Source organism: Shewanella fidelis ATCC BAA-318 (assembly GCF_000518605.1).
GTDB lineage: Bacteria > Pseudomonadota > Gammaproteobacteria > Enterobacterales > Shewanellaceae > Shewanella > Shewanella fidelis.
Genome location: NZ_KI912459.1, coordinates 57,672 through 98,314 on the forward strand (window position 1 = coordinate 57,672; position 40,643 = coordinate 98,314).

A 40,643-nucleotide genomic window follows, 5' to 3' on the forward strand; every position below is an offset into this window, starting at 1 on the left:
GCAAATTAGACTTATCTGATGTCAAGCTAGGCGACAGTATTGCGACCAACGGTGTGTGTTTAACCGTTGTTGAACTCATGAGCGACGGTTATGTCGCAGATATTTCTGCTGAAACCGTCAGTTTGACGGGTTTCTCTCATTATCAAGTGGGTAAAGCGGTTAACCTTGAAAAAGCAGTGACACCAACAACGCGTCTTGGTGGTCATATGGTCAGTGGGCATGTAGACGGTATTGCCCTAGTAGAGAATAGACAGCTACGTGGTCAAGCTATTGAATTTTGGTTATCACCACCACAAGAGCTAGGACGTTATATTGCTCATAAAGGCTCGATTACTATCGACGGTGTGAGTTTAACGGTAAACGAAGTGCAAGGGCATAAGTTTAGATTAACAATTGTGCCGCATACCGCAGGTGAAACCACATTAGTTGATTTAAAAGCGGGTGATAGCGTTAATATCGAAGTGGACTTGATAGCCAGACACTTAGAGCGTTTGATGACTTACGGTAGTCAGCAAGCAGATGCTGCACCTAAATCTGAAGTCACAATGGAACTGTTAGCTCGCTCAGGGTTTTTAAGATAAACACTGGCTTAAGGGCTGCTTGGCGATTAAATTTGATTTAAGCAGCTTATTGAAGAGCAATAGATAAAGAATAAACATTAATTTACATACTCAATAGGAGCGGTGACCTCAATTTAAGCCGCTTATTGCAGTAACAAAAAATAAAGGTCTGAACATGGCGTTACATAGTATAGAAGAGATCATCGAGGATATTCGTCAAGGCAAGATGGTGATCTTGATGGACGATGAAGACAGAGAAAATGAAGGCGACCTAATCATGGCTGCTGACATGGTGACGCCAGCAGCGATTAACTTTATGGCGACATTTGGCCGTGGTCTAATTTGTCAAACAATGACTAAAGCGCGTTGTCAGCAATTAAATCTGCCGCTAATGGTGACCAATAATAACGCGCAATTCTCAACCAACTTTACCGTTTCTATCGAAGCGGCCGAGGGTGTGACTACTGGTATTTCAGCCCAAGACCGCGCAGTAACAGTGCTTGCTGCAGTAGGTAAAGATGCTAAGCCATCTGATATCGTACAACCTGGTCATATTTTCCCTTTAATGGCGCAAGAAGGTGGGGTTCTGATCCGTGCCGGCCACACTGAAGCAGGCTGTGACTTAGCTCGTTTAGCAGGTTTTGAGCCGTCATCAGTGATTGTTGAAATTTTGAATGACGACGGCACTATGGCGCGTCGTCCAGATCTTGAAATCTTTGCTGAAAAGCATGGTTTAAAGATGGGCACGATTGCCGATCTAATTGAATACCGTAACACTAAAGAAACCAGTGTTGTAAGAGAAGCTAAATGCAAACTACCAACTCGCTTTGGTGAGTTTGAGATGCTGACTTACCGTGACACCATTGATAACCAACTACATTATGTATTGGTTAAAGGTGAGATTACCGATAACACATTGGTACGTGTTCACCTACAAAATACCTTTAATGATCTATTACATTCAGAGCGCGATCAGCAGCGTAGTTGGCCACTAGAAAAGGCAATGGAGCGTATTAGCAACGAAGGCGGTGTACTGGTTTTACTGGGCAATCAAGAACACAGCAGCGACATTCTAGCTAAGGTTAAAGCTTTTGAAGCGGAAGATAATGGCAGTGCGCCGACCGCTGCACCTTGGAAGGGCACTTCGCGTCAAGTTGGTGTTGGCTCACAAATTTTAGCTGATATAGGTGTAACTACAATGCGCCTATTGAGTTCACCAAAGCGTTATCATTCTCTTTCTGGCTTCGGCTTAGAAGTGACTGATTATATAGCAGAATAAAAAACCGCCTCAGGCTAATTATTAGCTTGAGGCTTAAATTCACACTTTTCTTATTAATTGCATAGAGATCAGCGCGAAGTGCTGTGGTATCATACCGCCTCTTCCGTCCCTATGTAGGGTAATTAAGCTAATTTAGGTAAGATAAATGAACGTAGTTCAAGGTAATATCGAATCGAAAAACGCCAAAGTTGCGATCGTAGTTTCACGTTTTAACAGCTTTGTTGTTGATAGTTTACTCGATGGCGCGGTAGACACTCTTAAGCGTTTTGGCCAAGTTGCAGATGAAAATATCACTGTGATCCGTGTGCCTGGCGCTGTTGAACTGCCACTTGCTGCTCGCCGTGTTGCGGCTAGCGGAAAATTTGACGGTATCATTGCACTAGGTGCAGTAATCCGTGGTGGTACACCTCATTTCGATTTTGTTGCAGGCGAATGTAATAAAGGTTTAGCTCAGGTAGCGCTTGAGTTTGATCTTCCTGTTTCATTCGGCGTGTTAACCACTGATACCATTGAGCAAGCTATTGAACGCTCTGGTACTAAAGCAGGTAACAAAGGTGGCGAAGCTGCTCTTGGTCTGCTAGAAATGGTTAACGTTCTGCAAGCACTTGAAGAACAGCTGTAATTTAGGACAATTTAATGAAGCCTTCAGAGCGCCGTAAGGCCCGCCGTTTAGCCGTTCAGGCCATTTATTCATGGCAGCTAAGTGGTAACAATATTGCTGATGTTGAGCATGAGTTTCTAACTGAACAAGATGTTGCTGGCGTTGATATCGCTTACTTCCGTGAGCTATTAGGCGGCGTTGCAACAAAGAAGAGTCAATTGGATGAGCAAATTGCTCCGTTCGTGACTCGTCCACTTGATGAAGTGGATCCAGTTGAAAAAGCGATTGTACGTATCGCAGCTTATGAACTGACATTCCGTAAGGATGTGCCTTATAAGGTAGCGATTAACGAAGCTATCGAGCTAGCAAAAGCATTTGGCGCAGAAGATGGTCATAAGTTTGTTAACGGCATTCTTGATAAGCTGGTAGCACGCAATAAATAATTGAAACGGCATCCTCGGATGCCGTTTTTGTTATGTTCAACAAGGAGGTTAGAGCAGTCCGCGCATTTTTACTTTAGGTAAAACCCCCAAGTTTTGTTTTGCCAGAGTATCGGTCTGATTTAATTTACCTCTACCTTCTTTAAACCTTTCTTTGTTATTTGTGAACGATATTGTGAAAGAATTTCAATTAATAGAAAGCTTCTTTACTGGGCGAGCTCAGTCGCGCAAAGATGTTGCCATCGGTATTGGTGATGATTGCGCTATAGTGACGCCTGCGGTTAACAAGTCAATTGCTATTTCTTGTGACACCTTAGTTGAAAATGTGCACTTTTTCCCCAATATGCCAGCTAAAGAGCTTGGCTATAAATCTTTGGCGGTGAACCTTTCTGATTTAGCTTCTATGGGCGCAGAACCAGCTTGGATGACGCTAGCGCTGACTTTACCAGAGGTTGATGAGCAGTGGTTAGCTGACTTTAGTGAAGGCTTGTTTGAAATTGCTGAGTATTACGGCGTTGCACTCATTGGCGGGGATACCACTCGTGGCCCACGCTCTATCACTGTGACTATTAACGGCCAAGTACCGCAGGACACCGGGTTAACTCGCAGTGGTGCTAACAATGGCGACTGGATTTATGTTACCGGAACATTGGGCGATTCTGCCTTAGGTTTAGATATTTTGCGCGGCAAGGTTAACCTAGAAAATACTGATAGAGATTACTTAATTGGTCGTCACTATAGACCAACTCCAAGAGTGCTCGCGGGGCAGTCTTTACGTATGCTAGCATCTAGCGCCATTGATATTTCTGACGGCATCATGTCAGATCTACAACACATCATTAAAGGCTCACAGGTTGGTGCGGTAATTAATGTCGAGCGTTTACCGCTATCTGATGAGCTTAAGCGCAGTGTTGATCTTGAAACGGCACTTAGTTATGCCTTAACTGGTGGTGAAGACTATGAACTACTCTTTACTGTTCCAGAATCACAAAAAGGCGCATTAGAGATGGCACTTGTCGAAACGGGTGTACGTTTTACCCAAATCGGTCAAATTTGTACAGGTGGCCAATTAAAGCTGCTGCAAGATAATCAACCATTTGAGCCTAGCAACTTAGGTTTTGAGCACTTTTAGTCATGAAGCTACTTTCAACAGATCCTGTGTTAGCTAAGCTTTCACTAAAAAATCCGATCCACTTTTTAGCCTTAGGTTTTGGCTCTGGTTTAGCTGCAAAAGCACCGGGCACTTTTGGCACATTAGCCGCAATTCCATTGTATTTATTGATGGCACCTTTGAGTCTGCCTTGGTACATATTGTTAACCATTATCAGTGTTTTGGCTGGCTTTTATATTTGCGATAAAGCCTCAAAAGATATGGGGGTTCATGACCATGGTGCGATAGTGTGGGACGAAGTTGCAGGCCTACTTATTACTATGATTGCCGCTCCTGCTGGCTGGCAATGGTTAGTGATTGGCTTCGCACTATTTCGTTTTTTTGATATTTTAAAGCCATGGCCTATTCGCTGGCTTGATGCCAAAGTGCATGGCGGTATTGGTATTATGATCGATGATGTGCTGGCTGGTGTATTTGCCTTTGCCTGTTTACAAGGGTTAGCCCATTACTTTGCTTAATTGGCGAGTTTGAATAAAAAAGTGCAGAGCCAAAGCTCTGCATTTTTGTTTTATAACTTCACAAGGGAGCAACTATTCTTTCAATTATTCGCCTTGAATTAGTTTGCCAAAAACGCTCTGAGTAGAGCAAGTTCTTATACTAATTGGTATTAGCCCATTACTTTGCTTAATTGGCGAGTTTGAATAAAAAAGTGTAGAGCCAAAGCTCTGCATTTTTGTTTTACGCTTATTCATTTAGTGTAGCTAGCTTAGTAGTAACTCTTTAGCATTTGCTAAGGTGTTACTGGTAATGGTGTCGCCACCAAGTAATCTTGCAAGCTCTTCAATGCGCTGGTTTTTATCAAGCGCAACCATAGAGGTTTCAGTCTTACCCGCTTTACTACTTTTATTAACAAACATATGTTGGTGACCATTGCCGGCAACTTGGGGTAAATGGGTCACACAGAAAACTTGCGTTGACTCACCTAGGCTTCTAAGCATGCGGCCTACAACTGCTGCAGTTGGCCCCGAGATCCCTACATCGACCTCATCGAAAATCAGTGTAGGTGTCGAGACTTTTTTAGCCGTTATTACCTGAATACCAAGGCCTATACGTGAAAGCTCACCACCAGAGGCGACTTTAGCAATAGGTTGCAAAGGTTGGCCTGGGTTAGTCGACACTAAAAACTCAATACTGTCACAACCTGTTGGGGTAGTGATTGACTCATTAAAAGTCACTGCAATATTGAATTTACCTTTTGGCATATTTAATTCATGGATAGATTGCGTTACTTGCTTATCTAACTCTTTTGCGTAGCGGCTTCGGCTTTGGCTAAGCTTTCGAGCATGAACCAGATAGGCTTCTCGACTCGCTTTTAACTGCTCTTTTATATCATCAAGTTTATCGTCATCAGAGCCTAAATCTTCAAGTTCTTCTAGCAAACTCTGATGATGTTGATATAGCTCGCTGGCGCTGACTTGATGTTTGCGCGCAAGTTGCATCGTTTTCGATAGACGTTGTTCTAAGTGAGCAAAATACTCAGGATCCAGCTCTAGACCATCGAGGTAACGTTCAATTTCGCTGGTACTTTCCTGAACTTGAATAAGCGCGTCATTAAGCATGTTCACCACATTGCCAAATGCAGGATCATAGCTTTCAAGATCTTGCCCTTGGCCGATTGATGAGTTTAGTAATGACTCGACACTGCCTTCTTCGTTATCTTGCAAAATGTGCAGCTGGCTGCGGCAAAGTTCAATCAATGCTGTGCTATTGGCTAGTTTCTTATGCTCAGCTTCAATAGACTCAAACTCGCCTTCATTGATAGCAAACTCATTGAGCTCTTCAACTTGATATTGCAGCAATTGCTTACGGGCTAAACGTTCTTGCTGAGAGGTTTCCATTAAGTGCAATTGCTTTTCAATGGTTTTACACCTGTGGTAGCTAGAGTTCACGCTTTCGAGCAGCATTTTATGGTTAGCATAGCTGTCTAATAGTGTCAGTTGGTGCTCACTTTTAAGCATGGCATGATGAGCATGCTGCCCATGAATACCTATGAGTAATTGACCAAGAGACTTTATTTGCGCTAACGGTACTGGGTTCCCATTGATATAGGCGCGTGAACGGCCATCACTGCTAATGGTGCGGCGGAGTATGCATTCATCGTCTAAATCAAGATCGTTGTCTTCAAGCCAGCGCTTGGCTTGAGGGGTATCATTTAATAAAAAGCGGGCACTTACTTCGGCCTTTGTCGCATCAGGTCTAATTGCATTAGCGTCGGCTCGATTACCTAAACATAGGCCGAGGGCATCGATAGCGATCGATTTACCTGCGCCGGTTTCACCGGTAATACTGGTCATGCCAGCTTTAAAATCGAGTTCTAAAAAACGCACAATAGCAAAGTTGTTGATACTGAGTTGGCAAAGCATAGTGATGTCCTTTTCAAAACACTGTATAACTACACAGTATATACTGTTTTTCTATACAGTAAATATGACTATTCAAATTAATGTGCGCTGCATAGCAATTTTATGGTTAGGCTAAATTATAAACAGTGGTTTATTACAGCATAGCTATTGGCTAGCCTTTTGGAGTTCGTTTTTGACTTGGTTTGATTGGTTTTGTTGTTGCTCAGGTGTTTAGCTGTTGTTTAGGCGGCACTTATTAAGTATTTTCAATGTTTAGATACATAACGACTGACAAAAAAGCCAAATGCGCTGGCATTTGGCTTTTGGGTTATTTTGATTTGTTGTTACATGTATCGACGGCGGACTGATAATAGTGCTGGTAACCGAGAGTGGCTAGCTCTTGCTCGGAGTACAGTTGCCTGATGACATTATCACAGCGCTCAATTATCTCGGTAACCTGAGTTACCCCGTATTGTCTTGGCCACACGTAAGCCAAAGTTTTTATGATGTTTAGGCAAACGGTTTTTAATAGTGGAGCTGTTTCGTTAATTGCTAAATAGAGCTCCAGCAGACTGCGCTGGTCTAAATTGTTGTCTTTTAAAATTTGGTACTTTTGTTTCAGCCAGTTTTTCTTGGTTTCATTGTTCTTTTTCAAACCTTCTAACATTGAAACTTTGCTGGAAAATATAATCTGATTGCCTTCCAAGTTTAAGTTTTGGCCGCACCATTGAATTGCCTCACTAAATTCACTTTCGACACTCATGACGTTTAGGAGCCAAGCATAGTGATATGTGGCATAGAAGTGATGAAAGCACTCTTTTTTATGTAAGCTCTTTAAGATGCTCATTGCCGATCGGTAGAAGCCAAGCTCTACTGAAATATGGGCTTTGAGCATTTCAACTTCATTTAGGATCGACTCATCTTTACTATTCATTAGCGCTCGAATATGGTGCTTAGCTTCTTCAATTAAAGCGAGTTTGTTTGGTGCTGTGTGAGCTTGATATAGCAGGACACGAACGAGTCCTAGCTTGCTAAAGTCGTTATTACGGTAAGTTTCTTTATTGATCTCTAAGTATAAACGGTATCGCTCTAGCGCTTGATCGTAGTCCTCCACTGAAAGGCAAAGATTAACGATGATCAGCTCACGCTCTGAGTTACCCGGCACCAGCTGGCTTGCCAGTTCTAAGTGAGAGATTGCCGCAGGAATATCACTGTCTTTTAGTTTTATATAAGCCGCTTCCGTTCGAACTTGAGTGTCGTTTGGCTTACTTGTAAGTAACTGATTAATAATTTTTTCAGCTTCTTCTATTTGGCCTAAACAGGCTAACGAGTTTGCTAACCCCACTTTGGCCCAATCCAGTTCTTTTTTCTCCAAAGTCGATTGATAAACAGCTTTGGCTTGTTCATGGCGTTTTAGTATGGTCAAAAACGAGGCTTTAAATCGCTCAATAACGAAATAGAATTCAGGGTGGAAAGGGGCGATTTCGCTGCATAGTTGTAGGCCTTTTTCGGCATCTAACTGTCGCTCAGCAGCATAAAGCGCAGCCAGTTTTTCACGGCGACGGATTGCTAACGATAAACGCTGTTTTAATGTGATGGCATTAAATGGTTTTAGTAAATACTCATCAGGCTTTAGCTCAACAATAGGCCTTACTGTCGCAGCAGTGTTATCACCGGTGACTAGAATAAACACCGATTTGTCCGACAAAAGATTGAGATGTTTAAACTCTTCAAATAGTTGTTTGCCGTTCATACCTGTGCCAAAGTTGTAATCACAGATGACGACATCAAATGACTTATTGCTGGCAAGATCCAGTGCCATTTTTGCTGACTTAGATGTGAAAATATTGGCCTCTAAGAAGCCTAGCTTTACCAACATACTTTTGATAGTAAATAGAAAGGTAGGCGCATCGTCTATGATTAACACTTTGATTGTTTGAAATAATTGCATTGCAAGTATGTTCCAAAAACAAGTGGGCAGTTTTGGCTGCCACTATACGAAATCTATAAAATTTAATAGAAGCAAGTTAGCATTATCACTAATATGGATTAACGTTAAGCTTCGACATTTGAGGTTATTGGCTTTGTTTGCTTAGCCATTGGTTAATAGTGTTAACGACAATATCAATTTCAATGTTGAGCTTATCAATTGCCGCGGCAATATTGTGAGGGTCAACATTTTCACATTCAGCTGCAGCTTGTGCCAGTTGTGTCAGTCCTAACGCGTTTGCGGCGCCCTTAATTCTGTGGCCTAAGGCTGGCAAAGGAACGGCCTTATTTGCAATGAGTGCTTTATCTTCTAATAGAGAGTCTCTTACGATAGCTGATAGCTCTAGTCGTTCTTCATCGCTATAGTCGTTAAGCCAGTTGAGGCGTTCTTGGCTATCGTCTTGTTCTTGCTTTGAGCAATAGCGACTAATTAACTCGGATAGTGCGTTGAATGTATAAGGCTTATATATAACCTCGCTCATTCCAACATTTGCAGCTTTTTCTGCAACTAAACGCGAGTCCTCAGCAGTGCAGCCAACAATTGTAAGGCTTTTAAACTCAGGTTTAGCGCGTAATTGGCGTACTAACTCATAGCCATTTAAGTTTGGCATATGGCAATCTGTGATAAGTAAGTCTATTTCACTTCTATGGGAAGATAAGTATAACAAAGCCTCAAGGCCATCATTTACTGTGATAACCTTGACACCTATCTTTCTTAACTGCTTTTGAAATAAAAAGCGGTTAATTGGGTCATCATCTGCAACCAGAACTGTGCCTTGATACTGTTGTCTCGGATCTAATCCCTGACCATCTAGTTGGTGATCTGCTTTAATCACTTGCCTTAATAACAGATCTGGATACAGATTCCTCCCTTCAACATTCACTTCTGTTATCTCGGTAATCTGTTGACTGACTGGCTCATTAACTCCCCAAGCGGCTAACCATTGGCGTGCATTCTCATCTTTACAATATGCCTCTGAAACAAGAGGTTCGCGTATTGTAGTCAAGGTTACAGGTATATTTACAAAGACCTGAGTGCCAATATATTGCTCACTTAAGACAGATATTTCTCCGTTCATGAGTTGGACTAAATGTTGGACAATAGACATGCCTAAGCCTGTGCCGCCATATTTTCTATTAATACTGGCATCGGCTTGAGTAAATGGCTGAAATAGGGTTTTAAGCTGTTCCTCAGTCATACCACAGCCGCTGTCTTCTATAGCAATCTGCAGCATATTATCGTTATGACTAACGCGTATCTTAATTGTTCCAGATTGGGTAAATTTTACTGAATTACCAAGCAGGTTATTAATTATTTGACTGAGACGCAGCCAGTCCAGCTCTGCGTGGCAATATTGAGTCGGTTGCCAATCTATAATGAAGTCGATTTTTTTTAGTTTTGCAGATGCTTCATGTAATCTAAAACTTGTACCTAACTCTTCAAACAAGTTGCTTGAATAGCTATCTAACTGGAGTTGGTCTGCTTCCATTTTTGAGAAATCAAGAATGTTGTTAACCAAACCTTTTAATCGTTCGGCAGATGCAAGTGCATTTTGCATTAACTCTTTATTTTTCGACGTCTTTATTTCAGGATTAAGTAGCTCCATTAAGCCCATCATTGCAGCTAATGGTGTGCGTAATTCGTGGCTGATAATCGCTAAGAATGATTCTCTGGCTTTTAAGGCCTCAATCGCTTGCTGTTGAGACTGCTTTAACTCATTTTTGCGAAGTTTTAGTTCGGTAAAGTCGGCAAAAACAGTAATGTGATATTGGTTACCGTCGTTGTGATTAACCACATCCCGTGAGACTCGAAAATACTTACCACCAATAATGCATTCATTAAGGGCGACATGTACTACGTTATTGGCAACTTCTTGATTGATACTATTAATCACATCCAAGAAACTGCAGGCTGTTTGTTTTTCTATACAATTGTTATCTAGGCAGCTTTTGAAGCAGTCATTATAAGCTTTGTTAGAAAGCAGTGGCTTACCCTCTGCATCTGAAATGAGCACCATGCCTGGAAAGCTGTTTAATACGCTAATAAGCCACTGGGTTTTCTCATCTGACTTTTGGCTTTTGGCGCGTGCTTCTTGTAAATAGCCTTTGAGTTTGGTGTTCCACAGTACAGCTGCGATAACGACCACAACAAAGAAAAGCAGCAAAATAATAATAGTGCTTCTAGCTTGTTTTCTACCATCGACATACTCTGTATGAACACGCTTGTGGCTTTGTACGGCCAGTTGGACTTCATTTGGCGTGGTAATAGCAATGGCAATATTAAACATATCTCTTAACGCTATAGAGTCTTGGTTAAGTCTAATCGCCATGAGAGTTTGTAGCTGTTTTTTCTGGCTATCAACTAGCTCAAAGCTGGTGCTGTCACCATAGTATAAGTAGTAATCTGCAATGCTTTTAGGTATGTAAGCATGAGTGATCACACCTTGCTCAATATCGTTTTTTAATAGAGAAAAGTCACTATAAATAATAGGCTCGTTTAGAAAGCCAAATACTTCATGTTTGGACAGTTTTTTGCTGCGATCTAAAATTGCTATTTTTTCATGCTGGTAGTTTTTTGTGGTACGAATATACGACCAGTTAATCGTGTAGAAAGGCTTAGTTCGTAAGGTGTTAGATAACTCACCTTTTGTGATCTGATAAGGAGCTGGAATGAAGTCGACTTTTTTATCAGCCAGAATTGTTTCTATTGATTGGCCGTTTGGGTAAACATACTCAAAGTTTAGACCGGTTTTTAACGCAAAAATTTTGATTATATCGTGGATATAACCTGAGATCTGGCCTGTCGCTTCTGCAATATAAGAGACTGGATATAGATCATCTTCTATGGTGTAGCGTATCGTCTCTCTATTGTATTGCTGATAGATAGCTTCAATAGCAAGCTCATTCTGAAGCATGCTTAAGTTGTCGAAGCTAAAAGGTTTGATGACATGGTTATTCTGAGTTTGCTTTTGGTATTGATTGAGAATATCCATTAACCGAGAATTATTTTTCGCCGTTATAAAAGATGACAGCATAGGCTGGCTGCTTTCGTTAAATACAATATCACCCAACCAATCCCCAGCGGCTGCAGTTTGATAGTAATGGTGCACGGAGCCAAAATGTATAATAGCTCCGTCAGCTTTACCTGTCGAAAGATGGTGGATTAGGCTTTTTAACGTCTTAACCTTAGTTAGCTTTCGGTAACCATTATTAGCCGTCGCTTCACAAGAGAATGAACCTTTCACACACACCCAATTCATATTATTAGCTGGAGTATGGCGGTAACTAGAATTACGTAACCAATTTAGCTGATAATTTGCAAACACAGGTACAGAAAACAGCAGATGTTTTTCTCGCTCTGCCGTTGGTATAAAGCCAAGAGATAGGTCTGCTTCGCCCGATGCTACCGCATTTAGTAATCTATCTAAGCTGCTATAATTTTTAAATTCGATTGCGACATTTAAAGCTTGAGCGAGTTCTTTTAGGTAGTGGGTATATACCCCTGATTCACCAGACGATGAGTTATTCCAGTGAGTTCGCAAACCTGTGCTAGGAACAGCAACTACAAGTGTTTTTTTGTTTTGTAAGAAAGATTTGTCTTCCGGAGTTAGTTCAAAAGAGTGTGCTAATGGAAAACTAAAAAGTAGGTTGATGAACAACAGGAAAACAACAAGCTTTGTCATTTTTTGAGCAGTGAATAAAAAAAGGTGGCGAATAATAATCTACAAATTACTTTTTGACCAATCTATTTTTAGCATTTATTGATGTATTTAAAGCCTTGAATATTTGTCTATTCAATTTCGCACTATAGTCGTTAATCAAAGGTTGATTTCTTAGTTCTTTTTATTGTTTTTTGCTGCAGTTGAGTTAGTTAGGCTAAAGCAAAAAACGCGCTAATAAGGGTAAGCTGGCAAAAGTAAACAGGGTGCCTAATAAAATCCCCTGTGCACTAGTAATTACCTGAGTTTGATAACGCTGTGCAAGTAGGTAAACGCTCGCTGCAGTTGGTAATGCGGCTAAAATGACACCCATGGCAATTAATTGCGGTTCAACATTAAGCCACTTCATTAATCCATAGGTGAGCGCGGGCTGAAATACGAGTTTTACTAGGTTGATAGCACTTATTTCTAGCGCCTGATTGATATTGATAAAACGCGAAGAGCGTTGATATTGTCCTGATTTGGCTAATACCATACCGATAGCAAGTAATGCACAAGGGCTTGAGGTCATGCCGAGTTGTCTAATCATCAAAGCCAGACTCTGTGGTAGGTCAAAACTTAAAGCAGATAGCCCTATGCCTATCAAGCTTGCCACAACGATTGGGTTTTTGACTAACGCTAGAAAAATGATTTTGGGCGCAGAACCTTTACCTTTATTAACATTCATCTCGAGTGAGACAAGAGCAATGGCAAACATAAATACCGACAGCAAGCTGGCAATAGCTGCAGCGGCTAAAGCAATTTGCTCTGATGGAAACAGCATGGCCATTAACGGAATGCCAATAAAGGCAGTATTACCGAAGGTAGCATTAAGTGCGCGCATGGTGGCACAAGCACTTTGGTTTGGAGTCATTACTTGTGATGCAAAATAGCTTAAAAAATAACAGCTAATCATTGCTAAGCTGTAGCCGAATATATAACCCCAGTGGAAAATGTCTTGGATTGGCGTTTGCGCTAACGTAATTAACATGATGGCCGGAAAAGCGATGTAGTAAACATATTGATTTAGAACTTGATCGGTTTCCGCAGGCAAAAGTTTACTCTTTTGCACTAAGGTTCCTAATAGCATAATGCCGAATACGGCAACTAATGGGGTTAATATCGTAGGCATATCCGCTCTATTTCGTTTAACGCTAGAATGAAACAAGTAAATGATTGAGCTAAAACAGTATCATAATTCTACTTTAGTGTAATATTGAGCTTAGGTCGTAGAGCGGTTGAATAATCGTGTTTAGATACTAAGGTCATTATTAATGAGCAGCAACTTTGGGTTAGAGTTACAACTGATCTATCAGTTTGTGCATCTAGTTAATGCCGGTAGTTTTTCTCAAGCAGCAAAAGAGCTAGATATGCCTATTGCGACAGTGAGTCGCAAGCTGACTAAACTAGAGACGGTATTAGATAAACAACTGTTGATGCGTAATACCCGTAAACTCAGGTTAACCGAAGAGGGCTTAGCGTTATTTCAGCAATATCAGTCAATCATTTCCCAATTTGATAGTATCAGCGGTGCAACAGTTGATAAGCCCGAAGGGACTTTACGGATTGCTGCGCCTGTGTCGATTATTTCAATGATATTTATCAAAACCCTGAATGAGTTTTGTGAATGCTATCCCGATATTCAACTGCATATCGTTCAGAACAATAATGTTATCGACTTAATTGATGAAGGCGTTGATGTTGCCATTGTGGGCGGGACGCAGCCAGATTCTTCTTGGATCTCAAGCTCGTTAGGTGTACTTAATTACGGGCTTTTTGCCTCAGTTGATTATGTTGAAAAGGCTCCGCCATTAACTCATCCAAGTGAATTAGTAGAGCACGACTTGATAAAAGTTTGGCCACTTTATAATTGGTCGCTAAAGCATCCGAATGGAGAATCATTTTATTATGATGGTAAAGCTAAATTAACCTTAAGTGACTTACACGGTGCGGTTGAAGCGACTATGGCCAATGCTGGAATTCTGTATGGCCCAGAGTTATTTGTGAAAAAACAACTTAAAGCCGGCAGCCTTAAGGTATTATTACCAGAGTGGATTGGTGAGAAAAGGCGGATCTCAATTTTGTACCATCAGCGCAGTCATCAACCTTTAAAAGTTCAGCTGTTTATCGAGTTCATGCAATCTAAAGCGGAAAAGCTGTTTTCGATGGATGATTAATAGCAATCAATACAGAATTTGATCAACTCAGAAGTAGGCTGCCAAAAACGCGCCAGAATGGCGAGTTTTAGCGATTCTGATGCTGTGACTCTTAATAAGGGAGCTTGAACCTAGTTCAACTATGTTCTTCGCTCATTGCGAGCTGCATGGTCTTGTATGTTCCAGACATACATAAGACATTCCCTCCATCCATGGAGGTCAGATGCAGTGAATATCATAAAAGCACGACTATATGGATATAGGAGGTACGAGACTATGGATGGTCGAAGGTAGAATAATGCCGGAGCGATAATCGAGAATAATGCAGGAGCAGTTACCGAGAAGGACTTAATGACTTTGCCTCAAAACCGCTAAATTCCGCTGAGTGACTGAATGTTTATACTGATTGGTATAACTAAAAAGCGCATCATTTTATGCGCTTTTTAGTTGCTTCGTTACTTACTCGCTTCAATGCCGATATTAGATACACCAATTTCAACGATTTCTCGGCGCAACTCTTTTATGAAGTCAGCTTTCATATGCGGGTTTTCTTCAATGATTTCTAGAAGAGAGTTTTGCATCTCTTTTTCTTCTTGCATCACTTCATGAGCAAAGATGTAGTCATCTAATGCATCTTCACTAGCAAACTCTTGCTCGCAAGTAGCTTCGATATAGTTTGCTACAGTAGCTGAAGATAGTTTGCTGATATTAACAATGTCTTCTTCAACTTTACTTTGCAGGGCGCTAATCAGTGATGTAAGAGCTACAACTGCGTCCATTGCTGGGTATACACCATAAACATCAAAATCAGCGGGTTCTGGTGTATTGTCTTCGAGACGCTGAAGGTAAATATCAATATTGAGCTTTAGCTTGTTATCGTACGTAGACTGCCAAAGTAGGTTTAGTAAGGTATCGAGTACTTTTGGATCGCCAAATTCGCATACCTCAGAAAATAACTGGTAGTTTGGTAGCATTCGCTGGCATAGGGCAATCGCAAAAAGCTTTTTTTGAGGTAACTCTAATGCTTTTAGGCGTTTAAAAAATCCCTGTTTGTTTGTCATCTTATATATCCACTGATAGCTGGGAGATCACTTGATTAGCGGCAGATTCTACCTTAGTTAACTCGTCAAGTAACTCTAGTATTTCAGGTTCTACGTCATCAATTGTGACGCCGCGCTTTAAAGCTGATTCAATTTCTTTGCATAATTTCTGTGTGCTGGGCACCCCACAATAACAACAAGCGCCATGAAGCTTATGGATACAAGCTAGCATTTTGTCATTGTCAGCTTGGGACAATGCGGTTTCGATATGCTCCACGGTCTCAGGTAGCGACTTTAACAGCATTTTCAACATATCTAATGCTAAGTCTGGCTTGTTATTCGCTTGGGTCAAGCATAGGTCCCAATTTAGTGTACGTTGATCAAAGTGGGTGAATTTAGGTTTGGTTTTCCAACGGGTGATAACGCCTTTTAATGCCGCTTCATCTATCGGTTTAGGTAAATATCCATCCATGCCGCTGCTAGATATACGCTCTCTTTCCTCAGCGATGGCATGTGCCGTTACTGCAATAATAGGTGTATTGCGATTAACCGAATTACGCCTAATTTCTTTAGTCGCGGTAATGCCATCGGTGCCAGGCATTTGAATATCCATAAAGATCAAATCATAGCTGCGTTCTTGCGCAAGTTTAACAGCCAGCTCGCCATTATCAGCCACTTGCACTTGGCTAACTAACTCCCTTAATAAAGTATCAATCAGCTTTAAGTTAGCTGGATTATCATCAACTGCCAGAACGCTGAGGTTCTCAAGTTTTTCAGGCATCACAGCGGGAGTGAGTGGCAACAAACTGTCATTTAATGTAGATGAGTGAGGGTCTAGTAAAGACTTTGAAAGCAGTTTTTCACCAACAGGAATAGGCAGTTGTTTATCAATATAAGCACGCAATTGCGAAAAAATGGTTTCTTGTTCAATGCAATCGGCAATTAACATTAAGTAATTGATATTTGGTTTCACCCGTTTGAGAATTCTTGCTGGCGAGCCGGATAAGTTAATCGCACGACAACTAAATAACGCGAAGTCAAAGACCAGATCGCCTTGATTGTTAACTGCTTCTAATTGCTCGAGATCTTTTACCAAGCTTACTTTCATGCCCCAACGTAGCAGCATGCGTTTAAGTGTTTGCTGGCTGAGCGAGTTAGGTTCGAACAATAAGATTGTTTTCCCCTGAAGAGAGGTCATAGGTAACGCATCGTGAATTGGATACTGACTGATATTCAGTGGTAAAGATAACCAGAAAGTTGAGCCTTGTTGAGGCGTTGAGTAACAACCGATTTGTCCGCCCATACGATTAACAAGACGTTTCGTTATCACCAAACCAAGGCCAGTTCCGCCAAAGCGGCGAGAGATAGAAGAGTCAGCTTGGCCAAATGCTTGGAACAATGAGGCTTGTTGTTGTTCATCTATACCAATACCTGTATCAATAACCTCACAGCGGATATGTACTTTACCGTCTTTAATATCTTCAAGTTGCAATTTTAATTGTACGCTTCCTTTGTCAGTGAATTTTATCGCATTACCAACAAGATTGGTGATAATTTGGCTAAAGCGCATGGCATCGCCGGTGACGTCCTCAGGGATCTGTGAGTCGACATCGATAACCAGCTCTAACTCTTTATCGCGAGCGGCGCTGGAGAGCATGGTTACAGTTTCTTCAATGGTTTCTCGCAGTGAAAATGGAATATTTTCAAGTACCATTTTACCCGCTTCTAGTTTTGAGAAGTCGAGAATGTCATTGATAATACTGAGCAAGTTGGTGGCGCTACGTTCAATAGTGCGAATGTAGTCTTGTTGACTCGAATGTAATGGGGTTTTCAGTAACTGTTTGGCAAAACCAATAACACCATTTAGCGGTGTTCTTAGTTCGTGCGACATGTTGGCTAAGAATTCAGATTTAATGCGACTGGCCTCTTGAGCACGCTTTTTAGCCATATCAAGTTCGACGTTTTGGATCTCGATCTGCTCTAAGGTTTCACGTAAGTCTGAGGTCGCTTGGTCAATATTTTGTTGCATTTCATCGTGGTATTCCGACAATGAGCCGGCCATAGCGTTAATGCCACGTTTGAGTAAATCGAGCTCACCGATAAGGTTACCGGTTAAACGCGTGTCTAGCTTACCTTCACGAATCTTGGCAACTACTCGTACCATTTCGGTAATAGGTTGGGTAACGTTTTTTACCAGTCTAAAAGTAAAAAATAGATTTAATTGCACCCCAATTAACACAATGATGAAAGCCGCAACAGCCGCCCTATGTTGCTGCAGTAACGCATTCTCTTTGTTGATTAAAATGGCAATATAACCAATTCTATTGATATTGGAAGCGGATTGCTGAATAGAATCAAAGCCTTGAACTTGCGCATTTTGACTGGCAAAAATAGGGCTGCGTAAAATCATGCTATCGCCCACTTGTTCAAGCTCTGTACGAAGCATTGATTCAAGCGGTTTACCAAAGCGCATTATCTCATGGTTTTTATAGTGATGAGAGGTGACTACAACGCGGTTATCATCATCGAAGATAGCAATAAATTGCACTAGCGAGGCTTTATTTAGCTGAGCTGAGGTGATTAACCTTTTGGTGGTTTCAAAATCTTTACTTTCAAGACCCACTTCGGCAGCAATAGCTAAAGGTTCGATAATATTGCTTGCTTGCTTGCTCTATGAGCGTATCTTCGAGTTCATAGAATCTATTTATGGTAAAATAGCTACCCAATAAAATACCCACTAAAATAGTTGGGGCTAACGCCAATACCAGAACCCATGATCTAAGGCTGTATTTGGTCATATTCTTGGCATCATTCATTCTTTGTATGGGTTACCATTAAATATAGTGTGAGTATTCGATAGACTGCCAGATATTGACCTGTCTTGGCCAGTTTTTTATCTATTTCGAGAGCAAAATGGCACAATTTTTTAAAGCAAAACCAAGTAGATCTAAGCAATTATCGTCAAAGCTGGCTCTAGACGTCACTCAACTTGACCATCTTGGAGCGGGTATTGCTCATCATGATGGCAAAATCGTTTTTATTAATGGTGCGTTACCCGGGGAAACGGTTTCGGTGCAATTAACTGAGCAAAAAAAGAAATTTGCTCGGGCAAAACTACTAAAGATACAAAAGGTATCAGCTGAGCGTGTCGAGGCTGCTTGCCCGCACTTCGCACAGTGCGGTGGTTGTGATTTGCAGCACCTAAACTTAGATGCTCAACGTACGCATAAGGCAAATACCTTAGTCGATTTGGTCGCAAAGTTTGCGCAAACTCAAGCGAGTGAAATTTGTCAGCCATTAACTGATAGCCCTTGGCATTATCGCCGCCGAGCAAGGCTTGCAACTTGGTATGACAAGAGCACTAAACATATTAGTTTAGGTTTTAGAGCAAGTAGTAGTAGCAAGGTGGTTGAGATCCAGTCCTGTGCGGTATTGGCGGAGCCGTTGTCTGCACTTATCCCTGAACTTGCTTTTTTGCTTAATCAATTAAGTGGCAAAAAAGCCCTAGGCCACGTTGAGCTAACTGAAGCAGATAATGGCAACTTTGCTGTGCTGCGCGTCACTAAAGTTTTGTCTGATAAAGATAAGGCGCGTTTAGTTGAGTTTGCGACTAAGCATCAGGTTATCGTATTACTGCAAGATGATGACGGCCAATGTGAGCATTTAAACGGTGCGGGGGAGCTTCCTTATTATGGCTTCGATGGCAGCCAAGTTAAGCTCGACTTCTCTCCTGGTAACTTTATCCAAGTCAATGGCAAGGTAAACCAAGCTATGGTTAACCAAGCGGTAGCATGGTTGTCGCCTCAAGCGGGTGAGCGAGTGCTGGATCTGTTTTGTGGTATTGGTAACTTCAGTTTACCGCTTGCAGTAAATGGTGCTGAAGTCATTGGGGTGGAAGGTGTTCCAGCAATGGTTGAGCGTGCGCGTTTGAACGCTAAGCAAAGCGGTTTAGATAACGTGTCGTTTTACCATGCGGATCTCAGTGCCGATTTATCGAAAGAGCCTTGGCTAGGCAAAGTCGACAAGATGTTGATTGACCCTGCTCGTGCGGGAGCATATGAAAGTATGCAATCATTAAACAAACTAAAACCAAAAGCGTTAGTATATGTGTCTTGCAACCCTGCTAGCCTAGCTCGCGACAGTGAAGTGATTTTAAAGCAGGGTTATCAGCTTAAAAAAATTGGTTTAATTGATATGTTTCCACAAACCCATCATCTAGAATCGATGGCGCTGTTTGAGCTTAAAAATTAAATAAAAAGACACAAAAAGATACATTTAGTGAAACCTTTTGTTTAAATATAACTCATACAATTCAAACTTCGGCATTATCGGCGTTTTAAGTAGCAATTGTCTGCTTTTGTTGATTGACAATAATTGCTGAATAGCGAATATAGAGCGTATTAATTAAAAAGGTGGGGTTAATAATTTGTTAGCTTCTGTCTGGGGTATGTAAGGGAAGTAAAATCGATGGTATCTGTTCGTGAAGCACATTTTAGCGATCCTGATTTTCAAATTGAAGAATGGGTACAACGTTATATTAGTGATGCTTCTGAAGCTCAAACTCTTTTGTCCTTAATTGAACAGGTCGAACTGCTCGTGGGTCAAAAGAAAGAGGCGAGCGTTACTGTCTTGAAGCGTGCACGAGAGATGATAGAGATCCTTGCGCCGTTAAATATGGATATTGAAACCCTGCAAGCAGCGATCTTGTTCGTGGTGTTTGATGCGGATTTGATAAGTAAACAAGACATCGAAGAAGGCTTTGGCGATAAGTTATCGATTTTGGTTTCTAGCGTTGAAACCATGAATGCCATCGGCGCATTGAAAATGGGTAATCAAACCCGTAATGGTGAGCCACAAATCGACAATATCCGTAAGATGTTATTGGCTATGGTGGAAGATGTTCGCGCCGTAGTGATTAAACTTGCTGAACGAATCTGTCTTTTACGCGAAATCAAAAATGCCGATGAAGAAGTTAAAGTGCTTACTGCGCGTGAAATTGCCGATATTTACGCGCCTTTAGCAAACCGTTTAGGAATTGGTCAGTTAAAGTGGGAACTTGAAGATATCTCGTTCCGCTACTTGCACCCACAAACCTATAAAGACATCGCCAAACAGCTTGATGGTAAACGTCTTGATAGAGAAACCTTTATCGATGACTTTGTTAGCCAACTACAAGCACGCTTAGATAAAGACCAAATCCGCGCAAAAGTATATGGCAGACCTAAGCATATCTACAGCATCTGGAAAAAGATGAAGGGCAAGCAACTCAAGTTTGATGAGCTGTTTGATGTGCGTGCGGTGCGGATTGTGACCGACCGTCTGCAAGATTGTTATGGCGCATTGGGTGTGGTGCATACGCTTTGGCATCATATTCCGCGTGAGTTTGATGACTACGTGGCTAACCCTAAGCCAAATGGCTATCAGTCGATCCATACTGTGGTTGTTGGCCCTGAAGATAAAACGGTTGAAATTCAAATTCGTACTGAGCAGATGCATGAAGATGCAGAGCTTGGGGTGGCGGCGCACTGGAAATATAAAGAAGGTAGCGCTAGCGGCAAACAAAGTGGCTATGAAGAAAAGATTAATTGGCTACGTAAAATCTTGCAGTGGCAAGAAGATGTTGCTGAAAGTGGCAATCTAGTCGATGAGGTACGTAGTCAGGTATTTGAAGACCGAGTCTATGTATTTACCCCTAGCGGCGAAGTCGTCGATTTACCACTTGGCTCAACGGTACTCGATTTTGCTTACTATATTCACTCACAAGTTGGCCATAAGTGTATTGGTGCCAAGGTGGATGGTCGTATTGTGCAGTTTACTTATCAGGTTGAAACTGGTCAGCGAATTGAGATTATTACCTCTAAACATCCAAACCCTAAACGAGATTGGTTGAACCCAAACCTAGGCTATATTCGTACTTCGCGTGCACGCTCAAAAATTCTGCATTGGTTTAAGCAACAAGACAGAGATAAAAATATTGTTGCTGGTAAAGAGATGCTGGAAACTGAGCTGGCAAAAAGTCAATTGAACATAAAAGACGCGCAATCAGCAGTCGAACGCTTTAATTTGGTGAGCATGGATGATTTGCTCGCTGGCATCGGCGGTGGTGATATCCGTCTAAATCAAGTGGTCAATCATGTTCAGAGCCGTTTGCGTACTAAAGAGCTGACTGACGAAGCTGCGGTTGAAGACTTAGTTAAGAAAAGCCAGAGTAAATCGACTAAAAAAGGTAAAGGGCAGGTTGAAGTCAGTGGTGTAGGTAACTTAATGAGCCACATTGCTAAGTGCTGCCAACCCGTGCCGGGTGATGAAATATTTGGCTTTATTACTAAAGGTCGTGGGATCTCGGTTCATCGGGCAGACTGTGACCAAGTCAAAGAGTTACTACGCGCCTCACCTGAACGTGCGGTTGACGTAGTTTGGGGGGAGAACTACTCCGGCGGTTATAAGATCCGTTTGAGTATTGTGGCTAATGACCGCTCAGGATTATTGAGAGATTTAACTTCTGTGCTGGCTGCAGAGAAAACTCATGTGATGGCCATGAGTTCAACCTCCGATGTGAAAACGCAAACAGCAATCATAGAGTTAGAGCTTGAGCTATATAACCTTGAAGGTTTATCTAAGGTACTGTCGAAGATAAACCAAGTCGATGGTGTGATGCAGGCACGCAGACTTTAACTTAATGAATTGAAGTTAGTGAAAATGCTCTGAGAATAAAACAACGGCAACTTTAGGTTGCCGTTTTTATGTTGAGCTGATTGGTACAAGGAAAAGAGATGAGTAAGCAAATAGCAGATCTAACACCATTGCTGAATATTATGGAAAAGCTACGGGATCCTGACAACGGTTGCCCATGGGATAAAGCGCAAGACTTTAAAAGCATTGTGCCTTTTACAATAGAAGAAGCATATGAGGTCGCAGACACTATTGAGCGTATGGCATTAGATGAGCTGCCTGATGAACTTGGCGACTTGCTGTTTCAGGTGGTGTTTTATTGTCAGCTAGGTAAAGAGCAAGGCTTGTTTGATTTTGAGGCGGTAATCAGCCGTATTTGTAACAAACTCACTCGGCGTCACCCTCATGTATTTGATGGGCTAGCAGCAACGACCACCAGTGAGATTAAACAAAACTGGGAAGCTTTAAAAGCCGAGGAGCGTAGTAAAAGACAGCTTAACTCAGTGCTTGATGATATCCCGCTTAGTTTACCAGCCTTGTCACGCTCGATAAAAATTCAAAAACGCGTTGCTCGTGTTGGCTTTGACTGGGCAGAGCTTGAGCCTGTGGTGGCAAAAATTCATGAAGAGATAGATGAAGTACTTTATGAAGTGCAGCAAGAAACTATCGAGCCTAAAAAAGTGCAAGATGAAATGGGTGACTTATTATTTGCTGTGGTAAACCTTGCACGGCATTTAGGAGTTGAGCCAGAACAAGCATTAAGACAAGCAAATCAAAAGTTTGAAAGACGTTTCCGTGGCGTTGAAGCTTATGCACAAGCTGATGGTCGAGCGATGACAGAACATTCTTTGGCAGAGCTTGATGGCTACTGGGATAAGGTAAAACAGGATGAAGCAAACAAATAACTTAACTTTTAAGTTAATTGTAGTTTGTCGAATCAATGTTGCTTTGGTATAATATTGCCCCGTCCTAGTGCTTTCTTACAAGCACATATCTCAAACTCATTTTCTCAGGTTCAGCATGACTACAAGGTATATCTTCGTTACTGGTGGCGTGGTTTCATCACTAGGTAAAGGCATTGCAGCAGCATCTTTGGCTGCAATATTAGAGGCTCGCGGCCTTAACGTAACCATTATGAAGCTGGATCCATATATTAACGTCGATCCAGGTACCATGAGTCCAACACAGCACGGTGAAGTGTTTGTGACAGAAGACGGCGCTGAAACAGATCTAGACTTAGGTCACTATGAGCGTTTCATCCGTACTAAGATGAACCGTCGTAATAACTTTACTACGGGTCGTATTTATGAAGAAGTTCTTCGTAAAGAGCGTCGTGGTGACTATTTAGGTGCAACCATTCAGGTTATTCCGCACATTACTAATGCTATCAAAGAAAAAGTTCTTGCTGGTGGCGAAGGTCATGATGTTGCAATCGTTGAAATCGGTGGCACGGTAGGTGATATTGAGTCACTACCTTTCCTAGAGTCTATCCGTCAGCTAGGTGTTGAACTTGGCCGTGATAGAACACTATTTATGCATCTAACGCTAGTACCTTTCCTAGGTGCTGCTGGTGAAGTTAAAACTAAGCCTACACAGCACTCAGTTAAAGAACTGCGTTCAATTGGTATCGCTCCAGATGTCTTAGTATGTCGTGGCGACCGCGCTATTCCTGCAAATGAAAAAGCGAAGATTTCGCTATTCTGTAACGTCGAAGAACGTGCAGTTATCTCATTAAAAGACGTAGACAGTATCTATAAGATCCCTGCGTTATTGAAAGCGCAAGGTTTAGATCAGTTAGTGACTAAGCGTTTTGGTATCGATTGCAAAGAAGCAGATCTTTCTGAGTGGGAAAAAGTTATTTACCAAGAAGCTAACCCAACGGGTGAAATCACCATTGGTATGGTTGGTAAGTACATTGAACTACCTGATGCATACAAGTCAGTTAACGAAGCATTAAAGCATGCGGGTTTATTTAACCGCGTTTCAGTTAACATCAAGTACATTGATTCACAAAACGTTGAAGCTAAAGGTGATGAAGTGCTTCAAGGTTTAGATGGTATCTTAGTTCCTGGCGGATTCGGTGAGCGTGGTGTTGAAGGTAAGATCATGGCGGCTAAGTACGCTCGTGAAAACAACCTGCCATACTTCGGTATCTGTTTAGGTATGCAAGTAGCATTGATTGAGTTCGCTCGTCACGTTGCAGGTTTAGAAGGTGCACATTCAACTGAATTTATGCCTGAAACACCGCACCCGGTTGTTGGTTTGATCACCGAGTGGATCAATGAAGACGGTAAGCTAGAAGAGCGTCACGAAGAGTCAGATCTTGGTGGTACTATGCGTCTTGGTGCACAACTATGTCACCTAGAAGAAGGTACTAAAGCTGCTGCTGCATATAAAGGCAATACTTGTGTTGAACGTCACCGTCATCGTTACGAAGTGAACAACAACTACAAAGAGCGTCTTGAGAAAGCTGGCTTAATCTTTAGTGGCTTGTCATCAGACCGTTCTCTAGTTGAAATGATTGAGCTACCAAACCACCCATGGTTCGTAGCTGGTCAGTTCCACCCAGAGTTCACCTCAACTCCACGTGATGGCCAACCATTATTTGAAGGTTTTGTAGCAGCGGCTGTTGCTTACCAAAACCGTGATTTAGAAGACTAATCCACACCAAAACCGCTTCCATGCTATGGGGGCGGTTTTTTTGTTTGTGGTGTTGCAATACAGATTGGCATAAAGGATTTGTCACTTAGAAAGAGTTCAGCGTTCAATGAGCTTTAAAGGGATTACCATTCAAGCTCATTCGCCTTTCAAAGCGCAGCTTTTACTCTGAGTTGACTTGTTCTCTTGCCTCTTTGCATAAGTTTAGATGAACAGAATTTCGTTTTACTTTTATCTTTAAATTTATCTTTAAAACTTAAATCGAGGGCATTATGGCTAAGATTATTAACATTATCGGTCGCGAAATCATGGATTCTCGCGGTAACCCAACTGTTGAAGCTGAAGTTCATTTAGAAGGCGGATTCATGGGTATGGCTGCTGCACCATCTGGTGCATCAACAGGTAGCCGTGAAGCACTAGAACTTCGTGATGGCGATAAAGCACGTTACTTAGGAAAAGGCGTACTTAAAGCGGTTGAAAACATCAATGGTCTTATCCGTGATGCACTTATGGGCAAAGATGCAACTGCACAAGCTGCGCTTGACCAAATCATGATTGACCTAGATGGCACAGAAAACAAAGATAAGTTAGGCGCTAACGCGATTTTAGCTGTGTCTTTGGCTGCGGCTAAAGCTGCTGCAGCATTTAAAGGCATGCCTTTATATGCACATATTGCTGAGCTAAATGGTACACCTGGTCAGTACTCAATGCCTGTTCCTATGATGAACATCCTTAACGGCGGTGAGCACGCAGATAACAACGTTGATATTCAAGAGTTCATGGTTCAGCCTGTTGGCGCTAAGAACTTCCGTGAAGCACTGCGCATGGGTGCTGAAATCTTCCACAGCCTCAAGGGCGTGTTAAAAGCAAAAGGCTTAAGCACTTCAGTTGGTGATGAAGGTGGTTTTGCACCAGACTTGGCTTCAAATGCTGATGCACTAGCTATCATCAAAGTTGCTGTAGAAAAAGCAGGCTACCAATTAGGTACTGATGTAACACTAGCACTAGACTGTGCGGCATCTGAGTTCTACAAAGATGGTCAATACGATCTATCAGGTGAAGGCAAAGTATTCTCTGCGAACGGTTTCTCTGATTTCCTAAAGTCACTTACTGAACAGTATCCAATCGTTTCTATTGAAGATGGTTTGGACGAATCTGATTGGGACGGTTGGGCTTACCAAACACAAATCATGGGCGACAAGATCCAACTTGTTGGTGACGATCTATTCGTAACTAACACTAAGATCTTAAAGCGTGGTATCGACAATGGTATTGCTAACTCAATCTTGATTAAGTTTAACCAAATTGGTTCATTAACTGAGACATTGGCTGCAATTCGCATGGCGAAAGAAGCGGGTTACACTGTTGTGATTTCACACCGTAGTGGTGAAACAGAAGATGCAACGATTGCCGATCTAGCAGTAGCGACTTCAGCTGGCCAAATCAAGACTGGTTCACTATGCCGCAGTGACCGTGTTGCTAAGTACAACCAACTACTTCGTATTGAAGAACAGTTAGGTGAAAAAGCACCATATAACGGCCTTAAAGAGATCAAAGGTCAAGCGTAAAGCGCGATAAACTTAAAAAGGTCACCACTTGGTGGCCTTTTTTGTTGTACTATCTATTTAATATTCTCAACTTCTTGCTATTTTGAACCATGAAACGCCTTCTTTTTGTATTAATTGCTTTACTTGCGATGCTGCAGTACCGCTTATGGTTCGGTGAAAAAAGCCTTGCCGAATCCTTTCACTTACAAGAGCAAATTAAATTACAGCAACAAAGTAATGCGCAGCTCGTTGCAAGAAATCAGGTGCTAAGAGAAGAAATAAGCGATTTACGCAGTGGTACTGAAGCGCTAGAAGAGCGTGCTCGCAATGAGCTTGGCATGGTTAAAGAGGGCGAAACATTCTTTCGTGTTGTTGGCGGCGAGCGCCCGAGTGACTCAAATTAACTCGAGCGACTAAAGTTTTAATCAAGTGCAGCTCTATGCACTTTTAATTGCTAGTTACATACCTGCATTATACGGAACTCATTTATGAGCCAAACCCCTGAACAAATTATTGCCATTGTCCCAGCTGCTGGGATAGGCAGTCGCATGGGAGCTGAGCTTCCTAAGCAATACTTGATATTAAATGAGCAGACTATTTTAGGCCATACATTAGATTGCCTTCTGTCGCACCCGCAAATAGATAAAGTTATCGTAGCGTTGAATCCGCAAGATGATTATTTTGCTAATTTAAGCCAAGCGTCACACCCTAAATTACAATGTGTAACCGGGGGCAAAGAGCGAGCGGATTCGGTGCTAGCCGGGTTGCAATTGGCTGATAGCGGTGCGTGGGCATTAGTGCATGATGCTGCTCGTCCCTGTTTAACCCATCAAGACATTGATAAGTTAATTGCTTCTGCTGCCACGTTTCCTCAAGGTGCGATATTGGCAGCGCCTGTACGAGATACTATGAAACGTACTAGTGGTGAAGGTGTGATTACTGAAACCGTTTGCCGAGAACAGTTATGGCACGCGTTAACGCCACAGTTTTTTCCGGTCGCAGAGTTAAGCCGTCACTTAACCGCGGCATTGGCAGCAGGCGCGCTAATTACAGATGAAGCCTCTGCTATGGAATGGGCTGGTATTATGCCTGCAGTTGTCACGGGCCGTGCTGATAACATAAAAGTCACTCATCCAGATGACTTGCAACTGGCATCACTTTTTCTTAAAAATTCAATTTAGGCGACTTAAGTCTGATAAGCAAAGCTGGTAGGTAATGTAATGAAAATTAGAATTGGTCACGGATTTGATGTGCATAAGTTTGGCGGTGAGCCGCCGCTGATTTTAGGTGGAGTAGAAGTACCTTACGATGTTGGATTAGTAGCACATTCTGACGGTGATGTAGTATTACATGCAATTTCAGATGCTATTTTAGGTGCGATGGCTCTAGGCGATATTGGTAAGCATTTTCCTGATACGGATCCTGAATTTAAAGGTGCCGACAGCAGAGTTTTATTAAGACACTGCTATAAATTAGCAACAGATATGGGCTTTATCGTATCGAATCTAGATGTGACGGTTATTGCACAGGCCCCTAAAATGGCGCCGCATATCGAATCAATTAGAGCCGTACTTGCAGACGATCTCGCGACTGATATTAGTGATATCAATGTGAAAGCCACAACCACTGAAAAGTTGGGTTTTACCGGAAGAAAAGAAGGCATCGCAGTTGAAGCTGTGGTGTTGATGATAAAAGCCTAGCGCTTTATCGCAAGTGTAAACAGCCTGCCCAAATTAATTGTTGCGCAGCAAGAAAGATGAATGAGACAAGTAAGCGATATGAGCGAATTACATTATTTATACGGCAAACCTACATCTACTGCCGACCTACGTACCCATAACAGTGATTTTCAAGTACAGGAAATTTTACCATTTGCACCTACTGGTGAAGGAGAGCATCACTTACTGCACATACGCAAAGAGGGGCTTAATACTGTAGAAGTCGCTAAAATGTTGTCAGGTTTCGCTCATGTACATCCGAAAGAGGTGACTTACGCAGGTCAAAAAGATAAGCATGCGGTAACAGAGCAATGGTTTGGTGTGCGTATTCCCGGTAAAGAAACGCCTGATTGGCAACAACTTAATAGTGAGCAGATCACAATATTGAGTGCATCACGGCATGCTAAGAAATTGCGCATTGGCGCGCTTGCTGGTAACCGTTTTACCTTAACCTTGCGCAAGGTTAGTGATATTGATGATGTTATTGCTCGAATTGAAAAAGTGAAGCTGCAAGGGGTTCCCAATTATTTTGGTGAGCAGCGCTTTGGTAATGACGGTAAAAATTTAGTTTTTGGTCGTCAGATGTTTACTGGACGTAAAGTCAAAGACAGAAATAAACGCAGCATGTATTTATCAGCTGTACGTTCTAACCTATTTAATCTTGCCTGCTCAGCGCGTTTAGCAACTTTTGGTACTTCAACATTGTCAGGTGACTGCGTACTACTTGCGGGCAGTAAAAGTTACTTTATCGCAGAGACATGGGATGACACCTTAAATGAACGGTTAGCGAAAAAGGATATTCAACTTTCAGCGCCGCTTTGGGGGCGTGGTTTGCCGTTGGCACAAGGTGAAGCTGCGACATGTGAGGCAGATGCATTAGCCCAGTTCGCTGTCGATAGAGAAGGGCTTGAGCAAGCAGGGCTAAATCAAGAGCGCCGTGCATTGTTACTTGAACCACAGCATCTGCAATATCAAGTAGATGGAGATACCATTATCTTAAAGTTTGCATTACCATCAGGCTCTTATGCAACTTCAGTACTGCGGGAACTGTTTGCCTATCAAGATGTAAAAGAACTAGCCCGTAAGCAGATGCTCGCTGAACAAAATCGTACCGAGGTATAGTCATGAAGATTTTGATCAGTAATGATGATGGGGTTAATGCTGAGGGCATTGCTGCTTTAACGCGGTCTTTAAGTCAGATAGCTGAAACCTTGACTGTGGGGCCTGACAGAAATTGTTCAGGTGCTAGCAACTCGTTAACCTTGACCAATCCCCTACGAATTAATAGGTTAGATAATGGGTTTGTATCAGTTAGTGGTACACCCACAGATTGCGTGCATCTGGCGATTCGAGAATTGTATCAACAAGAGCCGGATATGGTGGTTTCGGGCATTAATGCTGGCGCGAATATGGGTGATGATACCTTGTATTCAGGCACTGTTGCAGCAGCAATGGAAGGCCGTTTCTTAGGTTTTCCAGCTATTGCAATTTCGTTAGTTGGTCACAAACTGAAGCACTACGAAACAGCTGCGCATTTTGCACTAAAAATTGTTAAAGCTTTACAAGCGCGGCCGATAGCTCAAGATAAGATCCTTAATATTAATGTGCCAGATCTGCCGTTAGATGAAATAAAAGGCATAAAAATAACTCGTCTTGGGGCGCGTCATAGAGCAGAGGGAATGGTCAGGACTCAAGACCCTGCTGGTAGAGAAATCTTCTGGTTGGGCCCGCCTGGTGACGAACAGGATGCCAGTGAAGGAACGGACTTTTTTGCTGTGGCTAATGGTTATGTATCAATTACGCCGTTAACTGTGGACTTAACAGCGTTTGAGAAACTTAATGCTTTGGAAGACTGGTTAGCCGATATTGACTAATAGTGTGAAAGCTGTAGTTGTTTAAAGTGGCTGCTTTTAGATGCAGCCGTTTTACTTTGTATTGAATCTGTTTATTTTAAAACTATGGAAAATGATTTATGACTTTTGTCGCCTCAACTTCTGCATTGAACCTCGCAAAAAGATTGTATGAGGCTGGGATCCGTAATGAATCAGTATTAAAAGCTGTAGCGAATACCCCTAGAGAGCAGTTCTTAGAGCCAGCCCTTGGGCATAAAGCTTATGAAGATACCGCACTTCCTATTGGCCAAGGGCAAACCATTTCACAACCTTATATTGTGGCCAAAATGACGGAGATTTTGTTGCAATCTGCTCCGAGTAAGGTACTCGAGATAGGTACTGGCTCAGGTTATCAAGCTGCAATTTTGGCACAACTTGTACCGCAACTTTGTACCGTTGAGCGGATTAAAAGCTTACAGATCCAAGCTAGACAGAGGCTAAAACGGCTTGATCTACATAATATTGCTTTTAAATATGGCGATGGTTGGCAGGGATGGCCTAGTAAGGGACCATATGATGCAATCATGGTGACAGCGGCTGCGAGTTCTATTCCAGAGGCGCTACTCGCGCAATTGGCTGATGGTGGCGTATTGCTTATTCCTGTAGGAGAAGCAAACCAACAGCTTATGAAAGTAACCCGTGCTGCAGATAAATTTACTTCACAAGCAATTGAGATGGTACGTTTTGTTCCACTTGTAAACGGTGAACTTGCATAATGGTTGTCACTATTAATGACCAACGAGTAACTTTGCTTACCGGAGCTCAGTGTTAATAATGCGTTTAGTTAGCTTTCTTATTATCCTTGTCTTGTTATCAGGCTGTAGTTTTCAAGCTGATAGGCCTGCACCTGTAGAATCACTAAATGGGCCTTCGACGCCATCAATTAGTAGAGGTTCGCTCACCGGCAGTAAGTACGTAGTTAAAAAGGGTGACACTTTATATTCGATCGCTTGGGGCGCAAATAAAGATTTTGCAGAGTTAGCCAAGGTGAACCGTTTGCCAAACCCTTACACCATCTACCCTGGACAAGTATTGAGTCTTAGCTCTAAAAAAACTGTTACAAATAGCAAACCGGTCAAAAAAGTAGCTCATGTTAAACCGAAAACAAGTGTAAATACGAGTAAAAACAATAACAAACAACAGGTAACTAATACTGCGTCAGTCGAAAGTAGTAAAAAAGATTGGTCAAAAAAACAGCTTGATCCAAGTCAAAAGCCTGCGTATTCTGTAACAACCAATCAACAAAATACTAACCGAGTTATCCACAAGCCAGCCGAGCTTCCTGAAAAGGTGAGTAAGTGGTTATGGCCTGTAAACGGTAAAGTGATTGGAACATTCTCAGCCAAAGAGCAGGGAAATAAAGGTATAAAGATCGCCGGTAACCGGGGTGATGCTATCAAAGCTGCAGCGAACGGTAGAGTCGTTTATGCAGGTAGTGCGCTTCGAGGCTATGGCAACTTAGTGATCATTAAACATAGCGATGACTACTTAAGTGCTTATGCTCATGCTGACAAGATCTTAGTGAAAGAAAAGCAAGTTGTTAATGTTGGTCAAACAATTGCGACAATGGGTAGTACCGGCACTAATAAAGTGATGCTGCATTTTGAAATTAGGTATCACGGAAAGTCAGTTAACCCACTTAAATTTTTGCCTAAAAAATAGTTTTTAGGCCGCCAAATTTGGCAAATCGGAGGATAGTGAAGTGCAGTAATTAGATGAAAATTTGGGAGAGATATTATGGGCAGACCTACAAATGCGGCTGTTGCAGAGCAAACAAAAAACGACTCGTTTAACGAGCTGACTAATGAGCAAAATGTTAAAGAGGCTGAATTAGAACAACAAGTCCAAGATGACCTTCAGAAAAACCTAGATGCCACTCAGCTGTATCTTGGTGAAATTGGATTTTCCCCGCTCCTCAGTGCAGAGGAAGAGGTGTATTTTTCGCGTAAATCCCTTAAAGGTTGTGAAAAATCACGCAACCGCATGATCGAAAGTAATCTTAGACTCGTTGTAAAAATTGCACGTCGATACAATAATCGTGGCTTAGCGCTACTTGATCTTATTGAAGAAGGCAATTTGGGCTTAATTCGAGCCGTTGAGAAGTTTGACCCTGAACGTGGCTTTCGATTTTCTACCTACGCTACTTGGTGGATTAGGCAGACAATCGAGCGCGCGATAATGAATCAAACCCGAACTATTCGTTTACCTATCCATGTTGTTAAAGAGCTAAATGTCTATTTACGTACCGCTAGAGAGCTAGCGCATAAGTTAGATCATGAGCCGACAGCAGAAGAAATTGCTGAACAACTAGACCTCCCAAGCGCTGACGTAAGTCGGATGCTAAAACTCAACGAAAGAATTACCTCGGTTGATACACCGCTTGGTGGTGAGAGCGATAAAGCATTATTGGATGTACTAGCAGATGATGACAATGTCGGTCCTGACTATAAAGTACAAGATGAAGACATGTCCAAGTCTGTTGTTAAGTGGCTAGATGAGCTAAATACAAAGCAGCGAGAAGTGCTAGCACGCCGATTTGGTTTGTTAGGTTATGAGCCGTCGACATTAGAAAATGTTGGTAAAGAGATTGGCTTAACTCGTGAGCGTGTACGCCAAATTCAAGTGGAAGCCCTAAAACGTCTTAAAGACTTGCTAGGCGCTCAAGGTCTTTCGGTTGAGGCAATTTTTAAAGCGTAAAGCCTACGTATGATAAAAAGAAAAAGCGCAGTTACTGGTAACTGCGCTTTTTTATGCCTTAGTGAGTCTAAGTGACGCTATTGCGTCAACTTTTTAAGATTATATAAATAATCTAGTGCCTGTTTTGGGGTTAGCTCATCAGGATTTAGTTTACTTAATGCTTCTAAAGCTGGTGACGGCGCAGGCGCTGTGAAGCTTATTGTTTGTTGCACCGGGGCGTATTCTCCGGTTTGACCTGCATGATGTTCACGAGCTTCCAATTGCTGTAGTTTATGTTTAGCAGCACTAATTACGCAGTTTGGCACGCCAGCAAGTGCTGCTACTTGTAAACCGTAACTTCTGCTAGCTGCACCTTCTTGCACCGCGTGCATAAATACAATGCTGTCACCATGTTCAACGGCATCTAAATGGACATTTTCAACGTTAGATAATAGCTCTGGTAGCTGAGTGAGCTCAAAATAGTGAGTGGCAAACAAAGTCATCGCTTGTAAGTGCTTCGCTAAATATTCTGCAGCAGACCACGCAAGAGAAAGGCCATCGTAAGTAGAAGTACCACGGCCAATTTCATCCATTAACACTAGGCTGTTAGGTGTCGCATTATGTAAGATATTAGCGGTTTCAGTCATCTCAACCATGAACGTAGAGCGACCAGATGCCAAGTCATCTGATGCTCCAATACGGGTAAATATGCGATCAACAGGGCCAATGACAGCGTGCTCGGCTGGCACATAGCAACCTATGTGTGCCATTAATGTAATGAGTGCAACTTGGCGCATATAGGTCGACTTACCGCCCATATTCGGACCGGTAACAACTAACATTTTTCGTTGATTGTTTAGGGTTACCGGGTTAGCGATAAACGGAGTTTGACTGACTTGCTCAACAACAGGGTGACGACCGGCCTCAATCTGGATCCCCGGGTTAAGTGATAACTCAGGACAATGGTAATTCAAGCTTTCAGCACGCTCAGCGAAGTTACATAGTACATCAAGCTCTGCTGCGGCTTTGGCAAAGTCTTGTAGCTCATGTAGCTTAGGTAAAATCAGATCAAATAGCTGTTCCCACAATTGTTTTTCAAGCGCTAATGCCTTGCCTTGGCTGGATAACACTTTTTCTTCGTGTTCTTTAAGCTCAGGAATGATATAGCGTTCAGTGTTTTTCAGTGTTTGCCGGCGTTGGTAGCTTAATGGCACCAGTTCGGATTCGCGACGGCTAACTTCAATATAGTAACCATGGACTCGGTTATAGCCCACTTTTAGTGTTGAAATACCTGTTTGCTCTTTCTCGCGTGCTTCGAGCTCGTTGAGATAGTCGGTTGCGCCTTCACTTAACTTACGCCACTCATCAAGCTCAGCATTGTAACCTTGTTGAATAACACCGCCATCACGAATGAGCATTGGAGGGTTATCAACAACTGCACGGCTGAGCAAATCCAACTCTTCAGGGAATTCACCTATGACTTGAGATAGATATTTTAGATGGCCAGCATCCGCTCGAGTTAACGTTTGTTGTAGTTGCGGCAGTAAAGCCAGTGCTTGTCGTAAACGCGCAAAATCACGTGGGCGTGCATTACGTAGTGCGATACGTGCTGTAATACGTTCAATATCACCAAGGGCTTTAAGATCGTCAGCTAGGGTTTCAAAATCGCCAGTCTCTAGTAATTCGGCAATGGATGTTTGTCTCGCTCTGATTATGTCGTGATCGCGCAGGGGTTGATGTAACCAGCGCTGTAGCATACGACTTCCCATAGGCGTCACTGTATTATCAAGTACTGAAGCGAGTGTGTTTTCACGACCGCCTTGCAGGTTGACTGTTAGCTCAAGATTACGGCGAGTTGCTGCATCTAACACGATACTGTCTGACTGATTAAAACGCACAATCGAATTGATATGTGGCAGGGCTGTGCGCTGGGTATCTTTTACGTATTGCATCAAGCAGCCAGCTGCTTGTAGCGATAGCCTAGCGTCTTCAATACCAAAACCCTTTAAGTCTTTGGTACCAAACTGGTTCAGTAATAGGCGATGACAGGTGTCGTAATCAAACTCCCACTCGGGGCGGCGGCGCGTACCGCTCATTCCTGCAATTAAGCTCATTTGCGAAAAGTCTTCGCTATAGAGCAGTTCAGCTGGATTAGTACGCTGTAACTCAGCCTCAAGTGCTTCGGTATTGGCTAGTTCAGTGATGACAAATCGGCCTGATGCTACATCTAAAGTGGCGTAGCCGTAACCGGTTTTCCCTTGATAAAGCGCTGCAAGCAGGTTGTCTTGCCGCTCTTGTAATAGGGCTTCATCTGTCAAGGTACCCGGAGTGACAATACGTACCACTTTACGCTCAACTGGGCCTTTGGAGGTCGCTGGATCGCCAACTTGCTCGCAAATCGCGACAGAGACGCGTAACTGAACTAATTTGGCGAGGTAACCTTCAACTGCATGATAAGGCAAACCAGCCATAGGAATTGGGTCGCCGCCACTTTTACCACGAGCAGTGAGTGAGATCCCAAGTAACTCTGAAGCCAGTTTGGCATCTTCATAAAAGAGTTCATAGAAATCGCCCATACGATAAAAGAGCAGCATATCAGGGTGCTGTGCTTTTAGGGTGAGATACTGACGCATCATTGGGGTGTGTTTTTCTAAGCCTTGCGGATCAATAGCGGTCATCGATTTGTTTTGCCTGTTATTTACTGCGGCGTCTACTAGCGCCCTAAACAATATTGGCACTAATCTTATCAATATTTTGCTTAGATTAGGCGTAATTCTTACAGTGTTTACTGAATAAATTACTGTATAAAGTTGCCTTGCTAAATTAAGTGTCTGATTATTAAAGTTTAATAAAATATTTTTACACAGCACTTGATACTGTATGATTGTACAGTATACTAGGTTCATATTAAGGCGCTAGCCATGGCTTGTTGAGCCATAACCCAAATGATAATTCAGTGCTAATCATGTATAGCACTGCGATCCAGAGGATACCCGGAATGAAGACAGATCCAAATAAAGAGAAGGCACTGAACGCTGTTTTAGGTCAGATTGAGAAGCAGTTTGGTAAAGGCTCAATCATGAAGTTAGGTGAAGACCGTTCAATGGATGTTGAGACTATCTCTACTGGTTCGCTTGCTTTGGATGTGGCTTTAGGCGCTGGTGGTTTACCTATGGGTCGTATTGTAGAGATCTACGGGCCAGAATCTTCTGGTAAAACAACACTAACCTTAGAAGTCATTGCAGCAGCACAAAAGCAAGGTAAAACTTGTGCGTTTATCGATGCTGAACACGCGCTTGACCCTATCTACGCGAAAAAGCTAGGTGTGGATATTGATAACCTTCTTTGTTCACAACCAGATACAGGTGAACAAGCCCTTGAGATCTGTGATGCATTAACTCGTAGTGGTGCGGTAGATGTTATCATCGTCGACTCTGTTGCTGCATTGACACCTAAAGCGGAAATTGAAGGTGAAATTGGTGATTCGCATATGGGTCTAGCTGCTCGTATGATGAGCCAAGCAATGCGTAAGCTTGCGGGTAACCTTAAGCAGTCAAATACCTTGCTTATTTTCATTAACCAAATCCGTATGAAGATTGGTGTAATGTTTGGTAACCCAGAAACCACAACCGGTGGTAACGCACTTAAGTTTTACGCTTCTGTTCGTCTAGATATTCGTCGTACTGGTGCGATTAAAGATCGTGAAGAAGTGATTGGTAACGAAACTCGCGTAAAAGTAGTGAAGAACAAGATTGCAGCACCATTCAAACAAGCTGAATTCCAAATTCTTTATGGTCAAGGTATTAACAGCACTGGTGAGCTAGTTGATCTAGGTGTATTGCACAAACTGATTGAAAAATCGGGCGCTTGGTACAGCTATAAGGGTGATAAGATTGGTCAAGGTCGTGCTAATGCAGGTAAATACTTAATCGAAAACCCTGCTATCTCTGACGAAATTGAGACAACGTTACGCGCTATGTTGTTAGGTGGTGAGAAGATTGCAACTGATTCATCTGCCGACACTCCAGGTGACAACATCGACTTAGAAACTGGCGAAGTATTCTAATCATAGTTGGTTATTAAACTAAGCCTTGCGTTGTGAAAAATCGCGCTGCACTTATGGTGTAGCGCGATTTTTTTATGGTCACTTTAGTTACGTAATAACAGCAAATATAGAAATCTATTGTTGGCGACAGCATAATTTCTTAGTAGACACGCAGTTTTGTATCAACAGGGCTGGTTGTTAGTCATGACTCTGCTTATAATGCTATCCATCAAAATTTATCAGTTAGCCTTCAGGCTTATTTGCACAACCTAATTCAGGACGGTTTCATGTATCAAACCACTGCAGCACTGCGAAGTGCTTTTTTGGAATATTTCCGCACTAATGGTCACCAGGTCGTAGATAGTAGCTCTCTCGTTCCAGCGAACGATCCAACGTTACTTTTTACTAATGCGGGTATGAACCAGTTTAAAGATGTGTTTTTGGGTGCCGATAAGCGCAGCTATACTCGTGCAACTTCTTCTCAGCGTTGCGTGCGTGCAGGCGGTAAACATAACGATTTAGATAACGTAGGTTACACTGCGCGTCATCATACGTTCTTTGAAATGTTAGGTAACTTCAGCTTCGGTGATTACTTTAAAGAAGAAGCAATTAAGTTTGCATGGACCTTCCTGACAGAAGAACTCAAACTACCAACTGAACGTTTATGCGTCACTATCTATGAAACTGATGATGAAGCGTTTGAAATTTGGAATAAGAAGATTGGTGTAGCAGCAGAAAACATTATCCGCATTGGCGATAATAAAGGCGCTGCGTACGCATCTGACAACTTCTGGCAAATGGGTGATACCGGTCCTTGTGGTCCATGTACAGAGATTTTCTATGACCATGGCGATCATATCTGGGGTGGCCGTCCGGGTACACCTGAAGAAGATGGCGATCGCTTTATTGAGATCTGGAACATCGTATTCATGCAATATAACCGTCAAGCTGACGGCGAAATGAAACCACTGCCAAAGCCTTCTGTTGATACCGGCATGGGTATTGAGCGTATCGCAGCAATTATGCAAGGCGTACACTCAAACTACGAAATCGATATTTTCCAAGCGCTAATTAAGAAAACAGCAGAAATTTTAGGTGTAACTGATTTAGAAAATAAATCTTTACGCGTAATTGCCGACCATATTCGTTCATGTGCGTTCTTAATTGCGGATGGTGTAATGCCATCAAACGAAGGGCGTGGTTATGTATTGCGTCGTATTATTCGCCGTGCAGTACGTCATGGTAACAAGCTCGGTGCAACAGAAAGTTTCTTCTATAAGCTGGTTCCAACACTGATTGAAGTGATGGGCGCAGATGCAGCAAAAGATCTTACTGCAACCCAAGCGATTGTTGAAAAGTCACTAAAAGCGGAAGAGGAGCAATTTGCTCGTACGCTTGAGCGCGGCTTAGGTATTTTAGATGCTGCACTTAATGAGCTAACAGCAAAGGTGCTAGACGGTGAAACAGCATTTAAGCTTTATGACACCTATGGATTCCCTGTTGATTTAACTGCGGACGTTTGTCGTGAACGTGATATCACTGTAGATGAAGCTGGTTTTGAAGCGGCAATGGCCGAGCAACGTAGTCGCGCACAAGCTGCGGGTCAATTTGAAACAGACTATAACGAAGGTCTTAAAATTGATGAGCAAAGTTGCTTTACTGGTTACACCGAGCTTAATAACCAAGCAACAGTGACTGCAATATTTAAAGCAGGTGAGTCTGTTGATACTGGTGTTGCTGGTGACGAATTAGTCGTCGTTCTTGATAACACACCATTTTATGGTGAGTCGGGTGGTCAGTGTGGCGACAAAGGTGTATTGAGTGCCGAAGGTATTGAGTTCACTGTAACTGACACGCAGAAATATGCTCAAGCAATTGGTCATATCGGGCGTCTAGTGAGTGGTTCAATTAACGTTGGCCAAGTATTAACTGCCAATGTTGATAAGAAACTGCGACACAGAACTGAACTGAATCACTCTGTAACGCACCTTCTACATGCTGCACTACGTCAAGTACTTGGTACACACGTAAGCCAAAAAGGCTCGTTAGTTGATCCAGAACGTTTACGTTTTGACTTCTCTCACTTTGAAGGGGTTAAAGCTTCAGAGCTAAAAGAAGTTGAAGAGCTAGTGAATACGCAAATTCGTCGCAATCACGAATTGACAGCGGAAGTAATGGACATCGAAACTGCCAAAGAAAAAGGTGCTATGGCACTATTTGGTGAGAAATATGACTCTGAAGTGCGTGTTGTTACTATGGGCGATTTCTCTATCGAGTTATGTGGTGGTACTCACGTAGGTCGTACAGGTGATATTGGTCTATTTAAGATCACTTCAGAAGGCGGTATTGCTGCTGGTGTTCGTCGAATTGAAGCTGTGACAGGTGCAGCAGCGATGGCTTATGTAGCTAAGCAGCAAGCAGAGCTTGAAGAAGCAGCTGCGTTACTTAAAGGTGATAGTGCATCAGTTGTTGCTAAGCTTAAGGCGCAACTTGATAAAACTAAGCAACTTGAAAAAGAGCTGTCACAGCTTAAGGATAAGTTAGCTGCTGCGACCAGTGCGGATCTTGCTGGTGAAGCGGTTGAAGTTAATGGCGCTAAAGTACTGGTTAAAAAGCTCGAGGGTGTTGATGCTGGTGCGCTTCGCGGTCTGCAAGATGAGCTAAAGCAAAAACTACAATCTGGTATTGTCGTATTAGCTATTGCCGGTGAAGAGAAAGTAAACCTAATCGTAGGTGTAACTAAAGACTTAACTGGCAAAGTAAAAGCGGGTGAACTTGTGGCATCTATCGCAGTTCAAGTTGGCGGTAAGGGCGGTGGGCGTCCAGATATGGCTCAAGCCGGTGGCAGTCAACCAGAAAACTTAGACGCAGCTTTAGAGCAAGTACTACCTTGGATCACAGCTAAGCTGGCTTAAAGAAATCCTTTGAATTAAAAAACGTCCTTAATTGGACGTTTTTTTATGCCTGTCATTTAATATTGAACACTATAGCGTTTTGATGCTTTATAACAATACTCATGTAACTAGGTTTCAAAACGCTTTTTGTTTAATGTCGATTAGTTAAAAATCCTGCATACGACTCTTAATCAGGTGTGATTTCTTGTTTGTTTTTTGCTTTAGATGTGACGGTAAGGTTTGGTTGGTGTATTAACTTGTGGTAGCTTAATGTTAATGCTTGAGGGGGGAGGTTATGAGTAAAAGTTGTTCTTTAACTGCTCAAAAAGGTTTCAGGCTGGAAACTGTGATTTAATACTCGAAAAGGTGTAATTATTTGACGCTTTTCTAATAGAAAACTGTTAATTTGTACTAAGCTGACCTTATAATACAAATATAACGGAATTGTGCCGTCTAAAGCAGAATTAGGAACTAAAGGAGCAAAGTAATGCTGATATTGACTCGTCGTGTTGGTGAAACACTGATGATTGGTGATGAAGTAACTGTCACTGTATTAGGCGTTAAAGGTAACCAAGTGAGAATTGGTGTAAATGCACCTAAAGAAGTCTCTGTACATCGTGAAGAGATTTACCAACGCATTCAATCTGAAAAGTCAGGTACGCCATCAGAAGGCGGTAACTTTTGATCTAAACGGATCAGTCAAGAATTCTAGAAGCCAGTTAATTATTAACTGGCTTTTTTATTTTTAGGGTTAAAGTTTTACTGTGATAAAGAGCGAAAATACTGGCAGTGATTTTTGTGGCTACCATAGATAAGTATTTTGCTATGGGTTGTATCAACCGTTTCGCAAGTAAACGAGCGATTGCATTTGAAATGTTTGCCTGTGTGAGTATTTCGGGTAATAAGGCGATTATATAATAGCCAAAAGATATTATATTGTCGCTCGAAAGGCTTAATATTATTTTTTATGTGCAAGTGATTAGTGCTTATCTTAAGTATGTTTGCCTCTGTTTGACTGATAAATATTAGCTTTATGGCGCTTAAAAAGTGACTTTAATGGTAAAGTTAGACTGTTATACAGACAAGGTGCTTAAAAACAGTTCAAACGCGTAGGGTTTCTTAAAAAGGGTTTGACTTATTTTCGGCAGACAGTAATATGTGCGCCAAGAAACGGAGAGGTGGCCGAGTGGCCGAAGGCGCTCCCCTGCTAAGGGAGTATGGGCTTTAACTCCCATCGAGGGTTCGAATCCCTCCTTCTCCGCCAT

The 40,643-nt window shown here is 42.2% G+C and carries 30 protein-coding genes and 1 tRNA gene (1 of these 31 only partly in view); 24 read left to right on the plus strand and 7 right to left on the minus strand.

The genetic code is table 11. The annotated features are described in order from the left end of the window. The 6 genes from L884_RS0116410 to L884_RS0116435 form a co-directional block, all read left to right on the plus strand. Positions 1-581, plus strand: the 3' portion of a protein-coding gene (locus tag L884_RS0116410; protein ID WP_028768514.1) for a riboflavin synthase. The gene continues 85 nt to the left of window position 1, outside the view; only the last 581 of its 666 coding nucleotides appear in the window; its start codon lies beyond the left edge, outside the window; it ends in the stop codon at positions 579-581. Positions 582-735: 154 nt separating this feature from the next. Continuing rightward, positions 736-1,839: a bifunctional 3,4-dihydroxy-2-butanone-4-phosphate synthase/GTP cyclohydrolase II gene (gene ribBA / locus L884_RS0116415; RefSeq protein WP_028768515.1), complete on the plus strand. Its 1,104-nt coding sequence runs from the start codon at positions 736-738 to the stop codon at positions 1,837-1,839. 145 nt (positions 1,840-1,984) lie between these two features. Continuing rightward, a complete protein-coding gene (gene ribH / locus L884_RS0116420) occupies positions 1,985-2,461 on the plus strand; it encodes a 6,7-dimethyl-8-ribityllumazine synthase (protein ID WP_028768516.1) in 477 nt (158 codons plus the stop codon). Positions 2,462-2,475: 14 nt separating this feature from the next. Beyond that, complete coding sequence (nusB, locus tag L884_RS0116425; protein ID WP_028768517.1) at positions 2,476-2,883, plus strand: transcription antitermination factor NusB; 408 nt, start codon at positions 2,476-2,478, stop codon at positions 2,881-2,883. Between the two features lie 172 nt (positions 2,884-3,055). Continuing rightward, entirely contained in the window at positions 3,056-4,012 is a 957-nt protein-coding gene (gene thiL / locus L884_RS0116430) for a thiamine-phosphate kinase (RefSeq protein ID WP_028768518.1), read from the plus strand. A 2-nt stretch (positions 4,013-4,014) separates the two neighbouring features. Continuing rightward, the gene (locus L884_RS0116435; protein ID WP_028768519.1) at positions 4,015-4,509 is read left to right on the plus strand and encodes a phosphatidylglycerophosphatase A family protein; all 495 of its coding nucleotides are present in this window, start codon (positions 4,015-4,017) and stop codon (positions 4,507-4,509) included. Positions 4,510-4,752: 243 nt separating this feature from the next. On the opposite strand, the gene recN is transcribed toward L884_RS0116435, so the two are convergent. The 4 genes from recN to L884_RS0116455 all read right to left on the minus strand — a co-directional run bounded on the left by recN (position 4,753) and on the right by L884_RS0116455 (position 13,212). Then, the gene (recN, locus tag L884_RS0116440) at positions 4,753-6,414 is read right to left on the minus strand and encodes a DNA repair protein RecN (RefSeq protein ID WP_028768520.1); all 1,662 of its coding nucleotides are present in this window, start codon (positions 6,412-6,414) and stop codon (positions 4,753-4,755) included. Between the two features lie 307 nt (positions 6,415-6,721). Further along, a complete protein-coding gene (locus tag L884_RS0116445) occupies positions 6,722-8,344 on the minus strand; it encodes a response regulator (RefSeq protein WP_028768521.1) in 1,623 nt (540 codons plus the stop codon). A 124-nt stretch (positions 8,345-8,468) separates the two neighbouring features. Continuing rightward, positions 8,469-12,065: an ATP-binding protein gene (locus L884_RS0116450; protein WP_028768522.1), complete on the minus strand. Its 3,597-nt coding sequence runs from the start codon at positions 12,063-12,065 to the stop codon at positions 8,469-8,471. 193 nt (positions 12,066-12,258) lie between these two features. After that, a complete protein-coding gene (locus L884_RS0116455; protein WP_028768523.1) occupies positions 12,259-13,212 on the minus strand; it encodes an AEC family transporter in 954 nt (317 codons plus the stop codon). Between the two features lie 142 nt (positions 13,213-13,354). Between L884_RS0116455 and L884_RS0116460 the strand changes: the two genes are divergently transcribed. Beyond that, positions 13,355-14,257 carry a LysR family transcriptional regulator gene (locus tag L884_RS0116460; protein WP_028768524.1) on the plus strand — a complete coding sequence of 301 codons (903 nt, stop codon included), beginning with the start codon at positions 13,355-13,357 and terminating at the stop codon, positions 14,255-14,257. 434 nt (positions 14,258-14,691) lie between these two features. Here the strand turns inward: L884_RS0116460 and L884_RS0116465 are convergent, their stop codons facing one another. Continuing rightward, positions 14,692-15,297 carry a YjaG family protein gene (locus tag L884_RS0116465; RefSeq protein ID WP_028768525.1) on the minus strand — a complete coding sequence of 202 codons (606 nt, stop codon included), beginning with the start codon at positions 15,295-15,297 and terminating at the stop codon, positions 14,692-14,694. A 1-nt stretch (position 15,298) separates the two neighbouring features. Beyond that, on the minus strand, positions 15,299-17,899 hold the full coding sequence (barA, locus tag L884_RS22265) for a two-component sensor histidine kinase BarA (protein ID WP_425423499.1): 2,601 nt from the start codon (positions 17,897-17,899) through the stop codon (positions 15,299-15,301). A 290-nt stretch (positions 17,900-18,189) separates the two neighbouring features. Here barA and rlmD point away from each other — a divergent pair, with 290 nt between their 5' ends. The 13 genes from rlmD (at position 18,190) to rpoS (ending at position 32,460) form a co-directional block, all read left to right on the plus strand. After that, positions 18,190-19,527: a 23S rRNA (uracil(1939)-C(5))-methyltransferase RlmD gene (gene rlmD, locus L884_RS0116475; protein ID WP_028768526.1), complete on the plus strand. Its 1,338-nt coding sequence runs from the start codon at positions 18,190-18,192 to the stop codon at positions 19,525-19,527. Positions 19,528-19,743: 216 nt separating this feature from the next. Beyond that, on the plus strand, positions 19,744-21,951 hold the full coding sequence (relA, locus tag L884_RS0116480; RefSeq protein WP_028768527.1) for a GTP diphosphokinase: 2,208 nt from the start codon (positions 19,744-19,746) through the stop codon (positions 21,949-21,951). 98 nt (positions 21,952-22,049) lie between these two features. Next, the gene (gene mazG / locus L884_RS0116485) at positions 22,050-22,853 is read left to right on the plus strand and encodes a nucleoside triphosphate pyrophosphohydrolase (RefSeq protein WP_028768528.1); all 804 of its coding nucleotides are present in this window, start codon (positions 22,050-22,052) and stop codon (positions 22,851-22,853) included. Between the two features lie 115 nt (positions 22,854-22,968). Continuing rightward, positions 22,969-24,609: a CTP synthase gene (locus L884_RS0116490; protein ID WP_028768529.1), complete on the plus strand. Its 1,641-nt coding sequence runs from the start codon at positions 22,969-22,971 to the stop codon at positions 24,607-24,609. Between the two features lie 269 nt (positions 24,610-24,878). Further along, a complete protein-coding gene (gene eno, locus L884_RS0116495) occupies positions 24,879-26,174 on the plus strand; it encodes a phosphopyruvate hydratase (protein ID WP_028768530.1) in 1,296 nt (431 codons plus the stop codon). An 89-nt stretch (positions 26,175-26,263) separates the two neighbouring features. Then, on the plus strand, positions 26,264-26,557 hold the full coding sequence (gene ftsB / locus L884_RS0116500) for a cell division protein FtsB (protein ID WP_028768531.1): 294 nt from the start codon (positions 26,264-26,266) through the stop codon (positions 26,555-26,557). Between the two features lie 84 nt (positions 26,558-26,641). After that, positions 26,642-27,334, plus strand: coding sequence for a 2-C-methyl-D-erythritol 4-phosphate cytidylyltransferase (gene ispD, locus L884_RS0116505; protein WP_028768532.1), 693 nt, complete (start codon positions 26,642-26,644; stop codon positions 27,332-27,334). 39 nt (positions 27,335-27,373) lie between these two features. After that, the gene (gene ispF, locus L884_RS0116510) at positions 27,374-27,853 is read left to right on the plus strand and encodes a 2-C-methyl-D-erythritol 2,4-cyclodiphosphate synthase (RefSeq protein WP_028768533.1); all 480 of its coding nucleotides are present in this window, start codon (positions 27,374-27,376) and stop codon (positions 27,851-27,853) included. Between the two features lie 78 nt (positions 27,854-27,931). Next, entirely contained in the window at positions 27,932-28,993 is a 1,062-nt protein-coding gene (gene truD / locus L884_RS0116515) for a tRNA pseudouridine(13) synthase TruD (protein ID WP_028768534.1), read from the plus strand. Between the two features lie 2 nt (positions 28,994-28,995). Then, positions 28,996-29,745 (plus strand): 5'/3'-nucleotidase SurE, encoded by a 750-nt coding sequence (surE, locus tag L884_RS0116520; RefSeq protein WP_028768535.1) that lies wholly within the window; start codon positions 28,996-28,998, stop codon positions 29,743-29,745. 98 nt (positions 29,746-29,843) lie between these two features. Further along, a complete protein-coding gene (locus L884_RS0116525) occupies positions 29,844-30,479 on the plus strand; it encodes a protein-L-isoaspartate(D-aspartate) O-methyltransferase (protein ID WP_028768536.1) in 636 nt (211 codons plus the stop codon). 58 nt (positions 30,480-30,537) lie between these two features. After that, the gene (locus L884_RS0116530) at positions 30,538-31,425 is read left to right on the plus strand and encodes a peptidoglycan DD-metalloendopeptidase family protein (RefSeq protein WP_156925711.1); all 888 of its coding nucleotides are present in this window, start codon (positions 30,538-30,540) and stop codon (positions 31,423-31,425) included. A 75-nt stretch (positions 31,426-31,500) separates the two neighbouring features. Further along, entirely contained in the window at positions 31,501-32,460 is a 960-nt protein-coding gene (rpoS, locus tag L884_RS0116535; protein WP_028768538.1) for an RNA polymerase sigma factor RpoS, read from the plus strand. 77 nt (positions 32,461-32,537) lie between these two features. On the opposite strand, the gene mutS is transcribed toward rpoS, so the two are convergent. Further along, entirely contained in the window at positions 32,538-35,117 is a 2,580-nt protein-coding gene (mutS, locus tag L884_RS0116540; protein WP_028768539.1) for a DNA mismatch repair protein MutS, read from the minus strand. Positions 35,118-35,437: 320 nt separating this feature from the next. Here mutS and recA point away from each other — a divergent pair, with 320 nt between their 5' ends. The 4 genes from recA (at position 35,438) to L884_RS0116560 (ending at position 40,642) form a co-directional block, all read left to right on the plus strand. Next, the gene (gene recA, locus L884_RS0116545) at positions 35,438-36,505 is read left to right on the plus strand and encodes a recombinase RecA (protein WP_028768540.1); all 1,068 of its coding nucleotides are present in this window, start codon (positions 35,438-35,440) and stop codon (positions 36,503-36,505) included. A gap of 266 nt (positions 36,506-36,771) precedes the next feature. After that, positions 36,772-39,399 carry an alanine--tRNA ligase gene (gene alaS, locus L884_RS0116550; RefSeq protein ID WP_028768541.1) on the plus strand — a complete coding sequence of 876 codons (2,628 nt, stop codon included), beginning with the start codon at positions 36,772-36,774 and terminating at the stop codon, positions 39,397-39,399. Positions 39,400-39,865: 466 nt separating this feature from the next. After that, a complete protein-coding gene (gene csrA / locus L884_RS0116555; protein ID WP_006082602.1) occupies positions 39,866-40,063 on the plus strand; it encodes a carbon storage regulator CsrA in 198 nt (65 codons plus the stop codon). Positions 40,064-40,550: 487 nt separating this feature from the next. Further along, a tRNA-Ser gene (locus L884_RS0116560) sits at positions 40,551-40,642 on the plus strand. The last annotated feature ends 1 nt before the right edge of the window (position 40,643 follow it).

What these genes read in the sequence shown, in the direction of transcription:
- ribBA (WP_028768515.1), top strand. Translation starts at nt 736, where the DNA reads ATGGCGTTACATAGTATAGAAGAGATCATCGAGGATATTCGTCAAGGC.
- ribH (WP_028768516.1), top strand. Translation starts at nt 1,985, where the DNA reads ATGAACGTAGTTCAAGGTAATATCGAATCGAAAAACGCCAAAGTTGCG.
- nusB (WP_028768517.1), top strand. Translation starts at nt 2,476, where the DNA reads ATGAAGCCTTCAGAGCGCCGTAAGGCCCGCCGTTTAGCCGTTCAGGCC.
- L884_RS0116435 (WP_028768519.1), top strand. Translation starts at nt 4,015, where the DNA reads ATGAAGCTACTTTCAACAGATCCTGTGTTAGCTAAGCTTTCACTAAAA.
- recN (WP_028768520.1), bottom strand. Translation starts at nt 6,414, where the DNA reads ATGCTTTGCCAACTCAGTATCAACAACTTTGCTATTGTGCGTTTTTTA.
- L884_RS0116445 (WP_028768521.1), bottom strand. Translation starts at nt 8,344, where the DNA reads ATGCAATTATTTCAAACAATCAAAGTGTTAATCATAGACGATGCGCCT.
- L884_RS0116450 (WP_028768522.1), bottom strand. Translation starts at nt 12,065, where the DNA reads ATGACAAAGCTTGTTGTTTTCCTGTTGTTCATCAACCTACTTTTTAGT.
- L884_RS0116455 (WP_028768523.1), bottom strand. Translation starts at nt 13,212, where the DNA reads ATGCCTACGATATTAACCCCATTAGTTGCCGTATTCGGCATTATGCTA.
- L884_RS0116460 (WP_028768524.1), top strand. Translation starts at nt 13,355, where the DNA reads ATGAGCAGCAACTTTGGGTTAGAGTTACAACTGATCTATCAGTTTGTG.
- L884_RS0116465 (WP_028768525.1), bottom strand. Translation starts at nt 15,297, where the DNA reads ATGACAAACAAACAGGGATTTTTTAAACGCCTAAAAGCATTAGAGTTA.
- rlmD (WP_028768526.1), top strand. Translation starts at nt 18,190, where the DNA reads ATGGCACAATTTTTTAAAGCAAAACCAAGTAGATCTAAGCAATTATCG.
- relA (WP_028768527.1), top strand. Translation starts at nt 19,744, where the DNA reads ATGGTATCTGTTCGTGAAGCACATTTTAGCGATCCTGATTTTCAAATT.
- mazG (WP_028768528.1), top strand. Translation starts at nt 22,050, where the DNA reads ATGAGTAAGCAAATAGCAGATCTAACACCATTGCTGAATATTATGGAA.
- L884_RS0116490 (WP_028768529.1), top strand. Translation starts at nt 22,969, where the DNA reads ATGACTACAAGGTATATCTTCGTTACTGGTGGCGTGGTTTCATCACTA.
- eno (WP_028768530.1), top strand. Translation starts at nt 24,879, where the DNA reads ATGGCTAAGATTATTAACATTATCGGTCGCGAAATCATGGATTCTCGC.
- ftsB (WP_028768531.1), top strand. Translation starts at nt 26,264, where the DNA reads ATGAAACGCCTTCTTTTTGTATTAATTGCTTTACTTGCGATGCTGCAG.
- ispD (WP_028768532.1), top strand. Translation starts at nt 26,642, where the DNA reads ATGAGCCAAACCCCTGAACAAATTATTGCCATTGTCCCAGCTGCTGGG.
- ispF (WP_028768533.1), top strand. Translation starts at nt 27,374, where the DNA reads ATGAAAATTAGAATTGGTCACGGATTTGATGTGCATAAGTTTGGCGGT.
- truD (WP_028768534.1), top strand. Translation starts at nt 27,932, where the DNA reads ATGAGCGAATTACATTATTTATACGGCAAACCTACATCTACTGCCGAC.
- surE (WP_028768535.1), top strand. Translation starts at nt 28,996, where the DNA reads ATGAAGATTTTGATCAGTAATGATGATGGGGTTAATGCTGAGGGCATT.
- L884_RS0116525 (WP_028768536.1), top strand. Translation starts at nt 29,844, where the DNA reads ATGACTTTTGTCGCCTCAACTTCTGCATTGAACCTCGCAAAAAGATTG.
- L884_RS0116530 (WP_156925711.1), top strand. Translation starts at nt 30,538, where the DNA reads ATGCGTTTAGTTAGCTTTCTTATTATCCTTGTCTTGTTATCAGGCTGT.
- rpoS (WP_028768538.1), top strand. Translation starts at nt 31,501, where the DNA reads ATGGGCAGACCTACAAATGCGGCTGTTGCAGAGCAAACAAAAAACGAC.
- mutS (WP_028768539.1), bottom strand. Translation starts at nt 35,117, where the DNA reads ATGACCGCTATTGATCCGCAAGGCTTAGAAAAACACACCCCAATGATG.
- recA (WP_028768540.1), top strand. Translation starts at nt 35,438, where the DNA reads ATGAAGACAGATCCAAATAAAGAGAAGGCACTGAACGCTGTTTTAGGT.
- alaS (WP_028768541.1), top strand. Translation starts at nt 36,772, where the DNA reads ATGTATCAAACCACTGCAGCACTGCGAAGTGCTTTTTTGGAATATTTC.
- csrA (WP_006082602.1), top strand. Translation starts at nt 39,866, where the DNA reads ATGCTGATATTGACTCGTCGTGTTGGTGAAACACTGATGATTGGTGAT.